Origin of the sequence: Thalassoroseus pseudoceratinae, assembly GCF_011634775.1 — a bacterium.
In the GTDB taxonomy this organism is placed as follows: Bacteria; Planctomycetota; Planctomycetia; order Planctomycetales; family Planctomycetaceae; genus Thalassoroseus; species Thalassoroseus pseudoceratinae.
Map to the genome: position 1 here is coordinate 576,715 of NZ_JAALXT010000005.1, position 57,671 is coordinate 634,385.

At 54.7% G+C, this 57,671-nt stretch carries 42 protein-coding genes (2 of these 42 only partly in view); 22 read left to right on the plus strand and 20 right to left on the minus strand.

Going from position 1 to position 57,671, the window contains the following annotated elements; genetic code table 11:
* From G6R38_RS20015 to wbaP, 11 genes are all read right to left on the minus strand, one after another.
* Positions 1-1,756, minus strand: the beginning of a protein-coding gene (locus G6R38_RS20015) for a type I polyketide synthase (protein WP_166830410.1). Its footprint begins 6,206 nt before the window's first position; the window shows 1,756 of its 7,962 coding nt (coding positions 1-1,756); the start codon lies at positions 1,754-1,756; the stop codon falls past the left edge of the window.
* A gap of 110 nt (positions 1,757-1,866) precedes the next feature.
* Positions 1,867-3,330 carry an SDR family oxidoreductase gene (locus G6R38_RS20020; protein ID WP_166830412.1) on the minus strand — a complete coding sequence of 488 codons (1,464 nt, stop codon included), beginning with the start codon at positions 3,328-3,330 and terminating at the stop codon, positions 1,867-1,869.
* Between the two features lie 66 nt (positions 3,331-3,396).
* Complete coding sequence (locus tag G6R38_RS20025; RefSeq protein WP_166830414.1) at positions 3,397-4,125, minus strand: metallophosphoesterase; 729 nt, start codon at positions 4,123-4,125, stop codon at positions 3,397-3,399.
* A 208-nt stretch (positions 4,126-4,333) separates the two neighbouring features.
* On the minus strand, positions 4,334-5,323 hold the full coding sequence (locus tag G6R38_RS20030; protein ID WP_166830416.1) for an NAD-dependent epimerase/dehydratase family protein: 990 nt from the start codon (positions 5,321-5,323) through the stop codon (positions 4,334-4,336).
* Positions 5,324-5,325: 2 nt separating this feature from the next.
* Positions 5,326-6,582 carry a glycosyltransferase family 4 protein gene (locus G6R38_RS20035; RefSeq protein ID WP_166830418.1) on the minus strand — a complete coding sequence of 419 codons (1,257 nt, stop codon included), beginning with the start codon at positions 6,580-6,582 and terminating at the stop codon, positions 5,326-5,328.
* Positions 6,583-6,680: 98 nt separating this feature from the next.
* Positions 6,681-7,784, minus strand: a complete 1,104-nt coding sequence (locus G6R38_RS20040) for a glycosyltransferase family 4 protein (protein WP_166830420.1) — start codon at positions 7,782-7,784, stop codon at positions 6,681-6,683.
* A gap of 114 nt (positions 7,785-7,898) precedes the next feature.
* A complete protein-coding gene (locus tag G6R38_RS20045; protein WP_166830422.1) occupies positions 7,899-8,288 on the minus strand; it encodes a hypothetical protein in 390 nt (129 codons plus the stop codon).
* Between the two features lie 1,381 nt (positions 8,289-9,669).
* Positions 9,670-10,404 carry an HAD family hydrolase gene (locus tag G6R38_RS20050; RefSeq protein ID WP_240928299.1) on the minus strand — a complete coding sequence of 245 codons (735 nt, stop codon included), beginning with the start codon at positions 10,402-10,404 and terminating at the stop codon, positions 9,670-9,672.
* Positions 10,307-11,614 carry an O-antigen polymerase gene (locus tag G6R38_RS20055; protein ID WP_166830426.1) on the minus strand — a complete coding sequence of 436 codons (1,308 nt, stop codon included), beginning with the start codon at positions 11,612-11,614 and terminating at the stop codon, positions 10,307-10,309. Before G6R38_RS20055 ends, G6R38_RS20050 begins: the two co-directional genes overlap by 98 nt.
* Positions 11,615-11,777: 163 nt before the next feature.
* Positions 11,778-13,070, minus strand: coding sequence for a lipopolysaccharide biosynthesis protein (locus G6R38_RS20060; RefSeq protein WP_166830428.1), 1,293 nt, complete (start codon positions 13,068-13,070; stop codon positions 11,778-11,780).
* Positions 13,071-13,285: 215 nt separating this feature from the next.
* Positions 13,286-14,863, minus strand: a complete 1,578-nt coding sequence (gene wbaP, locus G6R38_RS20065; protein ID WP_166830431.1) for an undecaprenyl-phosphate galactose phosphotransferase WbaP — start codon at positions 14,861-14,863, stop codon at positions 13,286-13,288.
* Positions 14,864-15,272: 409 nt separating this feature from the next.
* On the opposite strand from wbaP, the gene G6R38_RS20070 reads away from it, so the two are divergent.
* From G6R38_RS20070 to G6R38_RS20080, 3 genes are all read left to right on the plus strand, one after another.
* Complete coding sequence (locus tag G6R38_RS20070) at positions 15,273-16,577, plus strand: polysaccharide biosynthesis/export family protein (RefSeq protein WP_166830433.1); 1,305 nt, start codon at positions 15,273-15,275, stop codon at positions 16,575-16,577.
* A 213-nt stretch (positions 16,578-16,790) separates the two neighbouring features.
* Complete coding sequence (locus G6R38_RS20075; RefSeq protein WP_166830435.1) at positions 16,791-18,251, plus strand: MATE family efflux transporter; 1,461 nt, start codon at positions 16,791-16,793, stop codon at positions 18,249-18,251.
* A gap of 91 nt (positions 18,252-18,342) precedes the next feature.
* Positions 18,343-19,899, plus strand: a complete 1,557-nt coding sequence (locus G6R38_RS20080; RefSeq protein WP_166830437.1) for a sensor histidine kinase — start codon at positions 18,343-18,345, stop codon at positions 19,897-19,899.
* 45 nt (positions 19,900-19,944) lie between these two features.
* Here G6R38_RS20080 and G6R38_RS20085 read toward each other — a convergent pair whose 3' ends face one another.
* On the minus strand, positions 19,945-22,272 hold the full coding sequence (locus G6R38_RS20085) for an arylsulfatase (protein WP_166830662.1): 2,328 nt from the start codon (positions 22,270-22,272) through the stop codon (positions 19,945-19,947).
* Positions 22,273-22,721: 449 nt separating this feature from the next.
* Between G6R38_RS20085 and G6R38_RS20090 the strand changes: the two genes are divergently transcribed.
* The 7 genes from G6R38_RS20090 to G6R38_RS20120 all read left to right on the plus strand — a co-directional run bounded on the left by G6R38_RS20090 (position 22,722) and on the right by G6R38_RS20120 (position 29,071).
* Positions 22,722-23,051, plus strand: a complete 330-nt coding sequence (locus G6R38_RS20090; protein ID WP_166830439.1) for an ArsR/SmtB family transcription factor — start codon at positions 22,722-22,724, stop codon at positions 23,049-23,051.
* A gap of 69 nt (positions 23,052-23,120) precedes the next feature.
* Positions 23,121-23,489, plus strand: a complete 369-nt coding sequence (arsD, locus tag G6R38_RS20095; protein WP_166830441.1) for an arsenite efflux transporter metallochaperone ArsD — start codon at positions 23,121-23,123, stop codon at positions 23,487-23,489.
* A 79-nt stretch (positions 23,490-23,568) separates the two neighbouring features.
* Complete coding sequence (arsA, locus tag G6R38_RS20100; protein WP_166830663.1) at positions 23,569-25,341, plus strand: arsenical pump-driving ATPase; 1,773 nt, start codon at positions 23,569-23,571, stop codon at positions 25,339-25,341.
* A 16-nt stretch (positions 25,342-25,357) separates the two neighbouring features.
* The gene (locus G6R38_RS20105; protein WP_166830443.1) at positions 25,358-25,798 is read left to right on the plus strand and encodes an arsenate reductase ArsC; all 441 of its coding nucleotides are present in this window, start codon (positions 25,358-25,360) and stop codon (positions 25,796-25,798) included.
* 15 nt (positions 25,799-25,813) lie between these two features.
* Complete coding sequence (locus G6R38_RS20110; protein WP_166830448.1) at positions 25,814-26,266, plus strand: arsenate reductase ArsC; 453 nt, start codon at positions 25,814-25,816, stop codon at positions 26,264-26,266.
* Between the two features lie 49 nt (positions 26,267-26,315).
* On the plus strand, positions 26,316-27,308 hold the full coding sequence (locus G6R38_RS20115) for an MDR family oxidoreductase (protein ID WP_166830664.1): 993 nt from the start codon (positions 26,316-26,318) through the stop codon (positions 27,306-27,308).
* Between the two features lie 359 nt (positions 27,309-27,667).
* The gene (locus tag G6R38_RS20120; RefSeq protein ID WP_166830452.1) at positions 27,668-29,071 is read left to right on the plus strand and encodes a DUF1501 domain-containing protein; all 1,404 of its coding nucleotides are present in this window, start codon (positions 27,668-27,670) and stop codon (positions 29,069-29,071) included.
* Positions 29,072-29,126: 55 nt separating this feature from the next.
* Here the strand turns inward: G6R38_RS20120 and G6R38_RS20125 are convergent, their stop codons facing one another.
* Positions 29,127-30,245: an LptF/LptG family permease gene (locus G6R38_RS20125; RefSeq protein ID WP_166830456.1), complete on the minus strand. Its 1,119-nt coding sequence runs from the start codon at positions 30,243-30,245 to the stop codon at positions 29,127-29,129.
* A gap of 164 nt (positions 30,246-30,409) precedes the next feature.
* Here G6R38_RS20125 and G6R38_RS20130 point away from each other — a divergent pair, with 164 nt between their 5' ends.
* Both G6R38_RS20130 and G6R38_RS20135 read left to right on the plus strand, forming a co-directional pair.
* Positions 30,410-31,186: an SDR family oxidoreductase gene (locus G6R38_RS20130; protein WP_166830460.1), complete on the plus strand. Its 777-nt coding sequence runs from the start codon at positions 30,410-30,412 to the stop codon at positions 31,184-31,186.
* 32 nt (positions 31,187-31,218) lie between these two features.
* Positions 31,219-32,442: a cytochrome P450 family protein gene (locus G6R38_RS20135; protein ID WP_166830465.1), complete on the plus strand. Its 1,224-nt coding sequence runs from the start codon at positions 31,219-31,221 to the stop codon at positions 32,440-32,442.
* A gap of 2 nt (positions 32,443-32,444) precedes the next feature.
* Here the strand turns inward: G6R38_RS20135 and G6R38_RS20140 are convergent, their stop codons facing one another.
* The gene (locus G6R38_RS20140; RefSeq protein WP_166830469.1) at positions 32,445-33,083 is read right to left on the minus strand and encodes an FMN-binding negative transcriptional regulator; all 639 of its coding nucleotides are present in this window, start codon (positions 33,081-33,083) and stop codon (positions 32,445-32,447) included.
* 306 nt (positions 33,084-33,389) lie between these two features.
* On the opposite strand from G6R38_RS20140, the gene G6R38_RS20145 reads away from it, so the two are divergent.
* From G6R38_RS20145 to G6R38_RS20170, 6 genes are all read left to right on the plus strand, one after another.
* On the plus strand, positions 33,390-35,783 hold the full coding sequence (locus G6R38_RS20145; RefSeq protein ID WP_206028649.1) for a DUF1592 domain-containing protein: 2,394 nt from the start codon (positions 33,390-33,392) through the stop codon (positions 35,781-35,783).
* 85 nt (positions 35,784-35,868) lie between these two features.
* Positions 35,869-37,164, plus strand: coding sequence for a DUF1552 domain-containing protein (locus G6R38_RS20150; RefSeq protein WP_166830474.1), 1,296 nt, complete (start codon positions 35,869-35,871; stop codon positions 37,162-37,164).
* A 115-nt stretch (positions 37,165-37,279) separates the two neighbouring features.
* Positions 37,280-40,150: a PSD1 and planctomycete cytochrome C domain-containing protein gene (locus G6R38_RS20155; RefSeq protein ID WP_166830476.1), complete on the plus strand. Its 2,871-nt coding sequence runs from the start codon at positions 37,280-37,282 to the stop codon at positions 40,148-40,150.
* Positions 40,151-40,169: 19 nt separating this feature from the next.
* Positions 40,170-41,627: a DUF1501 domain-containing protein gene (locus G6R38_RS20160; RefSeq protein WP_166830481.1), complete on the plus strand. Its 1,458-nt coding sequence runs from the start codon at positions 40,170-40,172 to the stop codon at positions 41,625-41,627.
* Positions 41,624-42,496 (plus strand): amidohydrolase family protein, encoded by an 873-nt coding sequence (locus tag G6R38_RS20165; protein WP_166830486.1) that lies wholly within the window; start codon positions 41,624-41,626, stop codon positions 42,494-42,496. The genes G6R38_RS20160 and G6R38_RS20165 overlap by 4 nt, the downstream gene beginning before the upstream one ends.
* On the plus strand, positions 42,496-43,341 hold the full coding sequence (locus G6R38_RS20170) for an amidohydrolase family protein (protein WP_166830491.1): 846 nt from the start codon (positions 42,496-42,498) through the stop codon (positions 43,339-43,341). Before G6R38_RS20165 ends, G6R38_RS20170 begins: the two co-directional genes overlap by 1 nt.
* Before the next feature lie 76 nt (positions 43,342-43,417).
* Here G6R38_RS20170 and G6R38_RS20175 read toward each other — a convergent pair whose 3' ends face one another.
* The 5 genes from G6R38_RS20175 to G6R38_RS20195 form a co-directional block, all read right to left on the minus strand.
* A complete protein-coding gene (locus G6R38_RS20175; protein WP_166830494.1) occupies positions 43,418-44,761 on the minus strand; it encodes a Gfo/Idh/MocA family protein in 1,344 nt (447 codons plus the stop codon).
* Between the two features lie 72 nt (positions 44,762-44,833).
* Positions 44,834-45,556: a 3-keto-disaccharide hydrolase gene (locus tag G6R38_RS20180; protein ID WP_166830499.1), complete on the minus strand. Its 723-nt coding sequence runs from the start codon at positions 45,554-45,556 to the stop codon at positions 44,834-44,836.
* Positions 45,557-45,612: 56 nt separating this feature from the next.
* Positions 45,613-46,623, minus strand: coding sequence for a threonine ammonia-lyase (locus G6R38_RS20185; RefSeq protein ID WP_166830503.1), 1,011 nt, complete (start codon positions 46,621-46,623; stop codon positions 45,613-45,615).
* A 104-nt stretch (positions 46,624-46,727) separates the two neighbouring features.
* The gene (locus tag G6R38_RS20190) at positions 46,728-48,134 is read right to left on the minus strand and encodes a DUF1501 domain-containing protein (RefSeq protein WP_166830507.1); all 1,407 of its coding nucleotides are present in this window, start codon (positions 48,132-48,134) and stop codon (positions 46,728-46,730) included.
* 54 nt (positions 48,135-48,188) lie between these two features.
* Positions 48,189-50,630 carry a PSD1 and planctomycete cytochrome C domain-containing protein gene (locus G6R38_RS20195; RefSeq protein WP_166830510.1) on the minus strand — a complete coding sequence of 814 codons (2,442 nt, stop codon included), beginning with the start codon at positions 50,628-50,630 and terminating at the stop codon, positions 48,189-48,191.
* A gap of 150 nt (positions 50,631-50,780) precedes the next feature.
* On the opposite strand from G6R38_RS20195, the gene G6R38_RS20200 reads away from it, so the two are divergent.
* From G6R38_RS20200 to G6R38_RS20215, 4 genes are all read left to right on the plus strand, one after another.
* Positions 50,781-52,196: a glycoside hydrolase family protein gene (locus tag G6R38_RS20200; protein WP_166830513.1), complete on the plus strand. Its 1,416-nt coding sequence runs from the start codon at positions 50,781-50,783 to the stop codon at positions 52,194-52,196.
* Between the two features lie 256 nt (positions 52,197-52,452).
* Positions 52,453-53,307, plus strand: a complete 855-nt coding sequence (locus G6R38_RS20205) for an endonuclease/exonuclease/phosphatase family protein (RefSeq protein ID WP_206028650.1) — start codon at positions 52,453-52,455, stop codon at positions 53,305-53,307.
* A gap of 426 nt (positions 53,308-53,733) precedes the next feature.
* Positions 53,734-56,643, plus strand: coding sequence for a protein kinase domain-containing protein (locus tag G6R38_RS20210; protein ID WP_166830517.1), 2,910 nt, complete (start codon positions 53,734-53,736; stop codon positions 56,641-56,643).
* 38 nt (positions 56,644-56,681) lie between these two features.
* Positions 56,682-57,068: a VOC family protein gene (locus tag G6R38_RS20215; RefSeq protein ID WP_166830519.1), complete on the plus strand. Its 387-nt coding sequence runs from the start codon at positions 56,682-56,684 to the stop codon at positions 57,066-57,068.
* A 206-nt stretch (positions 57,069-57,274) separates the two neighbouring features.
* On the opposite strand, the gene G6R38_RS20220 is transcribed toward G6R38_RS20215, so the two are convergent.
* A protein-coding gene (locus G6R38_RS20220; RefSeq protein ID WP_206028651.1) for a mechanosensitive ion channel family protein crosses the window boundary here: on the minus strand, positions 57,275-57,671 show its 3' portion. It continues 482 nt past the right edge of the window; 397 of the gene's 879 nt are visible here — the last part of the coding sequence; its start codon lies beyond the right edge, outside the window; the stop codon is at positions 57,275-57,277.

A 57,671-nucleotide genomic window follows, 5' to 3' on the forward strand; every position in this document is an offset into this window, starting at 1 on the left:
GTCGATCGAACTCCTTGCGATCGTAACCGGCTTCTTTCAAAGCCTGGGCAGCCGCATCGAGCAACATGAACTGCATCGGATTGGCCCGCTGAATTTGTAGCGGGGGAATCTTGTGGGTTTTCCAATCGTAAGCGTAGTTGTGAATGAAACCACCACGCCGCGGTTCACCGGCTCGCCAACGTGACGCTGGAGCCGCCGTCATTGCGGATTGCTCGCCATGAATAAGCTGAGAATACTCACCGACATCCAGCGAGTTCGGCAGCACAACACCGCGACCGATGACCGCAATCGCCGCCGGTTCCCGAGGCGTCACACGGACGGAATTCGATTCTGATTTGGCGGATTGATGACGAGCGTGGAACTCCTCGACAACCAAATGCACGTTCAACCCACCGATGCCGAACGCATTCACTGCACCGGCACGCGGCCGGTCGGGATGTGTCGGCCAATCGCGACGCGTGGTCGCCACTTTGAACGGGAGTTCGTTCCAATCCACGTTCGGGTTCGGCGTGCGGAAGTTGATGCTCGGCGGAATCGAACCGTGCTGAATGGCCAAAATGACCTTCAACATCCCAGCCAAACCGGCGGTTTCCAGCGTGTGCCCAATGTTCGACTTCACACTACCAATCGGCAACCGCGTTCCGTCCAACTCGTGCGAGAAAAACTCGCCCAACGCAGACAGCTCCGTGGCATCGCCGATTTTAGTGCTTGTTGCGTGAGCTTCGACGTAATCAATTTCGGTCGGTTCGACAGGACCAGTATAGGCTCGGCGAATGGCTTCGACTTGGCCTTCTTTCCGCGGTGCCCACAAACTTCGCCCACGACCGTCACTCGAAAGACCGAGTCCACGCACGACCGCATGAATTTGATCGCCATCCGCAAGAGCACGATCGAGCGTTTTGATCAGAAACGCGACGTGCCCCTCGGAATTCACCAGACCATCGGCGTCGGCATCGAACGGTCGCGAACCGGTCGCACTACAGGAACGCGCTTGCGAAAACAGAATGAGACTGTCTTGCTTGCTGAACGAAGACCCGCCAACGATCGACATGTCCGTTTCACCGGTTTGCACGGCGAGCGCACCGAGAGCAAAGGCCACCAAACCCGATGCGCAGGCCGCATCAATCGCCATCTGCGGGCCGTCCAAGCCCAGCACACGCGACACGCAACCAGCCACCATGTTCGCTTCAACATCGGGCCGACCTTCGGAGTCGCGATGAGGCCGTTCTGACCGCAACCCCGTGACGACTTCATTGATGATCGCATCTTGCGTATCGTTGGGGAGCTTCGCGAACCCAGGCAGGTCACGCAGATAATCCACGTATTGCCCGGCAAGCACCGCGTAGTTCAGTTCCCCACCAATCGGGCTTCCGCCGGAATGACCAACGTACACCCCGGCCCGTTGAGTCGGAAGCTCCGCCGGATCATAGCCGGCATGTTGACACGCCTCGGCGACGACCTCGCAAAAGATCCGATGACACGGATCGCTGTGTTTGAGTTGGCGAAACGATTCCGGGTAGTTCGCCGGGGGCGGTGTGTCTTTGAGCAACCCGCCGATGGAAGCGTAAGTCCGACCGCGTTGACCTTTGCGTTCGTCCAAATACAAGTCGCGATCAAGCCGATCAGCGGGCATTTCGCGGATTGTGTCTCGACCGTTGTCGAGCAAATCCCAGAATTCCTGAAGATTATTCGCATCCGGCAGTCGGCACGCCATGCCGACAACCGCGATTGGTGTTTTCAATAGCTGCCCAGACACAGTGGCCTCTCTGTCATCCGTGATCAGAGTCAGTCATCAGTTGCATCGTCGATTCGACATTGGAAACGCGTGGGCACGGTTTCAGTCCGTGAAAGCCGTGCCCTTTTCCATCACGAGGCCCGACGATTGCTCGCCAAACCCACCCGCAAGTGCTCGACCAAGGCATCAAGCCGAGATCGCGATTGCGAGTCACCTTCCAAGACCAACGAACCTTCCGCCAGTAACTGTTCGGAAGACTCCCGCCCGGAAACGAGTGTCCACAATGCCGACGATGGCCCGTAGATTAGGGATTTTGTGAAATCATGGGAAGCCGAATTTGCGCAGACCGGTCGCCCCCCCTCAAACATGACCGTCCACTGCCCACCGCCAGGCCCAGTTAATTCAAGTTGCAACGACTCGTCGCTCTCGAAACCGGCAGAGGAACCTTCAAAAGCCGATCGGAAAACCGCACCGATCGGTGGGGCATCGATCGTGGCTCGCGGTGGAAGCGTCGAGAATTTCGCATCCATCGCCCATCGACACAGGCGAACCAACATTGAACGATCGACTACAGGGCAGGGCAGGTTCGGCAACGCCGCTTGCGTGTTCCGACAATCGAACAGTGGATCGGTCCGGAAGTAACTTCGGTAGACATCCATCCCGGCACGCAACTCGTCTTCGCGAAACGCCGTCCGCTTCACCGTTCGGCCATCGGACGTTTCCAAATTCGATTGCTCAATCGCCGTATTGATGGCTTCCTCAATCAGCGAAGTGGAAGTGAGTGCCGGATTCGTAATGTGAAATACCCGACCGACCTGCGATGCATTCTGCTTGATCTCGATAATCGCCCGAGAAACCCATTCCACAGGCACAAGGTTCTTCCGGTCATCGGCACTGAACCCCAAGTTGCGAATGAATTCCCGACCCGCCTGAGTTCCATTCGTTTTGGCGAGCAGCCAAGTCAATTGGACGGCCGTGTAGAACCCACGATATGTTGACGTGAATCCCGTTTCCGAGTCGCCGACAATCACCGAAGGCCGGTAAATCGTCGCACGATCACCGAATGCGTTCCTTACAATCGACTCGGCTTCAGCCTTGCTACGTTCGTAGTCGTTCCCAAAGTCAGCGTTTGCGTCGGCATCGATCTCCGCAACGCTCCCGTGACGTTGACCACAGACGTACGCCGTCGAGACATGATGAAAACGCTCGACTCCCGCATCCAACGCCGTGCGAACGAGATTCCGTGTCCCCACGACATTCGTTCGATACGGTTCACCGTCCCGTGACTCGCCATGGAACACAAGACTTGCCGCATTGTGAAGAACGGAATCGCAATGCTCTCGAACGAAACGTGCGTCGTCCTCGTTGAGTCCAAGATCGTGAGAGGTGAGGTCGCCATTGAGCACACGAGGACGAGGCAAACACCGTTTTAAACGACTTTCCCACGCGGTGAGGATTCCCTCGACACGAGCACAGGCATCGGCCAGCGGTGTCGACCGGACTAAGACCGCAACGTGTTCACCCTTCTCCAACAAATCCCGCAGCAAGTATTGCCCTAGCAACCCAGTAACACCAGTAATCAGAGTGTAGGGCATCGTCGTTCCATTCCGTGCTCTGAACGATTTCCGAAATCTATGATCACACGATCACGACAAGCAACATCAAGCCCCGGCTTGACGTTGAGGGAAGGATTCGGGCGCTGTGACTTTCCCTAAGAAACTCGCCTGCCACATCTCACCGCTATAGACTTCTAATGCTGTCAGACAACCTCCGCCGTAGCAGCCAGTGTCAATGCAAGTCAAACCGGGCTGACGCAAGATGTTGCCCGTCTTGTTCGCCGTATGACCCACCACCGCGGCTTTCCCGGACTGATGAGGCATCGGCAGGTGATCAATGAGTGACGTCCATCGCATCATCTTCCGTGACTGTTCTGACAACGGCTTCTGCGAGTCGTAATTGCCATGCACAAAGAAGTGATCCTCCAACTCAACGATGTCGGAGAAGGATCGGATGAAATCAATATGCTCTTGTGGAATCACATCGAGACGACCACAAAACCCATAAGAGTCTAGCGTTGCAGTCCCGCCATGTTTCAACCAGCGTTTCGGCGGCTTCCCATCAAGAACATCTAACATCATCTCCTCATGATTGCCTAGAATAGGCCGGAGATCACATCGTGAGCTCAAAGACATCAAGAGTTCAATGGCCGCTCGTGAGTCGTTCCCGCGATCAATCACATCGCCAAGCGGAACAACGATATCAAACGGTCCAATCGGCAAAGCGGCTAGCAACGCTTCCAATGCGCGAGCACAACCGTGGATATCACCAATCGCAAAAACACGCGACGCCTGATGCGACGCCGCGTGAATCGTAGTTGACACTTTTGTCATTGCTGGCAGGCTCACCTTAGCTAGTGGACCGTCACTGAATTTGCATCCTGCTGATGCAAATCCAAGAGAGAAAAATGTGCAGAACAACCGACCCCGCACACAAATTCACAGTCTCCAAGAAAATCCTAGTATGCCTAGAGATCTGAGCGACTCAAACGAGGTTGAAAACCGCCTGAGCACTCAGATTGCAAACCCACCATCCACGTGACTAGGCAGCGGACGATTTTGCCTTCTTCGCTTTGTACTCCGCTTCGATCCAATTGTAGGTTTTCTCGAGTCCGTTGCGAAGTCGAATACTAGGCGCCCAACCGAGATACTTCTCGATCAACGTGTTATCGCTATTGCGACCGTTGACGCCCTTCGGCGCGTCGAGTTTATAGTTTCGTTTCAGCTTGGTTCCACTGATTTCCTCAGCGATATCCACCAACTGGTTGATCGTCACCAGCTCGTTGGAACCGAGATTGATCGGCTCGGGCACACCTTGTTCCGTGATCTGACGAATACCTTTGATGCAATCGTCGATGTACATAAAGCTACGGGTTTGATTGCCGTCGCCCCAAATCTCAATCTCGCCGTGACCTGAATGAACGGCGTCGATAACTTTACGACAAATCGCGGCGGGAGCCTTCTCACGGCCACCGTCCCAAGTCCCATGAGGTCCGTAGACATTGTGGAACCGAGCCACCCGAGTCTTCAAACCATAGTCTTCCGAGAAGTGACGGCACATCCGCTCAGAGAAGAGTTTCTCCCAACCATAACCATCCTCTGGCATGGCGGGATAGGCGTCTGCTTCTTTCAGTGGCGTGACATTCGCATCACGTTGCTTATCAGCGTTGTAAACGCAAGCCGACGAAGAATAGAAGAAGCGATCGGCTTGACACTCTTTTGCAGCCATCAGCATGTGCGTGTTAATCAGCACACTCAACATACAAAGCGCTTTGTTGTTCTCGATGAACCCCATACCGCCCATGTCGCAGGCCAAATTGTACACATCGCTGGAACCATCGCAGACTTCTTCGCAAGCGTCACGCAGTTCCAAGTTGCGAACAAGGTTCTCAGCACCTTCATGAACCTGATACCACTCTTCAAACGGCTTGACATCAACACTGCGAACTTGGAAACCTTCTTCCAATAGATGCGCAACCAAATGACCGCCAATAAAACCGCCGGCTCCACCGACAACAGCTAATCGACTCATAATTAAGCTCCAATCCTTTCAATACGGTCGATCGACTGACGCACTAGACGGTCAGCCGAGTGAGGTTCGGTCGCTCCTCCGAGCAACTGTTCGAAGCGGTCACAAATCCGTTCGATATCAAAGTGCGTTTCCGCATAGTTTCTAGCAGCAAGCCCCATCTTCAATCGTAAAGACGACGAAGTGGCTAACTCATCCGCAGCCTGAACAAACGCCGCTGAATCACGAGGATCAACGACTAAACCCGCTGAATTCCCTTCAATAATGCGAGCGGACAAATTCTCTTTCGGTATCGCGGCTAGTAATGCCCGTTGAGCGCACATATAACTGAGCATCTTGGACGGCACGCAGAACACGCCCGCTTCAGGTTCCAAGATGCCAATCAATACATCTGCACTGCCAAAGACATTGGGCATCTCTTCAAAGGGCTGAAACGGCAAAATACGAATCGACTGAACACCGTGCTCAGCAACACGCGATTTCAACCACTCTGCACCCTCACCTTGAGAGACGACCGTCAACTCACCCCGGCCAAGCTGGTCGAGATGAATACCAAGTTGCAAGAGCAAATCGGGATTATGACGAATCGACAAGGTGCCCGAATACAAAAACCGAACCTCTTTAGTCAACCCGAGTTTCAATGACCATTCGTTGTCTCGTGAACGAAGAGGAAGTTCCTCCAGCGGAGCCCAGTTGTGAACGACATGAATTTTGTCATCGGGCACGCCCTGCTGGGCAAGCACATCCTTAAAGTCTTCGCTAATAACAACGACTTGATCGCTAGCAAGACACGCTTGCCGATCTAACCGCATGAAGTATCGGCCAGCAAGATGGCCAATGCCTGGAAGTTTCTTTTTAAGAATCCGATAAGCAGCCAGCCCATACAAGTCCTGAATCCAAGACACTAATCGACAGCCAGTCCGTCGACATGCCTTCACCAACGATTGAAGCACGAGCGACGGCGTATTGGCCGTCAGCACGACATCCGGCCGCGACGATGAAATCTCTGCCGCCAATTTCCGGCCGTATTCCGACTCCTGACGAAACCGACTAACAAAACTATACTTCTTGATCTCCTGATCGAGAAAGATCGGCCGAATATTGAAGCCGACTGGGTCTGCATCATTCTTATTCAATGCCCCTCGCGGAGTGTTGATCGACCCCGAATATAGATGTAGAACCTCGTGTCCAACCTTTGCCAACTGCCGACTCAGCTGAACTTGAAAGGGATGACCAGCGTAATCATGAATCAGAATTCGCATTGGCCGCCTCCGTATTTAGTATCTGCAGAATTTCAATTGACCAACTGTTAGACAGCCAGTTAAACAACTTTGAGTCAGCAATTCCCTATGGCCAAACACTATGCCGCATGGTCAAGATGTCTTGTGACATCCTGATTGCTCGTTTCCTCGGCATTCATGCCATGTGGAGACATCATTTGCTCGATGAAGAGCTGAAGTGACGAGTTGGCCATCTTGTGGAGGCTTTGCGAATACTTCGTTACCGTCTGGCACGTCTCGAAGTATTCTGAGGGACTGTCGATCCACCCTTGGATCACGGCTGATGCACGAGCGACAAAATCTTCGTCAATGTCGACGACGACACCTCCGTCAGTTCCAACCAGGGACGGTATGCAACCTCGTGCGAACGCAATCACCGGCTTACCTGATGCCATCGCTTCAATCAGCACGATCGGCTGCGCTTCGCTTCGAGAGGGCAGGAGTTTGACATCAATACTCTCAAGAAACTCGGCCTTCCGATCACCATAAACGGGGCCGATGTACTCAAACGCCTTGCCATAACGCTCGCGGGCATCGTCAATAATGTCGGCGTCACGCTTCGTGACTGGAGGACCTGCTAATCGAAGAATAACATCGACACCACGCCCACGGAGTTCAGCAAACGTCCCGATAACCTCGGATAGCCCCTTTGCGACCGATAGATTGCTCAAATGGCCAATCACAAACGGCTTTGCAACCGCACTTCGACAATCGACTGCTTGCCCGCTAGAACATGTATTCGGCGGGACCATAAACATGTTTGGAAGAATTACGTGTTGGGCAACCGGATCGTAAAGCCTTTGAAATGACTCAACCATCTCTTCACCCAACAGGACGTGCACGCCAGACTTCCCAAGCATCCTATCAAGCAAGACAATGAAACGGTCTCGTTCTCGGCAAAAGCCGAATGTATGATGATGGATTACACATTGGTAGCCGAGCAGCCTTGCAGCAGCGACGACTAAGATGTTGTAGAACCGACCAAACCCGTGATCCACAGTTGTATACAGCACTCGTTTGCCAGATATCCGTTTTCCGACAAGCCACAATGACGCAAGAACAGCTCGAACACCCTTGAGTAGTTTTCGAGCAGCGTTTGAATGAGACGAGTCGCCCGTCTTCGACATCCCAAAGACGTCCACCGCACCTCTCGTGCGAAACTCATCAACGATCCGCTTGGTCACAAGGGTGTTTCCGTTAACTGGCGGTGGGAGCATTGCGACCACCACAAGGGCGTTTTTAGATTTTGCCATCTTCTTTGCCAGCCAGACATTCGAGAGGAGACTCAAGAAACACATTTATGCCGCGTTGGCCATAGGAACGTCTTCAGCCAGCAGTTCGTAGGATTTCTCACATCGAAGCCGCAATTTGCGGAAACTCGCATCATGATACATATCCGCAAATCGTTCGGTTTCTTTCTTCTTCGATGCCGCTGGCCAGGGAATCTTGAGATGGTCCGGGTCGCCTTCTTGCGTCTCGGACCACCAACGATGAGAAACTTCAAGAATCTGCTTGACAGCATCCACATTCTCGGGAGTGTGTTCGAAGACATCGAAATCAGTACCAAACTGATCATTCATCGCACGCACAACGTTACCAAAGTCACTGATCACATCCTCGAACCGTGCCATACAAAGATTGCTTCGATAACGCGCGATCGTCTCGTGATAACTACAATAGTCCATCATGGATCGCTTCAGATTCCATGAGCGATTGTAATCCGGACGCGCTCGATAAACTGCTAACGAGACGGTTGCCTTCGCAGGATCCCTAAGTATAGTTAGGGCTGGCAGTCTCTTCTTCGCAGCAGCGATGAGAGCTGCCGGAGCATGAAGGTGATGACAGACATTCACTGGCCGTCGCTGGCACTTCAAGAATGCCCAGGTCGCGAATGAGTTCGCGCATCGTGGAAAAGCGTCTATCACAACCTCAGTATCACCTGTGAATCCGCAAACGGATCCATTGTGATCGTGTCGGCGACTTGTAAAAATCGGCAGATAGATTTTCGGAAAACGCTTCATCAGACCCGCAAGACGGAAACGCGTTTCAAAGTAAAGAGTTGTCCTATTCCACACCGTTGGCTCGCTCATAATTATTTGCTTCAATAATGCTCACAACATTTGGAAACAGGAATCCGTCGTACAGATCATCAGTGACACAGCTTGCGGAACATCGGTAGCCCGCCCCCGTGTCGTGTGCCACCTAGTTCAGAATGGTTTATGCGAAACCAGCTAGGCCATCATATCAATCACTAGGAGGCTACACTTGTTCGAATCGACATCATCCTTGATATGCCGACACGGATGAAGAATTGATACAAGCAGAGAGCTAAGCACACAAACTCACCGCCGGGAACGCATAACCCTGCCAGGATAAGTGAAAGACAAACATCAGCTATTGAGGAGGCAAGCCAATTGACGATGGCGCTATTAGCCAACTCACTGTTCTTCCTCAATGCATAACGAGCAGTTCGCGGTAGAACTTCACTTACGACAATCAATGCAAACGCGGTACGCCAGATAGAATACGCATCTGCCGTCCGTAGAAAGAGAATCGGCATGACAGGATAAAGAGTTGATAGAGACTTTAGCGCAATGTACGTGAGAACTCGATTTTGTGACGGCAACACGTTGTGAATTGAAAAGACAGCGGCAACAGCCAACACGGCGGCTACTGACCACCAAGTCGGAATAAGGGCGGGAATCGCGAGTAGGACAACAATGGCAGTGATACGTACTGCTAGAAAAGGTCCTAGCCTTTCCTCCCCAGTGAATCCACGCGGCCGGGATGCGACCGACTCAGTACTTGCAATTCTGTCGTTGCAGAAGTACCCACATTCATAGACACACATAATCAGAACCCACGCTCGAATGACTTCGAGGGCGGGAAGAACTGATACTGGTGCGGCTAGAACTGCTGCGACAACAAGAAACAGCATGTATTTCATGAACCATCCGGCAAGACGGCGCATGTTCATCCGCGATACGAGCCAATACCCACACGGCACGTATATCAGCGAGCGATAATTTATTTTCGGGCACTTTGGCAAAACGGCCATATGTCGTTCACTTAGATGTACAAAATCTCTAGTCCATCGGTCGGCACTCTTGGCGCTTCGCTGATGCGGCTATCGGCTCTCCGTTGCACGATAATGCCACGATCTACCTTCCGTAGCATTTCAATATCGTTTGCGTTATCACTATAGACGGTAACAGGTCCATGCTGGTCGAGACCGTCCAAGTATTGATGTAAGTAAGGGATTTTCCTGCCAAATAAGTCTCGGCCGAAACCGGTCACATGCCCGTCGTTGTCATAGGCTAACTGGCTGCAAACAGCACCGACTTCAAGCTTCTGCGAAAGAGCGATAACAGGTGGATCGATCGCAGCCGAAATTAGTGCAACGTGAGATCCGCATTTCTTAGCATCTGCAAGCAGTTCGACAGTAGTGCGAATTTGACGGTTATCCCAACATTGATTCCAAAAGATGCCTGCGTATTCTAGGAGTTCCTCACGCGAGTAATTCACCAACAACTGCCCGACACACCTTAAGTACAACCGATGCAACATCGGCCTAGGAATGAATCGGCGAAGAACCTTAGCGGTAAACACCCACGCTCTCCAAATCCGATACCGGCCTCTGTTTCGACGGAGGAAAAATGCCAGGAAGTCGTGTGTAGTATTTCCGTCATAAAGCGTTCCACAAAGATCAAACAGCACGACGGGCTGTTGTTCGCCTTGCGTGCCAACTCCGTCTCGGACTTCTTCGACGGAGTTGCATGGCCGGACGACCGATTCTTGAGGCATAGATACACCAGAGCAGTACGACAATCGCAATATGAGAGTTATTCAGAAAGTCGAAGTTAAAAAAGCTAAACACAATCGTGTTGTATGTCAGCGCCAGCAAGTACAAGTTATGCCGATATGGCGCGATAGCAGATCGATGAAAGATCCAGGTCGAAAACGCCCCCATGATCAGCGGAAAAACGATCACACCAACAATCCCGAGATCATGATAGAACACGTAGAACCAGGTGTAGGTGTTAATGTAGTGTGGCACAAACACATAATCTTTATAGACGTTTTGCTCGTAGTTACCGCCAGTTATTCGTCCAAGTAGTTTTGAGATGATTGGCAGTGAGTATTGAGCCATGCCATTTACGGTTCTAGGGAAGAGTTCCTCGTCGTCGGTATCGAGGCCAAAGGCGTGCCTGGATGCTACGAGATAGATCTCCGTACGTTCCACGATTCCGTACTCGGTAATCTTCTCATGGTTCGTGAACTGCATATTCATTTGCCAACTGGCAAACACAAGGCCAATCAGAGCAGTTGCAGTGGCAAAGATCTTCAAACGAGGCTTCGAATGAAACTGAGTGAGATAGATACTGATGACGACAATTGCATTCTTAAGGATAACAGCCTTCGCCAACGTAACGATTGCCAAATAGAGAATTGCGATGGCAGTCACAGACACTGTTGTGACTTTGAACGCTCTGCTAGCATTCGACTTAAGGCAACAGGCAGCATTAACACTCAGTAACATTAAGAGTGCACTCGACAAACCCATCAGACTACTTGAAAGGCTACCACTGTTGAGGGCTTCCTCAGACGATTTCAGAATTGCATGCCGATCGATCTCCCCTTGGGCCGCCACAGAGAGTGCGTTCGACGTCCCATGAAATTCAATCGACACCATCGCTGACATCAGCAGGACAACGCACGAGAGGCACACCGTCAACCATAGAGGCATGACCGGCATCTGGGGAGTTTGCCTATGAGATACTCGATCAGTTTGTTTTGGCTGACACAGCCAAGTGCCCGCGAGGAATCCCAAATGCCCCAACAACATCAATGCATCGCTGAACGGTGAGATCGGACGAAACAAGTCCGGGCTTAACAAACCAATCGCATAGATAATCGCCCAGATGCAGGCATAGGCGCAGCGAGGACCATAGTACGCATTGCAAACGTCGCGGAACCCGACAAAGGCTAGAATAAGGAATGCAATGTAGTCCATCTATGAGACACTTATTCACATGTTCGTTGAATTACGGTTTGCCTATCGTCACGTCAACTTGCGTTGGTACTCAACAGCAACCTGCGAAGTTGGCGTGACTGCCGTTTTCTACATTAGATTGAGTCGTTTCTGCTAGACCAGTTTGTTGGCAGCATATGGGTTCTTAGATTGTCGCAGCGGTCTTTCTGTAGTAGACGGACTGCACAAGCAACAACGCAAAGGTTCCGATCAGGTAGGCTGTAGCCATTCCCCTGAGACCAAAATGCGGGATCAATTGAATGGCAGCGATCGAAATTGCACAGACCATCACAATGTAGCTGGAAATCTGCGAGTAGAATCGCCCAGCTGCCGTGAGTGCCTGCCCCAAATACGATGATGCGAACGCAAACCCGGTCGCAACAGAAAGTATCAGTAGCAAATGACTGTGCTCAGCGACTTCAGAATTGAATAGCATTGTGAGTGCATACTCCCCCAGCCAATATGAGCAGCCGAACATAGCGAGTGTGAGACAAGCGGCAAATCCCATTAGCATCTTCACCAGATTAGTGAATGCCGCGACGTTCTTTTTCGCGTAGGCAGAGGCAAGGCGGGGCAATGCGATTTGGGTCGATGCCGATACGGGCAGTCGAGCCAAGATCAGGAGATATCCGCATGATGCGTAAATTCCGAGGTCGTATTCGGACATCTGGAATCGGACGCAGATTCTAGGCAACGCCTCGGCTAGGTGGCATAGTCCCATAACAATGCCCAGCGGGAATGCTCGCTTGGCGAGTTCGAAGACTTGCAACCGACCGACTTCGTTGAGGCTTGCGGGCGACGAATTAATTCGCGGTGTTAGTTTACGCGCTTGTGGAAGATCAAAGAAGATCGCAACGAGAATCTGCATCGCAATCATTGTTAGTAGGGCAGCAGGAAGAGATCCCCCGCTCAACATCGTCGCCGCAAATGCGGAGATACCGAGCGTCGCACGAGCGAGTAGCGACTTGCCAATGATGTCGAAGCGACTTGCCCTTTGGGCCACGGCGTGTGCTATGTCAGAAATTGACTCGACGCTCTTTGAGGCTGCGACAAGCCAGAGAATCACACAATTTTGACCATTGAGAAGGAGCGGGATGCTCAAAAGGCCGACTAACGCCACCACAGACAGGACTTGGAGTTTTCGCAGAAGATAGTAGCTGGCGACTGGGAACTGCGACTCTGTGTCTGTCGTCAGGACGTTTCTCAATTGCATATTGAGAAAGGAGTATACGGGTACGACAACCGCCAAGGCGAAAGCGTATCTCCCGACGGCAGCGGTGGTCGACACCTTTCCAATGATTGCAACAATGGCGAATTGGAGGACCGCTTGTGAGAGTACGCCGACCAGCGACCAGGTAAAGACACTCGAAGTTGAGTGAATGAATTCCCGAATCCGCTTGATGGTGGAGTACGAATTTTCGAGAGGGTTATGGGACATCCGATCAATTAGTTCCGGTGCAACTTGGCTATGGTGCGATTTCGGTCAATTAGCGCCACGTCGTTGCGCCGAGTTTCGTGCCGATTCTTTCAGTAGGATGGTTCTGACCGAATGCGCCCTAACCAATGAGCACAATAGTACCGAAGACTAACCTTCAAAGGTGATCGACTTTGGGTAAGTCAATGAAACGGTTTGATGAATCGAATCCATGGATGTCAATAGGCTCCTTCCCGGAGCACTGCAGTTTTCACAGTTCGCGCGAGGATGTAGATGTCTAGCCAAGGTGACCAGTTGCGAACGTAGTAGTCGTCGTATTGGACGCGCGCTTCGTAAGTGGTGTTGTTACGGCCAGAGATCTGCCATAGTCCTGTGAGTCCTGGTCGGACCTTCAAATAGACAGGGTATGTGTTGTTGTATTTGACGACTTCGTCGTTCACGATCGGTCGAGGACCGACTAGGCTCATGTCGCCGCGGAGAATATTCCAGATTTGCGGGATCTCGTCAATACTGAATTTCCGCAGGAAGTTCCCGACGCCCTTGATGATACGAGGATCGTTTTTTAGCTTGTGATCGCGTTCCCATTCGGCCCGCATCTCGGGGTTCTTATCGAGGTATTCCTGCAGCACGTCGTTGGCTCCGACGACCATCGTCCGGAACTTCCAGACCTTGAATCGGCGACCACCGCGGCCGATCCGTTCATGTCCGAAGAACACGGGGCCGGGAGAACGGAGTTTGATCGCCAGGATGATTCCCAGTAGGAACGGAGAGATCAGTAACAGCCCGAAGCCGGAGAGGAACATGTCGGCGGCACGTTTTCCCCAGCGGTAACGGCGACGCGTCAACGCATGCTGAGTATAAAGTGCGGCGGTGCCATGCAACTCGCGGGCTTCCGCCCAGAGAGTCGGTTGACCTTTCGCCTCAGACAAAACGCTGAGTTTCGGAATATGGTTGGCACACAGTTCGACCGCGTGTTGAACCTGAGCAGGGTCGGCATCGGTCATTGCGATGACGGCCCATGGTGTTTCGAGCTTGGAAGCAAGTTTCGCGGCGGACGAAAGGGTCCCGAAAGTGGTTTCGTCGGTCGCTTTTTGACCAAAACGGCTTTCGGTATCACCTCGAAGCAAAGCTACCGGTCGCAAACCGAGGGCTGGCTTACACGCAAGTTGATCAAAGGCTTGGCGTCCATCCTCTTGACCGCCGATGATAAGCGCCCGCTGTCCCCACCAAGATTGTCGCCCTAATAACTCCCGCCCGATCAGCCGTAGGGGTGGACCGGTGAAGGTTGCCAGTGCCCATGCCAGCGTCAGTGTTCCCAAGGTTGCATCAAACTGGAAGGCCCATGCGAATCGTGCGGTAATTACCGTAGAGAACGCCAATGCCGAGGCGAGGGTCAGTTGACGAGTTTCCCGAATAGGCTGCATGCCCACAGCAGGATATAGGCCGAAGCAGAGGTAACACAGAGCAGCAACGGGGATGACGCCCCATGCCGACGCAAACGTGCTGACGCCGAAAACGGCCGAAACAACGGCACTTGCAATTGTGATCGACGTGCCGACGTTGATCATGTCAATGCAGGCCAATGGTGCCGCTGTCACGATTCCCTGCCACGACCGAGGAACAACACTGGCGGCCGAATCATGCTTGTTGATGGGGAAGCTCGCTGCTCCCTCGTGAGAACCATTCGACTCCCGCGTTGGTTGCTCTGCAACCTCCGTGGCTTGTTTCAGTGGCCTCGTGACGACTGACATTTGACCAGTGGATGTCATGTCTGTCGTGTCCGAGTGAACGGTCATGTTGTCGATCCTTGAGATACAGACCAGCCGTTTTTGTGTGGTCGCTTATCGTGTCAGGGGAACTACTGACGCAATGAGTCGATGAATCCATTTCGTGTAGTCGGTTACGACGGGTCACACGGATGAGCCAAATGTGGGAATCTGGGAGAAAAATTCCGGTTCTAACAATTAGCCACATGAACTTTCGGCCACATCTCGGTTGGCATCCAGAACGAACATGAGAGTATTTCCTCAAAAAATCCGCTTTTTATGTTAGTTGCCCTCAAGTCCTCGTCAAAACCGGCCGATACGGTAGAAACCGGAGAATCATCACGGTTTTTAGCGCGCAAACTGGCGTGATGGGTGGCTGATGTTCTCCTCAACCTGCTGTCAGCAGCCAGAATCTGATCTTGGAATACAAGAGACGCACATGATTTCTTGCCATCGGCGTTCAACGGCCATCTGGGGATTGTTCCTGATTTGTGTTTGCCTCACGCAAGCCGGTTGCGTCTTGGTCAAAGCACAGAATGCGATTCCCGTAGAGCGGTTGCCCAAGACGCTTCTACACGGGTCCAAAGATGGAGCGGTTGCGCTTGATCTCACCTTATTGGAACAAGCCCAGCCTTCGGTGCATGTCATCGGGCCGGGGGATGTTGTCAGTGTGTTCATCCACGGAATTCTGCCGGCCGGCTTGGACGAAGGTGCCATGCTCGGCAGCAACGGGTTCGTCGATCGGGAGTATTACCCGCCTCGTGGGAATGTCGATCCCTCACGATTCGGCGTACCGATCGAAGTCGATACCAATGGACGGCTAGCGTTGCCGTTGATCGGTAAAATGCCAGTTGCCGGTTTGACGTTGGAACAACTTGAGGACCGAATTCGCAAGTCGTACGTCACCGACGACATTATCCGAGCAGACCGTGATCGAATCATCGTAGGTTTAACACGTGCTCGCACCGAACGGGTCTTGGTCATTCGGGAAGATGCCGCTTCGTCCATGCCATCCACGATTACGAAAGCAAGCGTTCCGTTTGCGAAGAAGGGCAACGCCCAAGTCATTGATCTGCCCATCTACGAAAATGATGTGCTTCACGCTCTGACCGCCAGCGGTGGACTGCCGGGAATCGATGCAGAGAACGAAGTTTGGGTGCTGCGTGGACGATCGGCCAATATGAGCGCTATTCAAGCTCACCTCCAATCCGGTGATGTGCCTTCGGATTTGGTGTGTCAATGGGAAGCTGACGGCTCGGTTGTTCGCATTCCTTTGCGAGTCTTCCCAAATGAACCACTGCCGTTCGGTCCCGAGGATATCGTCCTCCACGACGGCGACATCGTGTACGTGCCGCCGCGGAACGAATACTTCTACACGGCTGGTTTGTTGCCCGGTGGACGCATTCCGCTCCCGCGAGACGAAGATATCGACATCGTCGAAGCCATTGCTTTGGCCGGGGGTTCACTCGGTGGATTTAGCGGTTCGAGCGGAGCGGCTGGTTTGCGGGGTGGTGGAGTCGGGAGCATCATCCCGCCATCGCTTGCGGTCATCATGCGAAAATTGCCGGACGGTCGCCAGATTTCCATGCGAGTCGATTTGGCTGACGCGATGGAAGACTCACGGCAACGTGTGGTCATTCAGCCGGACGACGTCGTCTTCCTGCACTACACTCATCACGAGTTGGTCGGCAACATTGTGCTGAACTTCTTCAACTTCAACTTCCTGATCGACCCCAGCAGTTAAGTTTCTCATCGATGCAAGTTGAACGGAAACTCAAAGCCCCCGATGCCAGTGAATGGTATCGGGGGCTTTTTTTGAGCCGAACCTCAATGGGCGTCGATGTGTCTTCGGCGGTGTTAACTTGCGATGAGTTCGCGGCGTGACCCTATCTCTTGGGTTGATCGGTCCGCTAGAATCTCTCGCATCATCGGCTTGGGCTCTCGCTGGGAAGACACTATGGATGCGCCTCATCGAATCGAACCCCAAGCAGGCAGTTTACGCGAACTATTTCGAGTCGCTTGGCCGTTGGTCCTCAGCTCCGGTTCGCTCTCGTTCCTGCATGTGACTGACCGTATCTTTCTGACGTGGTACTCGTTGGATGCCGTCGCCGCTTCGCTTCCGGCAGGTTTGCTGGTATGGACGCTGATGAGCGTGGCGATGGGCACGGTCACGTACGTCAACACGTTTGTGGCTCAGTACGATGGCAGCGGGCAAAAGGAGCGTGTTTCCGCCGCGGTTTGGCAGGGCGTTTATCTCGCGATCGGCTCTGGCGTGCTGCTTGCGGCTCTCGGTCCGTTCGCGGGGGTGGCGTGTGGATGGATCGGCCACGCCGAACCGATTCAATCCCTCGAGGCAACGTATCTCGAAATCGGCCTGTATGGATCGGTTCCGATGATGCTCGTCGCGGCGTTGTCGTGCTTTTTCAGTGGACGCGGTGAGAACGTGGTCCCGTTGCTCGTCAATTTGGGGATGGTCGCGTTGAATCTCGGGCTGGATTACCTGATGATTTTCGGTCACGGACCGTTCCCGGAGATGGGGATCGCGGGAGCCGCCTGGGCAACGCAGATCGCCAAATTGGCCGCTGCGATTGTGTATCTCGTACTGCTGGTTCGGCTCAAGTCTGTGAAGCCGTTCAACTTCTGGCAAAACTTCCGGTTCGATTTCCCGCTATTCGGGCGATTGCTGCGGTACGGTTCGCCGATGGGGATTCAGTTTTTCCTCGACATCGCCGGGTTCTCGTTGTTCATTCTCATCGTGGGTTCCACAGGAGAAAACGAACTGACGGCGACCAATCTGGCGTTGAACCTGAACTCGTTGGCGTTCGTCCCGTTAATGGGGTTTGGAACGGCGGTTTCGACGATTGTCGGGCGACGGATCGGTGAGAAACGTCCCGATTTGGCTGTCCGAACCACTTGGTTAGCTGTCGGTTTGGCCTGCTCTTACACTGGGCTGTTTGTCCTACTGATTCTGTTCGCACCTTCGTTGCTGCTCTCGATTTACGAATTGAACACCAACGATCCGAATTTCGCGGCGGTCTCGGAGATTGTGATCGAACTGCTGCGATTCGTGGCGTTGTTCTCGTTTTTCGACGCCATCGCAATTGTGTTCGGATCGGCGTTACGCGGGGCTGGCGATACACGGTTCTGCACTGTGGTCACATTCGTCTGTTGTTGGAGTTTGATGGTGCTACCCACGTGGATTTCCCATCAGTATTACACCGGCAGCCTGACAGTTAGTTGGCTGTCCTGCACGACTTACTTGGCGGTACTTTCACTGATCTTTCTAGTGAGATTCCAAGGAGGACGCTGGAAAACGATGCGAGTGATCGAAGACGCCGCAAGCGATCACCCAGACGCAGATTCGTCGTTGAAGACGTCAATCGGTGTCTCCGAGCCTCTAGTCGCCACGGTGGAGTGATCCGCCGTGGCGCTCTTGCGGGCAAGGAATTGGTCGTGGTAGAATTCGGCTCAGTTCAGGGAACGAACTTTCATACGACAGGGACGTCGTTATGCTTTTTGCCCGCACCATTCGCCGGAAAATGGTTTGCTTGCTAGCTTTAGTGCTGGTAATGCTGGTCGTGATGTCACTCAGCGGTATTTCCGGTTTGATGTCGTATCGCCGAGCGGTTCACGATCTCGATTTCAGCATCAACCATGCGCCTCGCCGTGCGGATCTTTCAGATGCCATCGGCGGATTGTTTGAACCGCTGTTGCTTGCCCCGCCGCGAACGGATCAAGCAGCCCAGTTCCAAGCCGATCGGTTGGACGAACGACTGAAAGCTGCCCGGGAACGCGTCGCGGATTATCGGGCCAAGTTGAACGAGCTACCACCGAGTGAAGCGAATCGGCAACAACATCCCGTCCGGATGGCGAACTTGGCAAGTGTCGAGCAGTACTTGACCGACCTTGATGCCTCGAAACATCAGTTGGAACGGGTCGACACACCCAATCGGCCGGCCGTGATTGCTTCGATGATGCAGAAAATCGGAGCACTCGCGACCATCGTCCAACGCATGCCCGACTACAACCAGGGCCTGAACGAAACCCTGGTGCACGCGCGTGGCGTCTACCAATCTCGGTTTGTGATGGTTTGTCTGGCCAGCGGCGTGGTGATGTTGTTGTTCCCACTTTTGGTCTATTACGGCTACAAGAACATTTTCTCTCCGCTGCGAAAACTCCACCAGGGAGCACAACGCGTGGCTTACGGGGACTTCAATTATCGTTTGAAACTCAACTCCAAAGACGAGATGGCCGAGTTGGCGTCTGCGTTCAACAAGATGACCAAACGGTTTCAGGAGATCACTCGAAATCTCGATGGCCAGGTTCGCGAGCGGTGCAAACAACTCGTGCGGAACGAACGCTTAGCGGGGATCGGATTTCTCGCCGCAGGAGTGGCTCATGAGATCAACAATCCGCTGCAAGCAATTGGGATTGCCAGTGAATCGTTGATGGGACGGATGGATGAAATCCTCTACGACGCTCCGGAAGGTGATCGCGAAATTGTCGATCAATACTTATCCATGATTCAACGGGAATCCGACCGTTGCCAACAGATTACGCGAAAGTTGCTCGACTTCTCGCGAGGCCAAGACACGGCCCGAACCCGCAATGATCTCACAACGATCGTCTCCGAAGTGCTGACGATGGTCGGACACATGAGTCGCTTCCAAGATCGGGAAATCGTCTTCGAGCGCACCACACCATGTTACGTCATCGCCAACGGACCGGAACTCAAGCAGGTCGTTTTGAACATTGTGGCGAATTCGCTCGAAGCAATGGACCCCGGTGGCAAATTGACCATCGAAATCATGGAAGAAACCGACGATGTGAAAATTCACTTCCAAGACAACGGTTGCGGGATGTCTCAGGATACGTTGGACAACCTGTTCGAGCCGTTCTACACTCGTCGCAAAGACGGGAAGGGCACGGGGTTGGGCATGTCGATCAGCCAACGCATTATTGGCGATCATGGCGGCACCATCGAAGCCAGCAGTGCCGGTGTCGGTCAAGGCAGCCAGTTCCAAATTCAACTTCCCAAACGCCCGCAGCAGTCCATCGCCGCTTAAACCGATGAACCACTTCATCACGGGCGTTATCGGGAAATCACAGACTCACTGCCGACCGAGTGCCGCACGAATGGCGGCTTTCGGATCGACAACGTGATTATCTGGATCGTCGGCAATCGAGAGTTGCACCCCGTTGATGACGCCATTGAATCCGTTTCTCAGGGGACCGTAGTCCGGGGAAACCGCTGCGCCGGAATCTTCACCAACATCGCATCCGTCATCAGCGGAAAACACGATGGCGAGCGTCGCATCAACCTTTCCTTGGCCGACTTTTTTGCCGTCCACATACAATGTGGCAACCCCGCCTTTTCCGAGCCCGCCACCGTCGTAATTGAATTCCATTCGCACTTGGTGTTCGCCGACGGAGAGCGGTTGAGCGGATTCGACAAAATAGTTCTTGAACCCACCGTAGTTGTAGCAGTACTTGAGTTTCCCCTGATGAGCGTACAGACTCCAACCGCCAATGTTTGCCCCCTGTGAGATGATCACACCTTCGGCTCCCTTCTCAGGCACGACGATTGCCGCTGTCACCGAGTGCGATTTGTTCTTGATGTTCAACACGTTGTTTTCCAGCAGACGTCCCATTCCACTGAACAGCAATTGTTTCTTGCCTTCAATCAGGATGGGCCGACCGGCGGTATCGGGGTTCATCTTCTCGATCACACGATCGTCGAGCGGAAGCACATTGTACCGTGCTGCTTCAATCAACCACTGACGCTGCAACTCATGAAGTTTCTCCGGCATGTCCTTGGCGAGGTTCTTCGACTGTGTCCAGTCTTTGTCGGAGTAGAGTTCCCAAACGTCATCATCGAACGCAGGCACCTTGGCATCTTGCGGTGTCCAGGGTGTGCGGTGTTTGGTCACAGCGGTCCAACCGTTGTGGTAGATCCCACGGTTGCCGAACATCTCGAAGTATTGGGTCGAGTGCTGTTCCGGGGCATCCGCATTGTTGAACGAATAGAGCATACTTTTGCCCTCAATCGCTTGTTGCTGGATGCCATTCACCGACTCGGGATGCGGCAGACCGGCGGCCTCGAGGATTGTCGGAGCCACATCGATGACGTGCGTGAATTGTTCGCGAATCTCACCTTCGCTATCGATGCCGTTCGGCCAGTGAATCACGGTTCCGTTGCGGGTGCCGCCCCAGTGAGATGCAACCTGTTTGGTCCATTGGTACGGCGTGCACATGGCGAGTGCCCAACCGACCGCGAAGTGATTGTAGGCTTTTGGCCCACCGAACTCGTCGATTCGGGCGGTCAGGTATTCCGGCGTTTCCAATGCCTGGATGCCGTTGAAGTAGCTCATTTCGTTGAAACAACCGTTGATCCCACCTTCAGCGGAAGCACCGTTGTCACCAACGATGTAATAAACCAGCGTGTTATCGAGAATCTCGAGTTTCTCTAGGGAGTCGATTAGCCGTCCGACGTGGTGGTCGGTGTATTCCAAGAAACCGGCGTAGACTTCCATTTCCCGCGCGAGCACAGGTTTGAAGTCCTCCGGCACGTCTTCCCATCTCGGGACTTCTGGATTCGGAGCCGTGAGTTTGGCATCGGGTGGGATCACACCGAGACGTTTTTGTCGGGCGAATATCTCCTCGCGGATTTTGTCATAACCTTGATCGAATTGCCCTTTGTATTTGTCGGCCCACGACTTGGGCACGTGGTGCGGAGCGTGGGTGGCACCGGGAGCGAAGTACACGAAGAACGGTTTGTCCGGCATGAGCGTCTTTTGCTGACCGATCCATTTGATGGCCTTGTCAGTCATGTCGGGCATGAAGTGATACCCTTGCTCGGGCGTCTTCTTGTTCTCGACGGGTGTCGTTCCCTCGTAGAGTGTGGGATACCACTGATTCGCCTCGCCACCGATGAATCCGTAGAAATACTCGAAACCGTTGCCACCGGTCGGCCAGGCATCGAACGGCCCCGCCGGACTGGTTTGCCAGACAGGAACCTCGTGACATTTGCCGAAATGTGCGGTCGAAAACCCGTTGAGTTTCAGCGTCATCGCCAACGGAGCCTTCGTGTTCGGTCGGACCGAACTGTACCCCGGCGCCCCTGTGGCGATCTCGGTAATGCCGCCCATGCCCACCGAGTGATGGTTTCGTCCGGTCAGCAACGCTTGCCGAGTCGGTGAACACAACGCAGTGGTGTGGAATCGCGTGTAACGCAACCCGCCTTTCGCGAGGCGTTCTAGTGTGGGAGTCTGGCAGGGACCACCGAACGTGCTGGCCGCACCGAATCCAACATCATCAATCAACACGATCAACACATTGGGTGCGTCCTTCGGTGGTCGAATTCGTGGAATAGGCGGAAACTTGCTGTCTGGGTCTTTGGCATCGTAGGTGATCAGGTCCGGCCGAATCACGTTCCGCATTGGAAGATGAGCGCGGGCCGAAATCGGAATTTCGTCAGCCGCATCAGTTTGAGCCACCGCGAAAGACGGAGCAACGAGCAACAAGGACACAACGGACGTCAGCAAATAGCGGAGCATAATGGTTTCCCGAACGGTAGACGCGACCCAAACGAAAACGAACCCCAATTGGTATTTTTAGCCCGCTCAACTTCGACAGCTGCCAGCAACGTGTTTCCTCTGCTGCTGCACCGACGATTGTCTAACACCGTACCCTAAACGGTGGTAAGTCGAGAAACAATGCTGCCAAGACACCGCCTCCGACAACAATGCCTCTCGTCATCAACCAACGGTTGACCGTTGCAGATTCACCCAGAATCAAGAAAATCGAATCACGCTTGCAAGAAGTCTAATTGACATCACCCCAACGAACCGATATCGTTAATCGTCGATCAACGATCAGGTGAAACCCAATGACAAAACGCAAACCGCAACAACGTGAATGTGATTCGAGGCCGGTCAGCCTGCCCGACGATGCAAGTGCCGAGGAATTGGCTCAGCTTGCGTGGGCGGTTGCGCATCCGGCTCGTGTTCGGATCGTGCGATTGTTGATCAATCGCGAAGCATGCGTTTGCGGCGAAATCGTCGCAGAATTGCCGTTGGCTCAATCGACCGTTTCGCAACACCTGAAGATCCTGAAAGAGTCCGGAGTGATTCAAGGTGAGATCGCCGGTCCGAAAGTCTGCTACTGCATCAATACGGAGAAGCTCGAACGACTCAAACAATTAATCGCCGAGTTGTAAGTTCTTTTGATTTGCCTAGCCCATCGTTATTCGACGATGGGCGATTAAACCTCGACCAAGGAGACTGAAATGAGCAAAGTCCAAGTTTTCGACAAACCCATGTGTTGCTCCACCGGCGTGTGTGGACCGCAAGTTGATCCCGTGTTGCCGAAGTTCGCGAGTGACCTGGAATGGCTCAAATCACAGGGGCATCAAGTGGATCGGTTCAACCTGGCTCAGCAACCGGGAGCATTTGCGTCGAATGCCTCGGTGCAAAAGATGCTCGAAAGCGAAGGCGTGGATTGTCTGCCGCTCGTGCTGGTGGATGACCGCATGGTTAGCCGCGGCGAATACCCATCGCGTGACAATCTCGCTTTGTGGACGGGCACCTTGCGAACACCAGCGGCACTTCCGATCTCGTCAAATGGCGGATGCTGCGGCGACACCGGTTGCTGCTAATTGGCATTGCGGTTTTCAATGACCACGGTCGTTTCGAGAACGCTCGACAAAATTGCGTTTTGTTTGAAGGAGTCCGATGATGTCACTTATGACCAACCCAACGCGAAATTTGTTCTTCACCGGTAAGGGCGGTGTCGGCAAAACATCCATGGCGTGTGCGACGGCTGTGCAATTGGCCGATCAAGGATTGCGAGTGCTACTCGTCTCGACCGACCCCGCGTCGAACTTGCACGACGTTTTGGCGACCGAGATCGGAAACGAGCCGACACCCATCAATGGTGTACCGAATTTGGATGCCATGAACATCGATCCGGCGGAATCGGCACGACAGTATCGAGAGCGGATGGTGGAACCGTATCGCGGCGTTCTGCCAGACACGGCGGTTGCCAGCATGGAGGAACAATTCTCCGGTGCCTGCACGCTTGAGATCGCCGCCTTCGATGAGTTCTCGCGTTTGCTCGGTGACGAATCGGCCACCGCACACTACGACCATGTCATTTTCGATACGGCCCCCACCGGTCACACGCTACGATTGCTCACGCTCCCGGCGGCATGGTCGGGGTACATGGAATCGAACACGACGGGCACATCCTGTCTCGGTCCGCTCGCCGGTTTGCAGGATCAACAGAAACTCTACGCACAAAGCATGGCCGCGTTGTCGGACGCGGAGAAGACCACGCTCGTGCTCGTCACGCGGCCGGAAATTTCGGCACTCCGGGAAGCCGCCCGCACGAGCGAGGAACTGCACGCGGTTGGAATTCAGAACCAACGATTGATTGTCAACGGTGTGTTCTCGACGCAAACGGAAAACGATGAATTTGCGATCGCAATGGAGTCTCGTTGCGATCAGGCATTGAGTTCAATTCCAGACGCAATCGCATCCCTGCCACGAACTGACGTCCCCTTGCTCCCCGCCGGTTTGATGGGAACCGAGGCATTGAAGCGGGTCGGCAAGTCGAACGCTGTGGGCGAGTTCACACCGTCACCAAGTTCTGTCCCGGAGTTGAATTTCGACCTGACGGCTTTGGTCGATGAAATGGCAACGGCGGGGCACGGGGTTGTGATGACGATGGGAAAAGGCGGGGTTGGTAAAACGACGGTGGCCGCTGCGATTGCTGTCGCACTGGCCGATCGTGGCCACGAAGTGTTGCTCTCGACCACTGACCCGGCAGCACACTTGGCGACCACGCTGAATAGCGATCACTTGCCCAATTTGAGTGTGAGCCGAATCGACCCCACTCAGGAAACACGCGACTACACCGCCGAAGTCATGGAGACTGCCGGCGCGGATCTCGATGACGAAGGACGAGCACTTCTCGAAGAAGATTTGCGTTCCCCGTGCACCGAGGAAATCGCCGTGTTCCGAGCATTTGCACGTGCCGTCGCGGATGGCAACGATCGGTTCGTGGTGCTCGATACCGCACCCACCGGCCACACGATTCTGCTGCTGGATTCCGCGTTGGCATACCACCGGGAAGTTGCGAGGCAATCGTCTCAAATGCCGGAGTCCGTGGAGCAATTGTTATCGCGACTTCGCGATCCGAACTTTGCTCACGTGCTGATCGTCACACTACCGGAAGCCACACCGGTCCACGAAGCCACTCAACTTCAGAACGATCTCCGCCGTGCCGAAATCGAACCGTTCGCGTGGATCATCAATCAGAGTTTTCAGTCCTTGCCGGTTTCCGATCCGGTTCTCGTGCAGCGGAAGCAAAACGAAATTCCATTCGTCGGTGAAGTCAACGATTCGCTGTCAACACGTCTCGCGGTTCTGCCATGGCGAAAAGAACCACCCACCGGAGTGAACGGTCTACGTCAGATCGTCGGTCAACCGATCGCTGTTTCAAAGTAACTCAAAGGCTATCGCGATGTCCAAACCCAAAGTTCTATTTCTCTGCACCGGAAATTCGGCCCGCAGCCAAATGGCGGAAGCGTTTCTGCGACGATATGCCGGAGATCAATTTGAAGTTCACAGCGCCGGCTTGGAGCCCTCGGTCATCAACCCGTTCACAATTCAAGCGATGAACGAGATCGGCTACGATCTGGAAGGACAGCGTGCGAAGTCCGTTTCCGAGTACCTTGGAAAAATTTCCGCACGGTATGTGATCTTCGTGTGTGATCGGGCGGAAAAAGCGTGCCCGCGAATTTGGCCGAACGTGTTGCAAACATTCTGTTGGCCATTTGAAGACCCCGCGGCATGTACCGGCACCGCCGAAGAAAAGCTGCAAAAGTTTCGGGAAGTCCGCGACAAAATCGACTCCACCATTCAAGAATGGCTTGCGACAGAGCAAGTGCAAGCTGCTTCCTAACACGAAAGAAATTCTATGTCTCGCACCAAAGTATTGTTTCTCTGTACGGGCAATTCTTGCCGCAGTCAGATGGCGGAAGGTTGGGCACGCCATCTACTCAGTGACCGTGTCGAACCCTATTCCGCCGGCATCGAAGCGCACGGCATGAACCCGAATGCCATCCAAGTGATGCAGGAAGCGGGCGTCGATATCACGGGACAATCGTCCAAGTTGGTCAGTTCCTTGCAGGATGTTCCGCTGGATTTGGTCATCACGGTGTGCGGTCACGCGGATGAAAACTGCCCCCCGTTTCTTGGCAAAGCCCGAGTAGTGCACGTCGGTTTCGATGATCCTCCCAAACTTGCGAAGGAAGCCAAATCGGAAGAGGAAGCCCTCGACCACTACCGACGTGTTCGTGATGAAATTCGCACCTTCATCAGCGATCAACTCCCCGAACTCCTGGATGCAACTCCGGGCGAAACTCACTAAACTACGTAAGGAGATCGACGAAAACCGAGCCAGCCAACAAGGGACCACCATGACGTTCAATGCTTTACTTGTCGAAAAGACCGATGAGGATTCCGTGTCGGCGACGGTGCAGCAATTGACCGAAGATCGCTTGCCAGCGGGTAACGTGACTGTGGCCGTGGAGTACACCACCGTCAACTACAAAGACGGATTGTGCCTGCAACCGAAAAACGGACTCGTCCGCAACTATCCTCACGTGCCGGGAATCGACTTTGCGGGTGTCGTGGAAGAGTCCAGCGATTCGCGGTATCAACCCGGCGACAAGGTCGTGCTGACCGGTTGGCGAGTTGGTGAGACGCATTGGGGCGGGTTCTCGCAGAAGGCTCGCGTCGATGCGGATTGGCTCGTGCCGCTGCCGGACGGTCTTTCCACGAAGCAAGCCATGGCCGTTGGAACGGCGGGATTCGCTGCGATCCTGGCGGTGAATGCTCTGGAAGACCACGGCATGAAACCGGAACACGGTGAAGTCTTGGTGACGGGAGCGGCCGGCGGTGTTGGCTCGATTGCGACGGCGGTGCTGGGCAATCTTGGTTACGAAGTCGCTGCGGTCACGGGACGACCGGAGATGGCCGATTATCTAAAATCGCTTGGTGCGACCCGAATCGTCGCGCGTCAAGAAATCGACACCGTATCCAAGAAACCGCTGGAATCCGAAACTTGGGCAGGGTGCGTTGATGCCGTCGGCGGGGAGATGCTCGCCCGTGTGATCGGTCAACTCAAGTATGGTTCCTCGGTGGCTGCGGTCGGACTGGCCGGTGGAGCGAAGCTGCCAACCACCGTGATTCCCTTCCTGCTTCGCGGTGTCAATCTTCTTGGCATCGACAGTGTGATGCAGCCTTATGAAAATCGCATTCGTGGTTGGGAGCGAATCGCCAGCAACCTGCCACTCGAAAAGCTCGATGCGATGATCCAACCGGCAAAACTAGCGGACGTTCCGACACTTGCCAACGAAATTTTGAATGGGCAAGTCAAAGGCCGCATCGTCGTGGATGTCAACGCGTAAGTTGCCGTGCCGTCTTCTGCATCTGCGTGAAGCGACGACTAACATTCGCCGGTTCAAAACCGCTGCGCTCGCCGGTCTTGCAACCGCGGCGATCCGTTCACCATCTTGACCACCAGTTCCATAAATGGTAGTTGATAGATAGGTAGTCGGGGCTGCATGCATCGATTTTTGATTCGCGGGTGTCTGTTGCCAGGTTAAGATGGATGATTGAACTGGCGGGAATGAGCTTCTTCTTGCCGTGATCAACTCCGTCATTTGGACGTGGGACGCCACCGGGTTTCGCATGGGTCCCGAACACCGAAGACCGCCCTGCGGTTGCGTCGGAACGTGGAACCAGTCCCGGAACGCGCGAGGCCATTATGCTTCTGAAGACAGACGGACGACACCCGATTCCTCGTCGTGAATTTCTCCGCCTGGGTAGCCTGGGAATCGGCGGATTGGCTTTACCGTCACTGCTGGCCGACCAAGTCCGCGCAAATCCCACGACAAGTTCCGTCACTGGGAAGTCTGTCATCTTCTTGTTCCAGCAGGGTGGGCCGAGTCAGTTTGAAACATTTGACCCCAAGCCGAACGCACCGTCTGCGATCCGCACCGTGACCGACGTCGTGCAGACCTCGCTGCCGGGCGTCGAGTTTGGCGAACCGATGTCACAATTGGCTCGCCTTGCCCACAAACTCACGGTGGTCCGTGCGTTTCAAACTCAGAACGCTGGCCACAACATCCAACCAATTGTCGGGCCACACTCCGAAGAGGCCAATATCGGTTCGCATTTCTCCCGCGTTGTCGGCACCACCAACCCCGAAACGGGCATGCCGACGAACACGGTGATCTACCCGAATGCCGTCGAATCCGACGTGCCCGGTCCGCAGGCGCGAGGAGATCTCAGATCCACCGGGCCGTATGGTCAATCGTTCGCTCCATTCGTGCCGGGCGGTGGTGGAGACCTTCAGCAAGACATGAAGTTGAGTCTCCCGCATGATCGATTTTTTGAAGACCGACGGAACCTGTTAGCTCAACTGGATCGGCTGCAAAGAAACGTCGACCGAACCGGTCAGCTGGAACACATGGATCAGCTTCAACGACAAGCCTACGATCTGCTTCTCGATGGAAAAGTGGCGGCGGCTCTCGATCTCGCCAACGAAGATCCGAAAGTCATCGAACGCTACGATACCGCCCAATATGTACCGAAGCACAATTGGCATAAAGCGGCGCGTGGCCGACGGGGTTATTACACCGGCCAAGCGAAGTCCATTGGCAAGCTACTCTTGTTAGCCCGGCGACTCTGCGAAGCAGGTTGTGGATTCGTCACCATCCATGCGGGTTACGCCGGAGTTTGGGACATGCACGCCGACGGAAACAATCTCAACATGGTTGACGGTATGGACGCGGTGGGGCGTCCGTTCGACCATGCGGTTGCCGCCTTTGTCGAAGACCTGGAATCTCGCGGACTGCAAGACAAAATCATGCTTGTTTGCACCGGGGAGATGGGTCGCACACCGCGAATCAACAAACGTGGAGGCCGCGATCACTGGAGCCGTCTCGCTCCGTTGCTGCTCTACGGCGGTGGCTTGCCCGGTGGTGAAGTCATCGGCCGATCAACCCGCGATGGCGGCGAGCCGGACGGCGAACCGTTCGGACCCTCGCATCTCATTTCGACGATTCTGAACACCGTTTTCGACTTGGCACAACTCCGACTCGTCGCCGGTGTGGCCCCTCAAGTTGTCGATCTGGCCAGCAAGCCGGCTATCCATCGAACGGCCTAAGTGACGTCCGCACAGCATGCAATTTCAGCAAGACACAACGAAAGCACAATCCGATCTATGTTTGCGCCAAACCGCTGAGCCATGCCCCAAGTGTTCCCGTGACAATGGCGGGAGACCAAGCAGCCATATCGGGTCTCAAGAGGTTCACTTGTCCGAGGTATTCACACCCCATCGAAAGCCCGTAAAGTACACCGAGACAGCCCGTGCAGACGGCCATATTCGTGACAAGACTGCGACTCTCACGACGAATCACCAAGGGCACAGCCACGAAGATGCAAAGCACATTCGCAATCGGAGCCACAAACCGAAGATGCAAATGCATCAGCTGGGCTCGCACAGACGATGAACCAAACGCGGGGTTGCGAATACGTTGAATAAGTTCGCTTGTGGGGATGTACTTGTAACTTCGGTTCCGGTTGCTGAGTTGGTCGAAACTCACATCCGAAACAATGAACAAGTCCGACGAATCCGGGACCGAACGCACAAGACGGTTCCCGGTATCGGTCAACTTCAGATTGGAGGTATCCGTCGTGAGATTCTGCAGCAACCATCCCGCGGGCCGATCGTCGGTGGCTTCGAAGAACGTGGCGCTTTCGGCTGAGAGCGTCGTCAGTTCCTCCGCAACCTCGGGAACGGGCAACACGAAGTGGGCATCTTGAATGCGTTGTTCATGGTAGAACAGTCGTTCGCCGTCGATGCAAATGTGAGAGACGTAATCGTAGACCGGTTCGACCCGTTTGCCTTTCTCACCGGCTTCGCCTCGGCCTGCTTGCAACATTGGCGCGAAGCGGGGAATGAAAACGTCTTGGTTGATCCAAGCCATCACGTTCACCAACACCGCACCCGCAATAAACGGACGCAACAACCGCGACACCGGCACACCGGCCGAGAGCATCGGCGTGATTTCCGTCTGCTTATACAACATGGCCACTACGACCAACACCGAGATAATCGCCAAAATCGGGGCCATCATGTTGAAGAAGGCCGTCGATTGGTATCCGTAATGCTTGGCCATCGCCTGGAGCATTTCACCAGTTCCATCGGCCCGGATTTGGAAATCGTCGACGTTACTGAACCCATCAATCACCACATACAAACCGTAAGTGCTGATGAAGAGAATGAAGAATGTCGACAAGTACCGCCGCAGCAGGTAGCGATCGAAGATCGAAGCCATAGCGTGTTCCGGGTCCAATCGGGAGACTGTAATGCGGCGAGATCACAGCAGAATCTGTGGAAATGGTCAACATCAAGCGCGGCGGGAAAACGGGTTGGCCGACCAGTCGACAACTGATATCCTTCCGCTGGACGGACCGTCATCGAGTTGAAGGAACAACAGCCATGGATGTGAAGAATAAAGTGGTCGTGGTCACCGGTGGGGCACGCGGGATTGGAGCAGCACTCTGTCGGCAACTCGCGGCAGCGGGTGCGAAGGTGATGGTCAGCGATGTCGATGAAACGACGTCCGCAAAAGTCGCTGAAGAAATTGGCGGCGCAAGTTGTGGTTGTGATGTCAGCCGCGAAGACGAAGTGGTCCGCTTGGTCGCCGCCACGGAGAAAGCATTCGGCCCGGTCGATATTTTCGTTTCGAACGCAGGAATCACGGTAAAAGGTGGTGAAGACACCATCGACGGCGATTGGCAACGCCTGTGGGACGTGAACGTGATGTCTCGCATCTTCGCTGCTCGGGCGGTCGTGCCGGGAATGTTGGAACGTGGAGAAGGTTATCTCATCCACACCGCCTCCGCCGCCGGATTGCTGACGGAAATCGGATCGGCCGCGTATTCCGTCACGAAGCACGCCGACGTGGCCCTCGCTGAGTGGTTGTCGGTCCAACATGGACGGGAAGGAATTCGCGTCTCGTGTGTTTGCCCGTTGGGTGTCGAAACCGACATGCTGGATCCAGATGATCCCATTCACCAATTCTTGCAAATCAGTTCGATCTCCGCCGACCAAGCGGCGACGGCAATCATGCAGGGCATCGAAAGTGAAAAGTTCCTGATTCTGCCTCATCCGCAGGTCGAAGAATTCTACCAAATGAAATCCGAAGACCCTGACCGTTGGATTCGGGGCATGCAACGGTTGAAGCAAAAACTCGCTCGCCGTCGCGCTGCGTGATTTGATCGCCCGCAACGGAAGGGACACGAACAGTGCAGAAGATTGACCTCGTTTCGCAGGATTTCAAACGCAATCCGCTGCCGACGTTCGCCGCCTTACGGGAGCAGGGGCCGTTGATCGAGACGCGTTTGCCGATCATGGGGCGAACGCGGATCACGACGGATTACGAAACCACCGTCGCGGTGTTGCGAGACTCCGAACGCTTCGTCACCAGCGCCCACAACGCCGGTCGCAAGCAGTACGCGGGGATGCAATGGTGGATGCCCCGCACGATCACCACGCTCGCGAACAACATGCTGACCAAGGATGATCCCGATCATCGTCGGCTGCGAAAATTAGCCGAAGCGGCGTTTCTGCGGCGAAGTGTGGACGACATGCAACCGCGACTCGAACAACTCGCGCACACGCTGCTGGATCAAGTCGAAGCGATCGCCAAACGGGATGGGCAAGTCGATTTCGTCGAACACTTCGCCCGACCGTTTCCCTTGGCGGTGATTTCGGAACTGCTCGGGCTTCCCGAGGAAGACCGCCCCGTCTTCGGGAAATGGGGAGCCGCGTTGACGCAAACGAACTCCGTGCTGGCCGTGTTCCGGTTTCTGCCACTGCTGCGGAAAATGTACCGCTATTTTGAACGGCAGTTCGAGGAATGTCGGCAAAACCCGCGTCCCGGTTTGCTCACCGCTTTGGTCCAGGCGGAACAGGCGGGCGATCAACTGAGTCATGAAGAATTGATCGCGTTCGCGTTTCTGCTGTTGTTCGCCGGTCACGAGACAACGGTGCATCTCACCAGTGGCGGTCTGCTGACCCTGCTCGAACATCCCGAACAGAAAGCGGAACTCCTAGCAGATTGGTCACTCGTTGGAGGAGCGGTGCAGGAAGCTCTGCGATTTTACTGTCCCGTGCAGATGACCAAACCGCGGTATATCCGGGAAGACACCGAGTTGGTCGGCGTCTCGCTCCGTCGCGGGGAAATGATCAGTGCGATTCTCGCCGCCGCGAATTTAGACCCTGCGGAATTTGAAAACCCGGGCCATTTCGACATCCGCCGGCAACCGAATCCGCATGTGGCATTCGGCACCGGCATGCATGTATGTCTCGGCATGAAACTCGCCAACGCGGAAGTCGAGACAGCTTTCCGCTGTTTGTTCACGCGGTTTCCAAAACTCGAACTGGCGATTCCATCGAGCGAATTGAAATGGGCGAAACGCATCGGTCTGCGTGGTCTGCCGAGTTTGCCGATCCGATTGTCTCCGTAACGTCACTTCGCAGTTCGATCCGTCTCTTCCAACGTGGCTTGGATGAGTTCAGCGATCGCATGGGCGTTCGGATCGTCTTCCGCACGCAAACCATGGATGACTCGTTCCCGACGTTCGACGGTATGATTCTGACTGAGTTTCCACTGCCCTTCGATTTGTTCGATGTCGATGCGAAAACCGACGATCATGCCGAGCAATTTCTCCATGAACTCCGGTGAACCTTGGTATTTCCACGGGACGGATCGCGATTGCTCGTACTGATCAACCGTTCTGCCAGCAAGTCGATGCAGTTCGGCAGGGTCTTCGATTAGACGGAGCGTGCCAGTCACGTGCACGGTGACGTAATCCCATGTCGGAACTACGTTTGCGGATTCATACCATGTCGGCGTGATGTAGGCATGCGGTCCCTGGAAAATTGCCAGAACTGTTTGGCCATCGACTTCGGTCCATTGCGAATTCGCTCGTGCAAAGTGCCCCAACAGTTGCCCATGCGGCTTCGGTTCTCGATCCAGCAGAAACGGCAAATGGGACGCGACCGGTCGCCCCTCATGCACTGAGACAAGCGTCGCAAAGCTATGCTGCTCGATGTGATCGAAACACCGCGATTGATCGGGCTCGGCGAACGCCTTGGGTGTATACATGCGGACTTCCAAATTCATGGTTCGTGAGGTGCACAACAGCGACTCGGTTTTCCCGTTCGTCGTGCATGATTGAAGAAATTCTTCGTAAGGACGCGGCCTCGTCTCGACGGGTTCACTGTCAATTTTCCACCGGAAACCCGGCCCGAAACAGGTGAAAATTCGTGACGAATCAGCAGAACTTGTTATAATAGGGGTCCAGCCAGGATTCATCACCTACCTCATCAGTTCACTGAACTGAGACCTTCCACCTTGATTTCCTGCTGATTGTTACACCCCTTTGGTCTCACAATCGGAAGGCGTCGTCCATTGAAGAGTTTTCATTTCCAACGATTTTCGCTGCTACTTTGCTACCTCGTTCTCGTCTCGACGGTGAATGGTTCGGAATCGGTTCCGCCCGCCGTTTTGGGATTTCTGAACGAACACTGCACCGTCTGTCATGAGGGTGATTCCGCCGATGGCGGGTTGGATTTGACGACATTTCAACGGAACGCGGGTTCGGAAGCGTCGCTCGACCGCTGGGTGCGGATTTTCGATCGGGTTCACCATCAGGAAATGCCGCCCGCGGACTCGAATACGGTTTCCTCGAAAGAACGGACCGAATTTCTAAAGACAACCGAAAGTTGGTTGCGTCAGCGTCAGCAAACCGCCTGGAAACGTGAAGGTCGTGTGCGTGGTCGTCGACTGACCAACTACCAGCTCGAACGCACGCTCCACGATTTGTTGGGTGTCGATATCCCGCTGGCCGAGCGGATGCCGGACGAACCGGATAACAACGTCTTCAAGACCATCGCGGATGGTCAAGCGATGTCGCACTTCCAGCTTGAACAGCATCTGCGAATTGTCGATCTCGCCTTGGACGAGGCGATTCGTCGGGCGATTCAAGGCGATAACGTCTGGACAAAGACTCTCGATGCTCAAAAGATTTCTCGTAGAAACCCCCGTCGTCGCACACGCGAACCGGAAGTCATCGACGGACATGCTGTGACATGGTCGTCGCGATTGATCTTCTACGGACGTTTGCCCGCCACGACCGCTCGCGAAGACGGTTGGTATCGGTTCACGGTCCGAGCGAAAGGGCTGAATCTCCCGGAAGATTATGGCGTGTGGTGTACCGTCCGACGTGGCAAATGCGTTTCCAGCGCTCCGCTACTGCCCTGGGTCGGTTCGTTTGAAGCCACGAAGGAGACGCAGGAATGGACCTTCGAAACGTGGCTTCCGCGTGGCGAGATGATCGAAATTCGCCCCGGTGACGATACACTCAAGATGGCCCGTTTCGCGGGTGGACAAGTCGGCACCGGCGAAGGCACGCCGCAAAACGTGCCCGGAGTGGCGATCGAACAAATCGTGATGGAACGGTTTCATCAAGGGCCGTCTTCCGACGAAGTCCGTCGCATTCTGTTCGATGATCTTCCCGTCAAAACCGATGCGAAAAAACGGGGCGGCTGGGTGGTCTCGAAAAACCGAAAAGCTGACATCGAACGCTTGATGCGTCGGTTCGCCACCCGTGCCTTCCGACGTCCCGTCGAAGACGCCGCGATTCTGCCGTACGTGCAGATGGCTCAGCAGTCACTCGATGACGGAAACTCAATGGTCTCGGCGTTGCGAACCGGTTATCGGGCATTGTTGTGTTCACCTCGATTCCTATATCTACAGGAAACCCCAGGGCAACTCGACAGCTACGCCATCGCATCTCGGTTGAGTTATTTCCTTTGGAATTCCATGCCGGACGATGAGTTGCTGCAACTTGCCGAAGCCGATCGGTTGCAAGATGAAACGGTCATCCGTCAGCAAGTCGAACGAATGCTCACGTCGCCCAAAGGGCAGCAGTTTGTCGAAGACTTCGCGTCCCAATGGCTCGATCTCGATGAAATTGATTTCACCACGCCGGATCGCCGACTGTACCCGGGATTCGATGTGATCGTGCAAGAATCCATGGTCGCGGAAACGCTGACGTTTCTGCAAACGATGCTTGAGAAGAACCAAAGCGTCACCCGGATCATCGCGGCCGACGAGAGCTATCTCAATGAACGTTTGGCTCGTTACTACGGCATTGATGGTGTCTCGGGCGACGACATGCAGCCCGTGAATTTCCAAACGCAAGACCATCATCGCGGCGGATTGCTTACACAAGGGGCCATCATGAAAATCACCGCCAACGGCACGAACACGTCGCCGGTTATTCGCGGCGTGTGGGTTTCGGAGCGGTTATTGGGTCGCGAGATTCCCCCGCCACCGGCCAGCGTACCGGCAATTGAACCCGATATTCGCGGTGCGAAAACCATTCGAGAAATGCTCGAAAAGCATAAATCCGACCCATCATGTGCCGGATGTCACGTCCACATTGATCCGCCCGGCTTCGCGTTGGAGAACTTCGATCCCTCCGGACGATGGAGAGACAGGTACACCGTTTTGAAAGGTCGCAAACGAAGCAAAGGACCGAAAATCGATCCGGGTTACGTTCGTCCTGATGGACAAAAATTCGAGTCTCTCGCGGAGTACCAGAAATTGCTTCTCGAGGATCCGGAGCAAATTGCCGCGAACGTGGCCGGTCAACTACTCACGTATGGCACGGGAGCCCCAGTCGAATTTGCCGACCGACCGGCGATCAAACAGGCTGTGGAAGAGACGGCTAGTGACGACTACGGTTTTCGCAGCCTTGTGAAAGCGGTGGCAACCAGCCCGTCATTTTTGAGCAAATAGTCATGTCGGTCAGGCATTGCCTGATGAAAATTGTGTCAGACACCGCCTGCCCCACTTGGAATCAATTAACTAGCAAGGAAACACCATGAGCGATCGCATCTTTTTTAACCAAGGTCGTCAAATTAGCCGCCGCACAATGCTTCGCGGTGCCGGTGTGGCGATGAGTTTGCCTTGGCTGTCCGCGATGCAACGAGCACTCGCCAGCGAAGCGGAAACCCAACCGCCACGTCGATTTGTCGCCATGACGCTCGGCTTGGGACTGCTGGGAGATAATCTCAATCCGAAAGAATCCGGACGCGGTTACACACCGAGTTTGTACCTCAAACAAGTGGCCGACTTGCGGGATCAATTCACTGTGGTTTCGGGTTCATCGCATCCCGAAGTCAAGGGCGGACACCGAGCCGAAGCCAGCATTCTCACCGCACAACCGATGGGCAGCGGCGGGCAGGCGAAGAACTCGATTTCGCTCGATCAGTACATGGCGAAGTACTTGGGGCACCACACACGGTTCCCATCGTTGGTCGTCAGCAGCCGGGGAAGTAATAGTCCGTCGTACACCGAAAACGGTTCGATGATTCCCGCCGAGGATTCACCGTCGCAGTTGTTCACAAAGTTGTTCATCGACGATTCCCCCGCCGAGCAAAAAAAGCAATCGCAACGACTTCGCGAAGGCCGCAGCATTTTGGACCTCGTGCAAGACGACTCCAAACGGCTCGCTCGCGAACTTGGGAACGGCGATAAAGATCGGCTCGACTCCTACCTGACCGCCGTCCGCGATTTGGAAAATCGTCTCGCCGCTTCGGAAGCCTGGGCGACACGGCCGAAACCCAAAGTCGATGCGAAGAAACCCATCGACATCCGAAACTCCAGCGATTTTGTCGGTCAACAAAAATTGATGACGGACATGATTCGCTTAGCACTCAAGACCGACTCCACACGATTCATCACCTATCACCTTGGTGGGTCTGGCGGCGTGGTGCCGTTGCCGGGTGTGAATGAAGGGTATCACTCACTCAGCCACCACGGTCGCGACGACGAAAAGCTCGAACAACTCGCGCTCGTCGAGTCGGCCATCATCGCCGCTTGGGGGGAATTCCTCCGCGATCTTGCCAGCGAAGACGACAACGGCCGCAGCCTGCTCGATCAAACATCGGTCTTCCTGACCAGTAACTTGGGGAACGCCTCCAGCCACGATAACCGCAACATGCCCGTGTTGCTCGCCGGTGGCGGATTCCAACATGGAAAACATTTGGCATTTGATCAGAAGAACAATTACCCATTACCGAATCTTTATGTTAGTCTGTTGCAACGCTTCGGTTTTGAGACCGATCGGTTTGCAACCGGCACCGGCACAATGACTGGCTTGGAACTTCGCGGCTAACAAACACAGCCCGTTTCCACGTGGAATGTGTGCGGTCATGCTTGGTTTGTGCTCACCGAACGGTCCGACGACGTTCCCGCATCAATCTCGCCTCATGACTCGAAAACCATCCCCCATGGTATTCCGACAATTCCACCGTCTCCCGAGCACAATTCTCACAAGTTTGGTTCTCGTCGGCTTGGCAACCAGTTTGTCGGCCGACGAACCGATTCTGTTCGAGACCAAAATTCAACCGATCTTCGAAGCCAAGTGCGGCAAGTGTCATAGTGACACCGTCCACAAAGGCGAATTGAATGTGTCCTCGATGGCGGGACTCATCAAGGGAGGAGAGTCGGGCGAGTCGGCCATTGGCGAAGACATCGACAGCAGTATGCTGTGGTTGATGGTCGATGGCGGCGGAATGCCTCCCGAGGATCAGCCACAACTCACCGAAGATGAACTCGGTTTGGTCGAAGCGTGGTTGCGGGCGGGTGCCCCAGCTAAGAAACCCGTCGTCAAAACCGAAAAAACGCTGAATCAGCACGATGTGTTGCCGATCTTCCTGCTGCGATGCGTCGCCTGTCATGGGAATCGTCGAAAAGATGGCGGCCTGGATCTGAGTTCCGTCGCAGCGTTCCAAAAAGGCGGAAAAAGCGGCCCCGCGTACGTGCCGGGCAAACCCGACGAAAGTTTGCTCATCAAACGGATTGAAAGCGAAGAATGTCCGCCAGGGCATCTGCTGTTGAAGTTCTTTGTCCGTCGTCCACCGTCCTCCGAAGTCCAAACGCTGAAAGACTGGATCGCCGCCGGCGCCCCCATCGAAGACGTGCAACCGGACGTCGCCACCACCGAACCCGATTCGGCCGTTACCGATGAAGACCGCGAGCACTGGGCCTTTCAACCACCGAAAGCGACCGACTCCCAGACATCGATTGATGAATTCCTCGAAGCCCGTTTGCATGAAGTGGGTCTAGAGTTCGCCCCGAAAGCGGATCGCAACACGCTGATCCGCCGAGCGTACTACGACCTCACCGGTCTGCCGCCCACGCTCGAGGAACTTTCTCGTTGGCGTGATGAGACATCCGAGGATTGGTACGCCGTAATGGTGGATCACCTGCTCGCATCACCGCGATACGGCGAACGATGGGGACGGTACTGGCTCGATCTCGCAGGGTATGCAGACTCCGAAGGTGGCGTCTCTTCCGATCCGATTCGCGAAGCTGCCTGGAAGTACCGCGATTACGTGATCAAGTCGTTCAACAACGACAAACCTTACGATCGGTTCCTCACCGAACAGATCGCGGGTGATGAACTCATCGATGTCGAGAAGGCCGACGTCGTCACGGATCAAATGGTCGAGAACCTCGTCGCCACCGGCTTCCTACGGATGGGTATTGACCAAACGGGTTCACGGACGATGAATTTTGTACCGGAACGGCTGGGCGTCATCAACGATGTGATTGCCGTGATGGGGTCATCGGTGATGGGGCTGACGCTGGAGTGTTGCCGATGCCATTCGCACAAATACGATCCGCTCCCCCAACGCGATTACTACCGCTTCAAAGCGATTTTCAAAGGAGCCCTCGACGAACACGATTGGCTCAGCTTCAAAACTCGCAAACTGCGGTTCGCCACGCCCGAACACAAGCAGCGAGTGAAAGAGCACAACCCACCGATTCAAAAGAAATTGAAGTCGCTGCAAACACAGCTTCGGAATGCGACGAAGTCGCTGCGACATGAGACGCTAAAATATCACTATCCGGACCTCACCGAAGACGACATCAACCACGGGATCGCCGCGTTGCGAATCGCGGACAATACCCGCACACTCCGCCAACGAAATCTCGTGGAAAAACTCGTGCGGGCCGAACTTCGACCGGACTCCGAGCAATCGAAAACAATCCTGGAAACTCGAAAGCAGATAGAGACGCTGGAACGGTCGATCCGGGAAACGCAAACGCAACTTGTACCGTCATTCGCCATTCGAGCGTTGTGGGATCGCGGGCAACCAACGCCCACGTATTTGCTCCGTCGTGGCGAACACAATCTCCCTGGACCGTTGGTCGGGCCGGGCGTGCCATCGGTGCTGACAGATGGTCAAACCCCATTTACACCAGAGCCGCCCTTCCCGAACGGAACGCCCAAAACCGGCCGTCGATTGGCCCTGGCTCGTTGGCTCACGGAACCAGATCACCCGTTGACTGCCCGCGTGATGGTCAATCGAATTTGGTTTCACCACTTCGGACGCGGCCTCGTCGCAACCCTTGAGAACTTCGGAAAGCAAGGCGAGAAACCGTCGCACCCCGAGTTGCTGGATTGGCTTGCCGTCGAGTTCGTTGAACGTGGTTGGAGCATCAAAGAGATGCACCGATTGATCATGAATTCCCGGGCCTATCAACAATCGAGTCGAGTGTCCGAGGTCGCGCTTGAACACGATCCCCAAAACATTTTGCTCTCGCGAATGCCGATGTCGCGTCTTGATGCCGAAGCACTGCGGGATGCGTTGCACTTCGTGGCTGGCAAACTCAACACGAAAATGGGCGGACCGCCGGCATCGGTTTCGGTCGATCGCGATGGCTTAGTCAGCGTCAATCCCACACCTGAGGGAACTTGGCGTCGCAGCATCTATGTGCAGCATCGTCGGACGGAAATCCCCACGTTGATGAAAACGTTCGACTACCCGGAAATGGGACCGAACTGCACCGTGCGCACGATTTCCATTGTTTCACCACAACCGCTGATGCTGATGCACGATGCCCACGTCCGTGATTTGGCCACTGCATTCGCCGAGCGTGTCGAACAGGAATTCGCCGATGATCCAGACATCACCGACGAAGATCGCATCGAGTTCATCTGGAATCTTGCCCTCAGTCGCTCACCCTCCGAGGACGAATTACAAGCCGGACGAATCGCTCTCCGGGATCTTCGCTCACTCACCGGCGACGATGCGTTGATCACCTATTGTCATGTCGTCTTGAATTCTGCCGCGTTCTTGTACATCGATTGAACTGAGCCAACCAACTGCTATGGAATCACCTCACACCCCCGTATCCCGCCGCGACTTCTTCAGCCGGACCCGCGATGGCGTCTTCGGAGCGGCTCTCACGTCGTTACTTTGTCAGGACTTTTTTGGCAGTGATGCCCTCGCCAACGAGGAACACGCGCCGATCAAAGTGCATGACTTGAAAGCGAAACCGACCCATCATCCGGCGAAGGCGAAGTCGGTCATTCATCTATTCATGAATGGTGGCCCGAGTCAGATGGATTTGTTCGACCCGAAACCGGTGTTGAACAAGATGGATGGCAAACCGTTCCCGGGTAGCAAAGAGGAGATCGGCAACTTCAGTACCGCCGAAGTCGGCGTGATGATGGGCGGTCAATACGGTTTCAATCGGCATGGCGAATCGGGTCTGTGGATGGCCGATGTGCTGCCCGAGACCGCGAAGCAAATTGATGATATCTGCTTCATCAATTCGATGTGGACCGACCATCCAAACCACGACAACGCGTTGTACAAGATCCAAAGCGGTCGGCTGTTTATGGGCTACCCGACACTCGGCGCGTGGACGACCTACGGGCTCGGTACGGAAAATCAAAACCTGCCGGCCTATGTCGTGCTGACCGATCCCCTCGGTCCACCCAAGAACGGCACGCGAAATTGGACGTCCGGTTTTCTGCCGCCGTTGTATCAGGGTACGCCGTTTCGCCCGACCGGTTCGCCGATTCTCAACCTGAAACCGCAATTCGATCAGTCCGCATCCGTCACCGATGCCGCCACACGACTGCTCAACCAACTCGATGAAATCCATCGACACGAACGTCCCCACACACCGCAACTCGATGCACGCATTGCGTCATACGGGTTAGCGGGGCGAATGCAACTGACCGCCAGCGAAGCCCTCGATCTCTCCCGCGAAACCAAAGAGACGCAAGAGATGTACGGCATCGGCGACGACATCACTGACTCGTACGGCAAACGCTGTTTGCTGGCACGACGACTTGTCGAACGTGGTGTGCGATTCGTGCAACTGTTCCTCGAAGAACAACCATGGGACAGCCACGTCGATCTGGGGCCGAACCATCGTCGTATCTGTGAACGTACCGATCGCCCAGTGGCTGCACTCTTGAAGGATCTCAAGCAACGCGGTTTGCTCGAAGATACCCTCGTCATCTGGGGCGGCGAATTCGGACGCACCCCGACATCGCAAAAATCTGGCGACCTCTACACCGGTCGCGATCACAACATGCAGGCTTTCACCTCGTGGATGGCCGGTGGTGGAGTGAAGGGTGGCATGGCGTATGGGCAGACCGACGAGTTCGGCCACGCCGTCGTCGAGAACCCTGTGAGCGTTCACGATTTCCACGCCACGATTTTGCACCTGCTCGGCCTGCATCATCACAAACTATTCATCACTCGCAGCGGACTGGAAGAACGCCTTACCGGTTTGCATCCGCCGCGCGTGGTCGAGGAGATTCTCGCGTGACCGACGGGACGCTCAATCGCCGCGAACTGCTGGCAACCTCACTCGTCCTTGGAGCACTCGGAACGATGGCCAAAGGCACCGCTGCGGAATCACAATCGGCTGACGTTCCCGTGATCGACACGAACATCAGCCTGTTCCAATGGCCGTTTCGTCGATTGCCACTCGATGACACTGCAAAGCTCGTGGGCAAGCTGCGAAGCCTGGGCATCTCCGAAGCCTGGGCCAGCAGTTTTGAAGGCGTGCTCCATCGAGACATCACCAGCGTAAACACGCGGTTGGCGGAGGAATGTCAACGGTTCCCCGAATTGAATCCGATCGGTGTCATCAACCTCAACCTTCCCGGTTGGCAAGACGATGTGCGGCGGTGTTTCGATCAGCATCATATGCCTGGCGTGCGGTTGTTCCCGAGCTATCACGGTTACACACTCGCCGATGATGTCTTCGTCGAACTGCTGGCAATGGCCGCGAGGGCCAACCGTTTCGTGCAGATTCCGCAAACACTCGAAGACCGCCGCACGCAACATCCGCTGGTCCACGTGGCTGATGTCGATTTGAATCCATTGGCCAGTGTCATGCAAATGGTGCCCGCTGCTCGTGTGCAAATTCTCAATCTGCGACCGCGATTGGATGTCGTCAAGAAACTGGAACCGATCGACCGGATCACCTTCGACACCGCTCGAGTCGACAGCACCGATGGTGTTGCGAAGATGCTGGAAGTTGTGCCAGGACGAGTCGCGTTGGGGACTCATGCTCCGTTCTTGATTCCCGAAGCCGCCTTGATTCGTCTCGCAGAAAACCCACTGGAAGCCGACTCGCTGCTGTCGATTCTCAATCGAACCGCCGACAATTTGATCGGAGCTGCCCGCTGATGAATTCGCCGATCCGTCTGGGACTTCCCCCTGCTGAGCAGCTCAAGAAGTACCGCATTTGGGATTCGTACTTCACGCCGTCGCACTACCACCCCGGTGCCGACGGTTTCAGTCAACTTGTGACTGGCATCGAACAAACGCTGCCAGCGATCCAGTTGGGGCGGTTTGAGAAGCTGTGTTACTTCGCCCATGTCGGTCTCGGCACAACGACCGATGCAAACCTCGAAGCAAGACTGCAATCACAACCGGAACTCGTATTGAAACCGCTGGAGCGTTGGCCGGATTTGTTGATCGGAATGATTCAAATCAATCCGCATCGAGTGCCGGAATCGCTTGATGCACTCAAGCGTTGGCTGCGGGATGGACCGATGCGGGGCGTGTATTTTTCCGGCGGCGGACCAACGGCAATGACGTGCACGCATCGGAATTTTCATTCGCTCATCGAACGCATTGCCGACTTCGGCGGGGTGATCATGCAGCACACGTGGTACAAGACGGGCGGAAAACAAGGAGCCGGCGAATCGACACCAGCCGAGTTAGCCGAACTGGCGAAACAATATCCAGACCAGAAATTCGTCTGCGCTCACGCTGGCGGAGAGTGGGAGCAGGGCATCCGCGCCGTCCGCGAACATGCAAACGTTCTGATTGAAACTTCCGGCTTTGATGCCACCGCCGGTTTCATCGAAATGGCAGTCCGCGACCTCGGAGCCGAACGAATCATTTTCGGCTCTCATCTTCCGTCCCGATCACTGGGTACCGAACTCAGCAAAGTCATCGCGGCTGACATCACTGAAGCCGACAAGAAACTGATCTTAGGCGAAAACTTTCGTCAGCTTCTGGGATGACGAATCGTAAAGGGGCAACGTTTTTTCAAACGCTGCCCCTCGCGATTTATCAAGATCGCCTTAGTCTCTCACCGCATCAAACCCAAGTGGGTTGCCAGCCTTTGCGGTAATGCTTCGTGACCCAACGTTGAGCTGGCTTGAGGTTCGTGATTTCCATTGCGTCGGCGTCCCAGGTCAGTTCTTGACCGGGGAAACGAATACCGATGGTTCCAAGCAGTACGGTCTCCGTGAGTGGGCCCGCGTAATCGAAGTGCGAAGTTGTCTCACCCACACCTCGACAAGCATCTGCCCATTGCGTGTAGTGGTTGACACCTTCGACGATCGGCAAGTCGTCCGCGGTGAACTTCTCTGCGGGAAATGCTTTTGGCATGGCAACGTGCGGAATGACGAGCGAACCTTTCTCGCCCACCAGCACCGAGCCGGCATTCGGCAGCCGATAATCGGATGGGATACCGGTCAGTTCTTCACGTGGCGGTCGCACGTTAACGGCGTCGTACCATGTGACTTTCAAACTCGGCCCAGTGGTGTATTCGGTGCCGGGGAACTCGTATCGCACGGTGGCACGATCGGTCCAAGTTTCGGGGAACAATGGTGGGGCTTCGGCGGTGAGTTTTGTGGGCGACGTCAGTTTCAAGGACTTGAATACCGGATCCAAGATATGGCATCCGAAGTCACCAAGTTGGCCGGTGCCGTAGGCTTGCCAGCCTCGCCAATTGAACGGGTGATACAAGCCATCTTTGTAGGGCCGTTCCGCAGCCACGCCTTGCCAAAGGTCCCACCGCACGTTCTTCGGAACGGGATCACTTCCTTCGGGGCGGGCCATGTGTCGCGGCCAACCGGGTTTGCCGCCTTGCCAAGAGTGAACTTCTTTGACCTTCCCAATCAATCCGGAATGCACCCAATGCACGGCGGTGCGATACGCGGTGTGAGACTGAATTTGATTGCACATCTGCGTGACGAGTTTGTACTTCTCGGCCGCCAATCGCATTTGCCGAGCTTCGTGCACGGTATGCGTGAGCGGTTTCTGACAAAATATGTGCTTGCCCAAGTGCATGGCTGCGAGAGAAATCGGAGCGTGCATGAAATCGGGAGTCGACACCAACACGCCGTCGATCGCTTTCGATTGATCGAGCAACTTTCGCCAATCGGCGAATGTCCGGGCCGATTCGTATTTCTCCGCCGCTTGACCGAGGTGCTTCTTGGAATTGTCGATATCGCACAGTGCGACGACTTCCACATGCGGACTGGAGGCAACCCCTCTCAAGTCGCTCCAACCTTTGCCGCCCGTGCCGACGCTTGCGATCCGCAATCGGCTGTTTGCTCCCAACACTTTGGAATAGGAAGCGGCGGGTAAGCCGATGGCGGCACCGGCGAGAGTCGCGGACTTCAGGAACGAACGACGAGTTGTCGTTTGAGACATGCTGTTTCCTCTGTGAGTTGGCGGAAATGCGTTTGTTGAGATGCAGTACGAGTGACGATCACGATTGTCGGTTTATGTGTCTTCGTCGGACAGTTCCCGAATGTAAAGATTGCGGAAGTACAACGTGTTGCCGTGGTTTTGGAGTTCGATTTGCCCCGTGGAGTAAAGCGGTTTATCGCGTTCCCAATAGTTTTCCAGCACGGTGTTGTCGACGACGAGTTTCCCGTTGAGTTTGATCGTGACTTTGTCACCCACCATGCGAATGAAGAACGTGTTCCATTCGCCCACGGGGTTGTCGGCTTTCACTAACGGGAACCGCGGATTCTTTTTGTTGTTCCACAGCGATCCAGAGCCTTTCTCGGCCCCGTGACGGAAGTACGGTTCGTATTCGGTATCCCAAATCTGCACCTGCGGTGTGCCTCGCAGATAAATCCCGCTGTCGCCGCCTTTGAGAATCTTCCAATCAACGTACATTTCGAAATCACCGTAGTCCTTGGCCGTGCAAAGACTCTTACCTTTGCCGTCGAACACGAGCACGCCGTCCTTGACGGTCCAGTGTTCTCGCATCACTTCGTCGGCCTTTTCCTGAGCGGCTTTCAATTCCTCGGGTGACATCTTCGCCCGTGTTTTCGGGTTACCTACCAAGCCTTTCCAACCGGTGAGGTCTTTGCCATTGAACAACGGCGTGAATCCGGGAGGCGTTTCTGCATTGGCTGTGGACTGCGACGGAAGAACCCCCGCGAGTGTAGCCAGAAGAATGAGTGACGACAGGGCAAATTGTGGGGTTCGTTTCATAGTTTCACTTCGTTGGGTGTCGATTGGGTTGACTTGAAAACTCGATGGAATTTGGCTCAGTGTGCTTCACCGATCCACGTTTGAAATTGTTCCTCATCTACGTTCCGGCCGCTGAGGACTATTACGATATCACCGTTGCCGTCCGGTTTCACCTCGCCGGTGAGAACCGCGGCGGTTGCGATTGCACCAGAAGGTTCGGTCCGTACGCCGTGATGCTCGTACAGCCACTTCATCGCCTGTTTGGTTTGCTGATCCGGAACGGTAACCGATTGCGGGACGTGCTGTTTGAGGATCGGCCAGTTGTGTTCGCCGACATCGTACGAGAGCAAGCCATCACAAATGCTTTTGGGAAGATCGATGCGTGTTCGTTCGCCGGATGCGAGCGATCGACGGAAATCGTCCGCGTGCTCCGGTTCAACGCCGATGATTTTCGCTTCCGGGAAACCGTCCGCGATGGCCAAGGCATGTCCCGCCATCAAACCGCCACCGCTCACCTGACAAACAAATTGCGAGACGGTCCGCTCTTGGCGTTTCAATTCTTGGACGATCTCCAAACCACCAACGCCATTCCCTGCGATGACGTGATTGTCATCGTATGGCGACGCCTGCACGCCATTTTCTTCCTCGGCGATCTGCCGCGTGAGCCGGTCCCGTTCGCCGGTTTCATGATCTCGGGCGATGTCGTAGGTTCGAATTTCCGCTCCGAAAGACCGTGTGAGTTCAAACTTCCGTTTCGGTGCGGTTTCCGGCATCACGATGATCACGCGTTTGCCGTACCGCATCCCCGCGAAGGAAATTCCCGAGGCGAAGTTGCCCGACGAATGAGCCGCCACCGGCCGATCACCGATTCGCTCCAAATTGTTCGCCATCCAGTTGAGAGCCCCGAGCAACTTGAAGGAGCCAACCGGCGTCCAGCCGTAATCCTTCAACCAAACCCGCCGATCGGCGGGCAGGCCCAGCTCTTTTTCGAGTGCGTAGGAGCGAATCAGCGGGGCAGGGGAGATGTGTTCCCGAATAACTCGCTCCGCCTGGCGGACATCATCAATTGTGGCAACGGTGGTGGACATGGAGCGAGTGAGTTTTCTGAAAGTGATTCGTTGTGTCGCGTGGTGACTCAGGATTGAAGGCGATCCCGGTGGTCACCCTCGCCCCAGAAACTGGCCACTTCGATTTAGGCGATGATGTCGTGCACCACGTGGCCGGCAACGTCGGTCAGGCGGAAATCGCGACCGGCATGACGGTACGTCAGCCGCAGATGATCCATCCCCAGCAGATGCAACATCGTGGCGTGCAAGTCGTGAATGTGAACTTTGTTGTCTCTGGCGTAGTAGCCGTATTCGTCGGTGGAGCCGTATTGAATGCCGGTCTTCACGCCACCGCCAGCGAGCCACATCGTGAAACCTTCGGGGTTGTGATCGCGTCCGTTGTGGCCTTTTCCTTGGCACGTCGGTGTGCGGCCGAATTCTCCGCCCCAAAGCACGAGCGTGTCTTCGAGCAACCCGCGGGCTTTCAAATCCCGCAGCAACCCGGCGATTGGTTTGTCGACTTCCCCGGCATTCTGTTCGTGACCTTTCTTGAGATTCCCATGCTGATCCCATTGCACTTCGGTGTTGCTATGCGTGATCTGTACGAACCGCACACCGCGTTCGGCAAACCGCCGTGCCATCAAGCATTGTCGACCGAAATCCGCCGTCGTTGGATTGTCTAAGCCGTAGAGTTCGTGGGTCGCTTGTGTTTCGGCAGCGAGATCGAGTGCGGCCGGCATCTCCGTTTGCATTCGGAACGCCAATTCAAAGGATTTGATCCGAGCTTCCAACGCCGCGTTCGGTCCGGTTTGTTCTTGGAAACCCGTGTTGAGTGATTGCATCAAATCGAGTTGCAACCGCTGTGTGTTTCGACTGAGCTTCGCGTTCTGAATGTACTTCACTCGAGCCTGTTCGGACGACAAACTCGCATTGCCCAGCGGTGTGCCAGAGTACGCCGCCGGAAGAAATGCGGAACTCCAATTCTTCGTTCCCCCATGAGCAAGCGTGGGGCAGATCGTGATGAAACCGGGGAGATTCGAATTCTCCGTACCGAGCCCGTAATTCACCCACGCCCCCATACTGGGACGCACGAATGTGTCGCTACCGGTGTGGAGTTTTAAACTCGCTCCACCATGAGCCGGGTTTGTGCCATGAAGCGAATTGATGATGCACATGTCATCCACGCATTCGGCGACGTGCGGAAACAATTCGCTCACGCGAATGCCACTTTCGCCGTATTGCTTGAACTTCCACGGCGACGCGAGCAGTTCCCCAGTCGGCGCGAACTGCACTCGCGGCTTCTCGAACGGCAGCGGCTTTTTATCGTCTTTTTGCAGCTGCGGTTTGTAGTCGAACGTGTCCATATGCGACGGGCCACCTTTCATAAATAGAAAGATGACTCGCTTCGCTTTGGCGGGAATGTGCGGAGAATCGAACTCGCCGGTTTTGTTTGAAGAGTTGGCGGCACGGGCTTCGTCAGCCAACATTGAGGCCAAGGCCAGCGAACCGAATCCGGCACTGGATCGTTGAAGAAGTTGTCGTCGGGAAAGCATGGTTCTGATCTCTTGCAGATCGGGGGGAGAGCGGAAGGCAAATGGAGGCTATCGCTATCGCACGTAAATGAACTCGCTGGAGGAAACAATCGCCTGGCACAACGCCTGCCATGCGTGCGTTGTTGCTTCGTCCGTCTGTTCGGGCAGCAGCGATTGAAATTGGGTGAGAAACTGGCGAGATCGTGTGGCTTCGGCATCCGTCGCGGGACGACCGTAAGCCAGTGTGAACAGACGCCCGATGCGGTCGGTATCTGTCGGTTCCTCATCGAGCAACCGCTTCGCCATCGCAGTGGTGAGTTCGTCGACGAGTTCGGAATTCATCAGGAACAACGCTTGCGGTGCGATCGTGCTGGTCTCGCGGTTCCCGTTCAAAACGCTGGCGTCGGTGTAATCGAAAAGTTGGAACATGTCGTACAGGTGGTTGCGGATCACCGGCACATAAATCGACCGCCGCCGAATGGAGAGATACTCCGACTTATCCTGTGAGGTGTGATTGAACACAAACTCATGGTTTTTGTGTTGCAGCAAACTTCCACCAATTGTGGGATCGAGTGTGCCAGTGACGGCGAGTAACGCATCCCGAATGGCTTCGGCATCGAGACGCTGCACATCGAACCGCCAATAAAACTGGTTTCCGACATCCACAGCAACGTTGTGATCATCGAAACCGCTTTGTCGTTGGTAGGCGTCGGAAGACATAATCAAACGGTGCATCGTTTTGATCGACCAACCGCTTTCAATGAACCGAATCGCGAGCCAATCCAACAATTCCGGATGCGTTGGCGGTTCGCCTTGGAGTCCGAAATTGTCGACTGTTTCGACCAATCCTCTACCGAAATGCCATCGCCAAATTCGGTTGACCATCACGCGGGCGGTGAGCGGGTTACGGTCGGTCAACCAACGGGCAAATGCCAGCCGACCGCTGCGTCCTTCGGGGATCGGTGGTTGTTCGTCACCCGCTAACACGCGGGGAAATCGTCGCGGAACAACGTCACCCAACGTGAGATGACTTCCGCGAAGGTGAATCGAAGTGTCAGCGACCTCGCCTTCGGTGACGCCCATCGCCGTGGACGGTTTCGGCGCATTGGTTTCCAGCGTTTTCAGTTCCTCACGGAGCTTCTTCAATTCCGCCTGAGTTTTCTCGGGAAATCGCTTCTCGACATCCTTGGGTACCGTCTCGCCCATGGGCGGCTTGAGTTCGCTTTTCGCGGTCGCCACGAGTGTTTCGATGGTCTGTTTTTTCTCGGCAACCGACTGCTCGTGCTCTTTCTGACGCGCCAACTCCTCCGGTGTGGAAATCTCGTTTTCGTACCACTTGGCGACGGTTTTGAAGGTTTCCATCGTCCGGGTACTTTTGAAGATGCCGGCAAGGGCGTAGTAATCGTCGTGCCCGATCGGATCAAATTTGTGCGTATGACAGCGAGCACAACCGAGCGTCAACCCCATCAGGCTGCGACCGACGGTATCGAGTTGCTCGTCGACGATGTCCATCTCCATCTTGGCTTTGTCGACTTCGGCCAGCACTTTCGGACCGAGCACCAAGTAACCGGTGGCAATCAACCGTTCGTGACGAAGTTTCCAATCGTCGCCGGAGTCGAGCAGATCCCCTGCGAGTTGTTCGATTACAAACTTGTCGTACGGTTTATCGTTGTTGAACGCATTGACGACGTAATCCCGATACCGCCACGCATTCCCGTGGGCCACGTTTTCGTCCAAGCCGTTCGAATCTGCGTACCGAGCGACATCGAGCCAATGCCGTCCCCAGCGTTCGCCATAGTGCGGCGAACTCAGCAACCGATCGACAAGTCGGGCGAACGCATCGTCTGAGTCATCCGCGAGAAAAGCGTCAATCTCCGCTGGCGTTGGCGGGAGACCAGTCAAATCGAATGTGGCTCGGCGAATGAGCGTGCGTTTGTCGGCGGCAGCAAGTGGACGTAAATCGTTCTTTTGCAGACGAGCGTTGATAAACGCATCGATCGGGTTTTTGGTGGGCGTGTCGAGCGTCGGAACGGCCGGCTGCGCTAACGGTTGAAACGCCCAATGCTTGCGGCCGGCTTCGATGTCGATTTGGTTCCGCGGTTGCGTGACTTTGACCGTTCCACTGTCCGGATGCGGAGCCCCCATCTCGATCCAGCGGGTCAAATCCTGGATCTGCCGATCGGACAATTTATCATCCGGTGGCATTTTGAGGTCGTTGTCCTGATAGCCCACCGCCGTCAGCAGCAAACTGCTTTTCGGTTTGCCGGGAACGATCACCGGTCCCGCTTTGCCCCCTGTGAGAATGCCCTGCAACGAATCGAGCCGCAGTGCCGATTCTTGCAAATCCTCACCGTGACAGTCGTTGCAATGCTCGACCAGCAGCGGCCGGATTTTGGTCTCAAAGAAACGAATTCCCTCGTCGGTTGCGGGCGTGCCAGGTTTCTTGGCATCTTCGGCGGCCGGGACAGACCCGCCGAGCAGCGTCAAAATGACGAAAGCCGTCGCGAACTTACTCATGGGCTTTAATTTTTTCTAACTGCAGCCGATGGCGTCTCGAACTGTTGCGCGAAACAATTCCCAGCCGTACGACTGCCTTTCGGATCAAACAACTCTTATGATAAGTTTGAAGTGTCCCGTTGTCATCCCCAGGCCCAGGAAAGTCCCAGTATGCGGTATCATTTTTTTCAGTCGGCGGTTGCTTTGTATCTGTTAGCGGGTTTGAGTCATGCCGCCGAACCAATTTCGCTCGAGACACGGTTGGAACCGTTCGTTGACGAATTTCTCATCGAGTCGATGAACGGCGATCTCTCGCAGCAACTCCAAAAACCGGAGCCGAAAGAAGTTTCCCTCGTCACGGACAAGCCATGGGAAGGCAACACCTGCGCGTATTACACAATCTTCCAGGATTCCGACCGGTACCGCATGTACTACCGCGGTTCCCACTTCGATGAAAAAACACGAAAAGGCACTCACCCCGAGGTGACATGCTACGCCGAAAGCAAAGACGGCATTCATTGGACGAAACCGAACCTCGGACTGTTCGAGTTCAACGGCTCGACCGAGAACAACATCGTTTGGGACGGCATCGGGACGCATTGTTTCGCCGCATTCAAGGACGAAAACCCTGATTGCCCAGCTGATGCGAAATACAAAGGCATCTCTCGCGGTCGCCCGCAAGGCAAACGTGGTCTGTACGTGTTCCAGTCGCCCGATGCGATCCACTGGAAATTGATGCACCCGGAACCTGTCATCACCACCGGGGCCTTTGACTCCCAAAACCTCGCTTTCTGGGATCGTCACACCAAAGAGTACCGGGAGTATCATCGCATCTTCACCAACGGCATCCGTGCGATTATGACGGGCACTTCGAAGGATATGATTCACTGGAGCAAACCACAGCTACTGAAATATCCCGACACACCCGACCAACATCTCTACACCAACGCCGTTTTGCCCGACCCACGCGCCCCGCACATTCTGATCGGTTTCCCCACCCGATTTTTGCCAGCCGAGGGCCAACGAGTGGAACCAACGTTTATGTCCAGTCGGGACGGGGTGACGTTCCGTCGTTGGCTCGATCCGGTCATTCCGGAATCCGCCCCAAAAGATCGCGGAGGCAATCGCAGCAACTACATGGCTTGGGGAGTGGTCGAACTTCCCAGTCGCCCCAATCATTTATCAGTTTATGCAACCGAAGCTTACTATACCGGCCCCGACAGCCGACTCAGACGGTTTGAATATCGCAAGGACGGCTTTGTTTCGATTCATGCGGGTCAGAAAGGTGGTGAGTTACTCACTAAACCGATCAAGCTCGGCAAACTCGCAGAACGCCTCGTCCTCAACTACAAGACTAGCAATGATGACGGATCCGTTCGCGTTGGTATTGAAACCCTCTCCGGTCAGCCAATTGCAGGACATGACATCAAAGATTGCACACCACTCACTGGAGATGCCATCTCCAAGACCGTGACATGGAAAAAGAGCGCCGATATTAGCACACTCAAAGGGAAATCCGTCCGCCTAAGATTCCACATCCAGAATGCAGATCTGTACTCTCTACAATTCCAACCATGGCTACGGTAAACTGTTTGTCCATACAGATTTTGCGTCGATTGGCTAGCAATTCTTCACCGAAAGATTGCACAGTCATCACACGAAATTCAAACCGGTATCACAACTTGGTCAACTACGTTTCCCCGCAAAATCGCTGGGCTTGACTACGAGATACTCGATATTGTTTAGTCACAAGAAACACGCCGACATGTTATCATCTGCACAACAGTTTCACCTTCGGTTTTGGGTCGTCTTGGTAGCAGTCATAGTCATGACGATAGATCCAATGACATTATCCGCTCAAGAAAAGACGAACAGCGCAAGTCACAACGCACCGATCAAAGTCATGAGTTTCAACATCCGCTATGGTGCGGCTAACGACGGTGAGAACCATTGGAAACATCGAGCCAACCTAGTCGGGGAAACGATCGAATTGTTCAACCCGGATTTACTAGGCACTCAAGAGGTACTCAAGTTCCAAGCGGAATTCTTGAAAGAGAAACTTCCCGAATATGGGTTTCATGGGGTCGGCCGCCAAGATGGAACTGAAGAAGGTGAGTATGTCCCGGTGATGTATCGGAAGGATCGTTTCAAAGTGATTGATTCGGGTTTCTATTGGTTAAGTGAAACCCCTGATGTGCCGGGCAGCAAAAGTTGGGATTCCTCACTGCCCCGCATGGCCTCTTGGGTGAAACTTGAAGACTTGCAGTCGAACGGTTCGGAATTTGTTTTCGTTAATACTCATTTCGATCATCGCGGGCCGTCAGCTCGGCTGGAGTCAGCCCGGTTGATTCGTCGTCAGGTCGACAAATTGGAACGCCAAGGCATCCCTGTGATTATCACTGGTGACTTCAACACCACCGAAGATGGACAACCGTATCAAGCGTTGGTACAAGGCCCCAACGATGACGACAAGCCGCTCGTGGATTCCTATCGGCAAAGCTATCCTGAACGCAGCCGAAACGAAGCGACATTCAGTCGGTGGGTTGGACATCGTGAGGGTTCGCGAATTGATTGGATTCTGCACTCACAAGACTTCACCACACTGAATTCCAGCATCAACTACACCAACGAAAACGGCAAGCATCCTTCGGACCATTACCCGGTCCAAGCAATTCTGAGACTCAAGCCGCAACGATAGCCGGAGTTGAGTTTCAGATGAGGTTGACCGCCCGGCTCGTACACAAAGTTCCATCAAAGCGGACACCAAGAATTGCAGTTTTTGGTGTCCGCTTTGATGTTGGTTAGTTGATCTATTCATCTAACGTCCGTGGGAATCTTGTTGAACAATCCTGCTGCTTTGCATTTATCAATGTGGGTAGAGGTTGCCAGTCCGCATTGGGCATGGAGCAAAGTGCGGACTGATATCGCGGTAATCGTCGTATCCCAGGCGTCACCCACGTGATATGATGCAACCATTCAACAAACTCCGAAGCAGCTCGATTGAACACGGAGATTCCAACGTATGACCGTGGCCATGTCTTGCCCGCATCCTGGATGTGGAGAATCGTTTTGCGTCACGAAGCACCAACTCGAACGAGGTGTGCGCTGTCGTTTTTGCGGAAAGATGATTGGCCCAGTCGATGCGGCCACCGCTTCAACAAGCCGGTCCGCAGATGTGACGATCTTGCCGAAGTCATCCGGGACGCGGTCATCGGAACGCCAGCCGTCCCGTAACAGCACGCCATCGCCACCGAGGGTCGTCGGGGGATACCGAATTGACGAAGTGCTCGGGCAGGGGGCGTTTGGCACGGTTTATAAAGCGACCGACCCCGAGTTAGAACGACCGGTTGCGTTGAAACTTCCGCAAGCTCACACGTTGGATTCCAAAAAAGCTCGCGAACGATTTCTTCGGGAAGCCAAAGCGGCCGCTCGGTTGCGGCACCCACATATCGTGCCGGTGTTCAAAGCGGGACAGACCGCGGAAGGGCTTTATTACATCGCCTCCGCATTCATCTCCGGCCAGACGCTCGATGCGCACATTGATCACAAACCGGTCGAACCAAGACGAACCGCCCTTATTGCCAAGCAAATTGCCGAAGCCCTGCAATACGCGCATCAGATGGGCATTATCCATCGAGACGTGAAACCGCAAAATGTGTTGATCGACGAACGCGACGAACCGCAGTTGATGGATTTTGGACTCGCCCGTTTGGAGCAAGCATCCGAGAAGCAAACGCGGGAAGGCAGTGTGCTCGGAAGCCCGGCGTATATGTCGCCCGAACAAGCTCGCGGTGTGCAAGACGACGTTGGTCCGGCGACGGATCAATACGCTGTTGGTGTCGTGCTTTACGAAATGCTCACCGGTCAAATTCCGTTTAGCGGACCTCCTCAGGTTGTCATTGCGAATGTGCTGTCGCAACCGCCGGAAAAGCCCAGTTCCATCGAACCACGTGTGCCGATCGACTTGGAAACCATCTGCCTCAAAGCGATGTCCAAGCGTCCTCAAGATCGCTACGTCAATTGCGGAGAGTTGGCCGCCGATTTGGAACGCTGGCTGGAAGACAAGATGATCCTCGCTCGTCCGCTGTCGTTGCCACAACGGTTTGTCCGATGGAGCCGCCATAACCCGGCGATCAGCGGATTGATCGGGATGGTAATGCTCGTGACATTCCTGGGATTGCTGGGAATTCTTTGGCAATGGAAGACGGCTCGCACGAATTTCACCATCGCTCAACGCAACGCCGAAAAAGCCGCTCAAGCCGAGAAGGTTGCCAAGACGAACCTCGCAACCGCGATGAAACGGGAAGCCGAAGCCGAAGAGAACGCGGCAATCGCCGAGAAACAAAAACAGGAAGCCGAGAAACAACGAGTGGCAGCGGAAGTCGCAAAGAAGTCTGCCCTTGAAGCCGAAGCGCGAGCGACAGCAAATGCCGATCAGTTGGCAAGACAGAAGGCGAAAGTCGAGGAGGCATTGCTCGACGCGGAACAACAACGCAAAATCGCGGAGCGTCTGCAAGCCGAGGCAGAGAAACGGGAAACCGAACTGCGTTGGAAGACTTATCAGTTTTCGCTGAAGAACGCCCAATCCGCTTTGGACGACAACAACAAATCGCTGGCGAGAACTCACCTCTCGGCACTGATTCCGGAAGACGGACAGGTCGATGTGCGGGGCTTTGACTGGTTCTATCTGTGGAATGCCTCCGGTCCCGAGAAGAATTCAGACTCGAAACATCTCCGGTACGTGGACCCGCCTACGTTCAAATCGTACTTGGAACTAGCCGGCGGGGTGGGAGTGCGTTTCGTCGATGGTCGCTTTCTCGTGTTGGCCGAGCCCACTTCGGTCAATGTGTTTGACCTCCAATCGGTGGCGGACAAGCCGGTTTACAACGTGAGTTATCCGCCCGGCATTGAAGCGATGGCGTTCTCCAAAACCAATGGTGACTTATACGTGGTCAGCCGTGTCCCCGAGCAAGCGGCCTTCCGGTTGGATCGGTGGCGGGCCGGGCAAGCGCCATTCAATTTCGTGAGTGCGGCTCGACCACGGTTTCAGTGGGTCGGCCGAGCGTCGCATTTTGACGGGTGCCTGTCGATCTCGTCAGACAATCGGAAGCTGGTTTCGCCATCGCTCACCGAGCCTTATGCATTGACGATGACCACGGTCGACCGCCCGCCCGCTGCCGGTTTCGTCGGATTTCTCTTTGGTCCCGAGACCGACGATCTCGAACCATACGTCGATGTTCTCACCGTTGGTACCGCGATCGGTGAAGTGCCGATTGTCCCCAAAAGCGAAAAGTTGACTAGTTTGTCCTTCACCAACGATGATGGGCACGTGATCGGCACGACACAATCCGCGGACGGCGTTCGTGTCTTGCGGTGGAATGTCGCCTCACGAAAACTGGATATCGAACTCGATTGCCGAATCCCGCCGATCGAAAGCAGCGAACAACCTGTCATTCGATCGGCAACCGACCGATGGATTGCAGTGCCGTTTCAACGGGAGATTTCACAAGACAAGAACGATTTTCAATTCGTCGCGGGATATCAACTCATCGAACTCGCCAATTCACCAGGCGTCCGTTATTCGACTGATGAGCTTGGCAAGGACGAAATTCTGGACAACCGCCGATGGTATGGAACCACCGTTGCCGCGTTTTCGCCGAAGGGCAATCAGTTCGCCTTCGCCGGTTTCTTTGGCCCCAAAAATATGCGGCGGAACTATTGGCAGTCGAAGAATGTCGACCCCGTCGTGGTGTGCGTCAATTTTGATACTGACCCAATCCGTACCACATTCCTGCGGGGGCACACACGCATGATTCGGGACTTGGCATTTAGCCCCGATGGACAACTCCTCGCCACCGGCAGCGACGACGACACCGTGCGACTCTGGGGAGTGGCCGGCGGAAACGAACGCCTTGTCCTCGACAAACACAGCGATGCCGTCGTCCGCGTGGCCTTCAACGCCAATGGCACCCGACTCTATTCCATCGACGACACCGGCGGAATCAAAATCTGGAACGGCACGCGAACCGAGTAGTCACAGCGAAAGACCTTTCTCAAGACGAAAGCCAAGACATGAAACGAGTGACCGGTTTCGGCGGTGTATTCTTCAAATCCCCTGACCCAAAAGCACTCGGTGAGTGGTATCGCAAGCACTTGGGGATGGATGTGCAAGACTGGGGTGGCGTGACATTTCAGTGGGCAACGCCCGACAACCCATCCGGAGTCGGCACGACGGTTTGGAGTCCGTTCAAAGAGAAGACCGACTATTTTGAGCCGAGCAAAGCCGACTTTATGATCAACCTTCGCGTCGATGATTTGCACGCTTTGCTAGCCGTGCTTCGAGAAGAAGGTTGCCAAGTCGATGACAAAACCGAAGATTCCGAATTCGGCAAGTTCGGCTGGGTCATCGACCCCGATGGCAACAAAGTCGAACTCTGGGAACCGCCAGAAGGATCGTGAACTTGAAAACTGTCGGTATCACCCCATCAAAGTGATTACATCTGCCACCGCCAGTTCGGCAACTCGGTGATCGTTAACCTAGTACGACACACCGGTCGGAATTCGGTTTGACAAGCACCGCCGAACACTAACGATAGCGACGATAACCGGTCGCTGTCTTGAAGCGGGAGTCGTTCGCGTCTTAACAAGCGAACGTGCGATTCGTTCTAACTGTCGAGGTTCATCTCAGAGAGTTTTTCTCCGCCCCGAATACCGAAATCCAATGTGCGAATTGGGAAGGGGATCATGATGTCGTTGTCATCAAAGATCGTTTTCACCAGCTTGATCGCTTCACTACGTGTGACGAGATAGCTCCGGTGATCGGAATACTGAACCCAAATTCGCACTTCCAAATCAATCGAGCTGCCGCCAAAACCCGTGAAAAAGACGTCGATATCCTTCGTTTTCAATCTGTTTGGCAGATCTTGAAGACCTTCGAGAAGGACCGCTTCGACCTTCGACAAATCATCGCCGTAAGAAACGCCAACTGCTAAATCAATTCTTCGCTCGGGGATGTTCGTGTAGTTCTTGATGGGATCGGTGAACAGCATCCGATTCGGAACA

What these genes read in the sequence shown, in the direction of transcription:
- G6R38_RS20025 (WP_166830414.1), bottom strand. Translation starts at nt 4,125, where the DNA reads ATGACAAAAGTGTCAACTACGATTCACGCGGCGTCGCATCAGGCGTCG.
- G6R38_RS20185 (WP_166830503.1), bottom strand. Translation starts at nt 46,623, where the DNA reads ATGTCCACCACCGTTGCCACAATTGATGATGTCCGCCAGGCGGAGCGA.
- G6R38_RS20045 (WP_166830422.1), bottom strand. Translation starts at nt 8,288, where the DNA reads ATGATGGACTATTGTAGTTATCACGAGACGATCGCGCGTTATCGAAGC.
- G6R38_RS20170 (WP_166830491.1), top strand. Translation starts at nt 42,496, where the DNA reads ATGAATTCGCCGATCCGTCTGGGACTTCCCCCTGCTGAGCAGCTCAAG.
- G6R38_RS20140 (WP_166830469.1), bottom strand. Translation starts at nt 33,083, where the DNA reads ATGTATACACCCAAGGCGTTCGCCGAGCCCGATCAATCGCGGTGTTTC.
- G6R38_RS20155 (WP_166830476.1), top strand. Translation starts at nt 37,280, where the DNA reads ATGGTATTCCGACAATTCCACCGTCTCCCGAGCACAATTCTCACAAGT.
- G6R38_RS20035 (WP_166830418.1), bottom strand. Translation starts at nt 6,582, where the DNA reads ATGCGAATTCTGATTCATGATTACGCTGGTCATCCCTTTCAAGTTCAG.
- G6R38_RS20080 (WP_166830437.1), top strand. Translation starts at nt 18,343, where the DNA reads ATGCTTTTTGCCCGCACCATTCGCCGGAAAATGGTTTGCTTGCTAGCT.
- G6R38_RS20090 (WP_166830439.1), top strand. Translation starts at nt 22,722, where the DNA reads ATGACAAAACGCAAACCGCAACAACGTGAATGTGATTCGAGGCCGGTC.
- G6R38_RS20150 (WP_166830474.1), top strand. Translation starts at nt 35,869, where the DNA reads ATGAGCGATCGCATCTTTTTTAACCAAGGTCGTCAAATTAGCCGCCGC.
- G6R38_RS20085 (WP_166830662.1), bottom strand. Translation starts at nt 22,272, where the DNA reads ATGCGGAACGTGATTCGGCCGGACCTGATCACCTACGATGCCAAAGAC.
- G6R38_RS20205 (WP_206028650.1), top strand. Translation starts at nt 52,453, where the DNA reads ATGACATTATCCGCTCAAGAAAAGACGAACAGCGCAAGTCACAACGCA.
- G6R38_RS20125 (WP_166830456.1), bottom strand. Translation starts at nt 30,245, where the DNA reads ATGGCTTCGATCTTCGATCGCTACCTGCTGCGGCGGTACTTGTCGACA.
- G6R38_RS20190 (WP_166830507.1), bottom strand. Translation starts at nt 48,134, where the DNA reads ATGCTTTCCCGACGACAACTTCTTCAACGATCCAGTGCCGGATTCGGT.
- arsD (WP_166830441.1), top strand. Translation starts at nt 23,121, where the DNA reads ATGAGCAAAGTCCAAGTTTTCGACAAACCCATGTGTTGCTCCACCGGC.
- G6R38_RS20070 (WP_166830433.1), top strand. Translation starts at nt 15,273, where the DNA reads ATGATTTCTTGCCATCGGCGTTCAACGGCCATCTGGGGATTGTTCCTG.
- G6R38_RS20105 (WP_166830443.1), top strand. Translation starts at nt 25,358, where the DNA reads ATGTCCAAACCCAAAGTTCTATTTCTCTGCACCGGAAATTCGGCCCGC.
- G6R38_RS20195 (WP_166830510.1), bottom strand. Translation starts at nt 50,630, where the DNA reads ATGAGTAAGTTCGCGACGGCTTTCGTCATTTTGACGCTGCTCGGCGGG.
- G6R38_RS20215 (WP_166830519.1), top strand. Translation starts at nt 56,682, where the DNA reads ATGAAACGAGTGACCGGTTTCGGCGGTGTATTCTTCAAATCCCCTGAC.
- arsA (WP_166830663.1), top strand. Translation starts at nt 23,569, where the DNA reads ATGTCACTTATGACCAACCCAACGCGAAATTTGTTCTTCACCGGTAAG.
- G6R38_RS20120 (WP_166830452.1), top strand. Translation starts at nt 27,668, where the DNA reads ATGCTTCTGAAGACAGACGGACGACACCCGATTCCTCGTCGTGAATTT.
- G6R38_RS20030 (WP_166830416.1), bottom strand. Translation starts at nt 5,323, where the DNA reads ATGAGTCGATTAGCTGTTGTCGGTGGAGCCGGCGGTTTTATTGGCGGT.
- G6R38_RS20020 (WP_166830412.1), bottom strand. Translation starts at nt 3,330, where the DNA reads ATGCCCTACACTCTGATTACTGGTGTTACTGGGTTGCTAGGGCAATAC.
- G6R38_RS20115 (WP_166830664.1), top strand. Translation starts at nt 26,316, where the DNA reads ATGACGTTCAATGCTTTACTTGTCGAAAAGACCGATGAGGATTCCGTG.
- G6R38_RS20200 (WP_166830513.1), top strand. Translation starts at nt 50,781, where the DNA reads ATGCGGTATCATTTTTTTCAGTCGGCGGTTGCTTTGTATCTGTTAGCG.
- G6R38_RS20130 (WP_166830460.1), top strand. Translation starts at nt 30,410, where the DNA reads ATGGATGTGAAGAATAAAGTGGTCGTGGTCACCGGTGGGGCACGCGGG.
- G6R38_RS20055 (WP_166830426.1), bottom strand. Translation starts at nt 11,614, where the DNA reads ATGGACTACATTGCATTCCTTATTCTAGCCTTTGTCGGGTTCCGCGAC.
- wbaP (WP_166830431.1), bottom strand. Translation starts at nt 14,863, where the DNA reads ATGACCGTTCACTCGGACACGACAGACATGACATCCACTGGTCAAATG.
- G6R38_RS20160 (WP_166830481.1), top strand. Translation starts at nt 40,170, where the DNA reads ATGGAATCACCTCACACCCCCGTATCCCGCCGCGACTTCTTCAGCCGG.
- G6R38_RS20075 (WP_166830435.1), top strand. Translation starts at nt 16,791, where the DNA reads ATGGATGCGCCTCATCGAATCGAACCCCAAGCAGGCAGTTTACGCGAA.
- G6R38_RS20110 (WP_166830448.1), top strand. Translation starts at nt 25,814, where the DNA reads ATGTCTCGCACCAAAGTATTGTTTCTCTGTACGGGCAATTCTTGCCGC.
- G6R38_RS20060 (WP_166830428.1), bottom strand. Translation starts at nt 13,070, where the DNA reads ATGTCCCATAACCCTCTCGAAAATTCGTACTCCACCATCAAGCGGATT.
- G6R38_RS20050 (WP_240928299.1), bottom strand. Translation starts at nt 10,404, where the DNA reads ATGCCTCAAGAATCGGTCGTCCGGCCATGCAACTCCGTCGAAGAAGTC.
- G6R38_RS20175 (WP_166830494.1), bottom strand. Translation starts at nt 44,761, where the DNA reads ATGTCTCAAACGACAACTCGTCGTTCGTTCCTGAAGTCCGCGACTCTC.
- G6R38_RS20210 (WP_166830517.1), top strand. Translation starts at nt 53,734, where the DNA reads ATGATTGGCCCAGTCGATGCGGCCACCGCTTCAACAAGCCGGTCCGCA.
- G6R38_RS20180 (WP_166830499.1), bottom strand. Translation starts at nt 45,556, where the DNA reads ATGAAACGAACCCCACAATTTGCCCTGTCGTCACTCATTCTTCTGGCT.